The organism is Phenylobacterium sp., assembly GCF_036821595.1.
Taxonomy (GTDB): domain Bacteria; phylum Pseudomonadota; class Alphaproteobacteria; order Caulobacterales; family Caulobacteraceae; genus Phenylobacterium.
This window is the reverse complement of sequence record NZ_DAISJG010000001.1, coordinates 110465-163558: the sequence shown is the minus strand read 5'-3', so window position 1 is coordinate 163558 and position 53094 is coordinate 110465. Positions and strand designations below refer to the sequence as shown.

59 protein-coding genes and 1 tRNA gene (1 of these 60 running past the window's edge) are annotated in these 53094 nt (G+C 71.1%); 28 read left to right on the top strand and 32 right to left on the bottom strand.

The window, feature by feature from the left end; genetic code table 11:
- Window positions 1-40 precede the first annotated feature (40 nt).
- The 3 genes from leuS to holA are packed head-to-tail and all read left to right on the top strand — an operon-like array spanning window position 41 to window position 4204.
- Window positions 41-2644 (top strand): leucine--tRNA ligase, encoded by a 2604-nt coding sequence (gene leuS / locus V7Z97_RS00830; protein WP_334160756.1) that lies wholly within the window; start codon window positions 41-43, stop codon window positions 2642-2644.
- Window positions 2644-3147: an LPS assembly lipoprotein LptE gene (lptE, locus tag V7Z97_RS00825; RefSeq protein ID WP_334160755.1), complete on the top strand. Its 504-nt coding sequence runs from the start codon at window positions 2644-2646 to the stop codon at window positions 3145-3147. The genes leuS and lptE overlap by 1 nt, the downstream gene beginning before the upstream one ends.
- A gap of 4 nt (window positions 3148-3151) precedes the next feature.
- Window positions 3152-4204 carry a DNA polymerase III subunit delta gene (gene holA, locus V7Z97_RS00820; RefSeq protein WP_334160754.1) on the top strand — a complete coding sequence of 351 codons (1053 nt, stop codon included), beginning with the start codon at window positions 3152-3154 and terminating at the stop codon, window positions 4202-4204.
- A gap of 6 nt (window positions 4205-4210) precedes the next feature.
- On the opposite strand, the gene V7Z97_RS00815 is transcribed toward holA, so the two are convergent.
- From V7Z97_RS00815 to V7Z97_RS00790, 6 genes are all read right to left on the bottom strand, one after another.
- Window positions 4211-5092 carry a ParB/RepB/Spo0J family partition protein gene (locus V7Z97_RS00815; protein ID WP_334160752.1) on the bottom strand — a complete coding sequence of 294 codons (882 nt, stop codon included), beginning with the start codon at window positions 5090-5092 and terminating at the stop codon, window positions 4211-4213.
- 10 nt (window positions 5093-5102) lie between these two features.
- The gene (locus V7Z97_RS00810) at window positions 5103-5915 is read right to left on the bottom strand and encodes a ParA family protein (RefSeq protein ID WP_334160750.1); all 813 of its coding nucleotides are present in this window, start codon (window positions 5913-5915) and stop codon (window positions 5103-5105) included.
- Complete coding sequence (gene rsmG / locus V7Z97_RS00805) at window positions 5899-6564, bottom strand: 16S rRNA (guanine(527)-N(7))-methyltransferase RsmG (RefSeq protein WP_442957999.1); 666 nt, start codon at window positions 6562-6564, stop codon at window positions 5899-5901. Before rsmG ends, V7Z97_RS00810 begins: the two co-directional genes overlap by 17 nt.
- Window positions 6542-8392 carry a tRNA uridine-5-carboxymethylaminomethyl(34) synthesis enzyme MnmG gene (mnmG, locus tag V7Z97_RS00800; protein WP_334160748.1) on the bottom strand — a complete coding sequence of 617 codons (1851 nt, stop codon included), beginning with the start codon at window positions 8390-8392 and terminating at the stop codon, window positions 6542-6544. Before mnmG ends, rsmG begins: the two co-directional genes overlap by 23 nt.
- A 154-nt stretch (window positions 8393-8546) precedes the next feature.
- Window positions 8547-9884 (bottom strand): tRNA uridine-5-carboxymethylaminomethyl(34) synthesis GTPase MnmE, encoded by a 1338-nt coding sequence (gene mnmE, locus V7Z97_RS00795; protein ID WP_334160747.1) that lies wholly within the window; start codon window positions 9882-9884, stop codon window positions 8547-8549.
- Entirely contained in the window at window positions 9881-10123 is a 243-nt protein-coding gene (locus tag V7Z97_RS00790; protein WP_325459358.1) for a DUF6489 family protein, read from the bottom strand. Before V7Z97_RS00790 ends, mnmE begins: the two co-directional genes overlap by 4 nt.
- A 96-nt stretch (window positions 10124-10219) precedes the next feature.
- On the opposite strand from V7Z97_RS00790, the gene V7Z97_RS00785 reads away from it, so the two are divergent.
- Both V7Z97_RS00785 and V7Z97_RS00780 read left to right on the top strand, forming a co-directional pair.
- Window positions 10220-10915: a dienelactone hydrolase family protein gene (locus tag V7Z97_RS00785; protein WP_334160746.1), complete on the top strand. Its 696-nt coding sequence runs from the start codon at window positions 10220-10222 to the stop codon at window positions 10913-10915.
- Window positions 10915-11886: a quinone oxidoreductase family protein gene (locus V7Z97_RS00780; RefSeq protein ID WP_334160745.1), complete on the top strand. Its 972-nt coding sequence runs from the start codon at window positions 10915-10917 to the stop codon at window positions 11884-11886. Before V7Z97_RS00785 ends, V7Z97_RS00780 begins: the two co-directional genes overlap by 1 nt.
- Window positions 11887-12323: 437 nt before the next feature.
- Here V7Z97_RS00780 and rho read toward each other — a convergent pair whose 3' ends face one another.
- The 4 genes from rho to hemE form a co-directional block, all read right to left on the bottom strand.
- Window positions 12324-13736 carry a transcription termination factor Rho gene (rho, locus tag V7Z97_RS00775; protein ID WP_442957998.1) on the bottom strand — a complete coding sequence of 471 codons (1413 nt, stop codon included), beginning with the start codon at window positions 13734-13736 and terminating at the stop codon, window positions 12324-12326.
- Between the two features lie 249 nt (window positions 13737-13985).
- A complete protein-coding gene (locus V7Z97_RS00770; RefSeq protein ID WP_334160743.1) occupies window positions 13986-14447 on the bottom strand; it encodes a CopD family protein in 462 nt (153 codons plus the stop codon).
- Window positions 14444-15469 (bottom strand): ferrochelatase, encoded by a 1026-nt coding sequence (gene hemH / locus V7Z97_RS00765; RefSeq protein ID WP_334160742.1) that lies wholly within the window; start codon window positions 15467-15469, stop codon window positions 14444-14446. The genes V7Z97_RS00770 and hemH overlap by 4 nt, the downstream gene beginning before the upstream one ends.
- Window positions 15466-16524 carry a uroporphyrinogen decarboxylase gene (gene hemE / locus V7Z97_RS00760; RefSeq protein ID WP_334160741.1) on the bottom strand — a complete coding sequence of 353 codons (1059 nt, stop codon included), beginning with the start codon at window positions 16522-16524 and terminating at the stop codon, window positions 15466-15468. The genes hemH and hemE overlap by 4 nt, the downstream gene beginning before the upstream one ends.
- Window positions 16525-17037: 513 nt before the next feature.
- On the opposite strand from hemE, the gene V7Z97_RS00755 reads away from it, so the two are divergent.
- Genes V7Z97_RS00755 through dnaQ form a run of 5 tightly spaced genes read left to right on the top strand, consistent with a single transcriptional unit; the run spans window position 17038 to window position 20699 of the window.
- Window positions 17038-17892, top strand: a complete 855-nt coding sequence (locus tag V7Z97_RS00755; RefSeq protein WP_442957997.1) for a pyruvate, water dikinase regulatory protein — start codon at window positions 17038-17040, stop codon at window positions 17890-17892.
- A complete protein-coding gene (locus V7Z97_RS00750; RefSeq protein ID WP_334160739.1) occupies window positions 17892-18485 on the top strand; it encodes a Maf family protein in 594 nt (197 codons plus the stop codon). Before V7Z97_RS00755 ends, V7Z97_RS00750 begins: the two co-directional genes overlap by 1 nt.
- Complete coding sequence (gene aroE, locus V7Z97_RS00745) at window positions 18482-19336, top strand: shikimate dehydrogenase (protein WP_334160737.1); 855 nt, start codon at window positions 18482-18484, stop codon at window positions 19334-19336. Before V7Z97_RS00750 ends, aroE begins: the two co-directional genes overlap by 4 nt.
- A 2-nt stretch (window positions 19337-19338) precedes the next feature.
- Window positions 19339-19962 carry a dephospho-CoA kinase gene (gene coaE / locus V7Z97_RS00740; protein WP_334160736.1) on the top strand — a complete coding sequence of 208 codons (624 nt, stop codon included), beginning with the start codon at window positions 19339-19341 and terminating at the stop codon, window positions 19960-19962.
- 32 nt (window positions 19963-19994) lie between these two features.
- Window positions 19995-20699 (top strand): DNA polymerase III subunit epsilon, encoded by a 705-nt coding sequence (gene dnaQ, locus V7Z97_RS00735; RefSeq protein ID WP_334160735.1) that lies wholly within the window; start codon window positions 19995-19997, stop codon window positions 20697-20699.
- A gap of 147 nt (window positions 20700-20846) precedes the next feature.
- On the opposite strand, the gene secB is transcribed toward dnaQ, so the two are convergent.
- Window positions 20847-21329: a protein-export chaperone SecB gene (gene secB / locus V7Z97_RS00730; RefSeq protein WP_334160734.1), complete on the bottom strand. Its 483-nt coding sequence runs from the start codon at window positions 21327-21329 to the stop codon at window positions 20847-20849.
- Between the two features lie 163 nt (window positions 21330-21492).
- On the opposite strand from secB, the gene timA reads away from it, so the two are divergent.
- From timA to V7Z97_RS00715, 3 genes are read left to right on the top strand one after another with little or no spacing between them, the layout of a single operon-like run.
- On the top strand, window positions 21493-22113 hold the full coding sequence (gene timA, locus V7Z97_RS00725) for a TIM44-related membrane protein TimA (RefSeq protein WP_334160733.1): 621 nt from the start codon (window positions 21493-21495) through the stop codon (window positions 22111-22113).
- Window positions 22114-22119: 6 nt separating this feature from the next.
- Window positions 22120-23199, top strand: coding sequence for an MltA domain-containing protein (locus tag V7Z97_RS00720; RefSeq protein ID WP_334160731.1), 1080 nt, complete (start codon window positions 22120-22122; stop codon window positions 23197-23199).
- Window positions 23196-23771 carry a Smr/MutS family protein gene (locus V7Z97_RS00715; protein ID WP_334160729.1) on the top strand — a complete coding sequence of 192 codons (576 nt, stop codon included), beginning with the start codon at window positions 23196-23198 and terminating at the stop codon, window positions 23769-23771. The genes V7Z97_RS00720 and V7Z97_RS00715 overlap by 4 nt, the downstream gene beginning before the upstream one ends.
- An 18-nt stretch (window positions 23772-23789) precedes the next feature.
- Here V7Z97_RS00715 and V7Z97_RS00710 read toward each other — a convergent pair whose 3' ends face one another.
- The 8 genes from V7Z97_RS00710 to nth all read right to left on the bottom strand — a co-directional run bounded on the left by V7Z97_RS00710 (window position 23790) and on the right by nth (window position 29245).
- Window positions 23790-24116 carry a phosphoribosyl-ATP diphosphatase gene (locus V7Z97_RS00710; RefSeq protein WP_334160728.1) on the bottom strand — a complete coding sequence of 109 codons (327 nt, stop codon included), beginning with the start codon at window positions 24114-24116 and terminating at the stop codon, window positions 23790-23792.
- On the bottom strand, window positions 24113-24883 hold the full coding sequence (hisF, locus tag V7Z97_RS00705) for an imidazole glycerol phosphate synthase subunit HisF (RefSeq protein WP_334160725.1): 771 nt from the start codon (window positions 24881-24883) through the stop codon (window positions 24113-24115). The genes V7Z97_RS00710 and hisF overlap by 4 nt, the downstream gene beginning before the upstream one ends.
- On the bottom strand, window positions 24883-25605 hold the full coding sequence (gene hisA, locus V7Z97_RS00700; protein ID WP_334160724.1) for a 1-(5-phosphoribosyl)-5-[(5-phosphoribosylamino)methylideneamino]imidazole-4-carboxamide isomerase: 723 nt from the start codon (window positions 25603-25605) through the stop codon (window positions 24883-24885). Before hisA ends, hisF begins: the two co-directional genes overlap by 1 nt.
- Window positions 25602-26237, bottom strand: coding sequence for an imidazole glycerol phosphate synthase subunit HisH (gene hisH, locus V7Z97_RS00695; RefSeq protein ID WP_334160723.1), 636 nt, complete (start codon window positions 26235-26237; stop codon window positions 25602-25604). Before hisH ends, hisA begins: the two co-directional genes overlap by 4 nt.
- A gap of 69 nt (window positions 26238-26306) precedes the next feature.
- The gene (gene hisB, locus V7Z97_RS00690; RefSeq protein ID WP_334160721.1) at window positions 26307-26897 is read right to left on the bottom strand and encodes an imidazoleglycerol-phosphate dehydratase HisB; all 591 of its coding nucleotides are present in this window, start codon (window positions 26895-26897) and stop codon (window positions 26307-26309) included.
- Window positions 26898-26901: 4 nt separating this feature from the next.
- On the bottom strand, window positions 26902-27891 hold the full coding sequence (locus V7Z97_RS00685; RefSeq protein WP_334160720.1) for an adenosine kinase: 990 nt from the start codon (window positions 27889-27891) through the stop codon (window positions 26902-26904).
- A gap of 55 nt (window positions 27892-27946) precedes the next feature.
- Entirely contained in the window at window positions 27947-28537 is a 591-nt protein-coding gene (locus tag V7Z97_RS00680) for a hypothetical protein (protein WP_334160719.1), read from the bottom strand.
- 24 nt (window positions 28538-28561) lie between these two features.
- Window positions 28562-29245, bottom strand: coding sequence for an endonuclease III (gene nth / locus V7Z97_RS00675; protein WP_334160718.1), 684 nt, complete (start codon window positions 29243-29245; stop codon window positions 28562-28564).
- Window positions 29246-29257: 12 nt separating this feature from the next.
- On the opposite strand from nth, the gene V7Z97_RS00670 reads away from it, so the two are divergent.
- On the top strand, window positions 29258-29788 hold the full coding sequence (locus V7Z97_RS00670) for a DUF2244 domain-containing protein (protein ID WP_334160717.1): 531 nt from the start codon (window positions 29258-29260) through the stop codon (window positions 29786-29788).
- Here the strand turns inward: V7Z97_RS00670 and V7Z97_RS00665 are convergent.
- Genes V7Z97_RS00665 through hslV form a run of 4 tightly spaced genes read right to left on the bottom strand, consistent with a single transcriptional unit; the run spans window position 29785 to window position 33282 of the window.
- On the bottom strand, window positions 29785-30555 hold the full coding sequence (locus tag V7Z97_RS00665) for a M48 family metallopeptidase (RefSeq protein WP_334160715.1): 771 nt from the start codon (window positions 30553-30555) through the stop codon (window positions 29785-29787). The genes V7Z97_RS00670 and V7Z97_RS00665 overlap by 4 nt on opposite strands.
- 3 nt (window positions 30556-30558) lie before the next feature.
- The gene (hslU, locus tag V7Z97_RS00660) at window positions 30559-31857 is read right to left on the bottom strand and encodes an ATP-dependent protease ATPase subunit HslU (RefSeq protein WP_334160713.1); all 1299 of its coding nucleotides are present in this window, start codon (window positions 31855-31857) and stop codon (window positions 30559-30561) included.
- Between the two features lie 32 nt (window positions 31858-31889).
- Window positions 31890-32744: a nuclear transport factor 2 family protein gene (locus tag V7Z97_RS00655; RefSeq protein WP_334160712.1), complete on the bottom strand. Its 855-nt coding sequence runs from the start codon at window positions 32742-32744 to the stop codon at window positions 31890-31892.
- Complete coding sequence (gene hslV / locus V7Z97_RS00650; protein WP_334160711.1) at window positions 32731-33282, bottom strand: ATP-dependent protease subunit HslV; 552 nt, start codon at window positions 33280-33282, stop codon at window positions 32731-32733. The genes V7Z97_RS00655 and hslV overlap by 14 nt, the downstream gene beginning before the upstream one ends.
- A 41-nt stretch (window positions 33283-33323) precedes the next feature.
- On the opposite strand from hslV, the gene V7Z97_RS00645 reads away from it, so the two are divergent.
- Window positions 33324-34067 (top strand): HesA/MoeB/ThiF family protein, encoded by a 744-nt coding sequence (locus tag V7Z97_RS00645; RefSeq protein ID WP_334160710.1) that lies wholly within the window; start codon window positions 33324-33326, stop codon window positions 34065-34067.
- Here the strand turns inward: V7Z97_RS00645 and V7Z97_RS00640 are convergent.
- Window positions 34064-36079 (bottom strand): alpha/beta hydrolase family protein, encoded by a 2016-nt coding sequence (locus V7Z97_RS00640; RefSeq protein ID WP_334160709.1) that lies wholly within the window; start codon window positions 36077-36079, stop codon window positions 34064-34066. The two genes, V7Z97_RS00645 and V7Z97_RS00640, sit on opposite strands and share 4 nt — an antisense overlap.
- A gap of 63 nt (window positions 36080-36142) precedes the next feature.
- Window positions 36143-37129, bottom strand: a complete 987-nt coding sequence (locus V7Z97_RS00635; protein WP_334160708.1) for a 2-hydroxyacid dehydrogenase — start codon at window positions 37127-37129, stop codon at window positions 36143-36145.
- 108 nt (window positions 37130-37237) lie between these two features.
- On the opposite strand from V7Z97_RS00635, the gene V7Z97_RS00630 reads away from it, so the two are divergent.
- The 6 genes from V7Z97_RS00630 (at window position 37238) to V7Z97_RS00605 (ending at window position 40847) form a co-directional block, all read left to right on the top strand.
- On the top strand, window positions 37238-37756 hold the full coding sequence (locus tag V7Z97_RS00630) for an SH3 domain-containing protein (RefSeq protein WP_334160706.1): 519 nt from the start codon (window positions 37238-37240) through the stop codon (window positions 37754-37756).
- Window positions 37757-37842: 86 nt separating this feature from the next.
- Window positions 37843-38358 (top strand): 3-hydroxyacyl-[acyl-carrier-protein] dehydratase FabA, encoded by a 516-nt coding sequence (gene fabA / locus V7Z97_RS00625; RefSeq protein WP_334160705.1) that lies wholly within the window; start codon window positions 37843-37845, stop codon window positions 38356-38358.
- 23 nt (window positions 38359-38381) lie between these two features.
- Window positions 38382-39593 carry a beta-ketoacyl-ACP synthase I gene (fabB, locus tag V7Z97_RS00620; protein WP_334160704.1) on the top strand — a complete coding sequence of 404 codons (1212 nt, stop codon included), beginning with the start codon at window positions 38382-38384 and terminating at the stop codon, window positions 39591-39593.
- The gene (locus V7Z97_RS00615; RefSeq protein WP_334160703.1) at window positions 39593-39796 is read left to right on the top strand and encodes a hypothetical protein; all 204 of its coding nucleotides are present in this window, start codon (window positions 39593-39595) and stop codon (window positions 39794-39796) included. The genes fabB and V7Z97_RS00615 overlap by 1 nt, the downstream gene beginning before the upstream one ends.
- Window positions 39765-39989 (top strand): oxidoreductase-like domain-containing protein, encoded by a 225-nt coding sequence (locus V7Z97_RS00610; protein WP_334160702.1) that lies wholly within the window; start codon window positions 39765-39767, stop codon window positions 39987-39989. The genes V7Z97_RS00615 and V7Z97_RS00610 overlap by 32 nt, the downstream gene beginning before the upstream one ends.
- A gap of 42 nt (window positions 39990-40031) precedes the next feature.
- Window positions 40032-40847, top strand: a complete 816-nt coding sequence (locus tag V7Z97_RS00605) for an enoyl-ACP reductase FabI (RefSeq protein WP_334160700.1) — start codon at window positions 40032-40034, stop codon at window positions 40845-40847.
- Here V7Z97_RS00605 and V7Z97_RS00600 read toward each other — a convergent pair.
- The 3 genes from V7Z97_RS00600 to V7Z97_RS00590 are packed head-to-tail and all read right to left on the bottom strand — an operon-like array spanning window position 40844 to window position 44189.
- Window positions 40844-41452 carry a TetR/AcrR family transcriptional regulator gene (locus V7Z97_RS00600; RefSeq protein ID WP_334160699.1) on the bottom strand — a complete coding sequence of 203 codons (609 nt, stop codon included), beginning with the start codon at window positions 41450-41452 and terminating at the stop codon, window positions 40844-40846. The two genes, V7Z97_RS00605 and V7Z97_RS00600, sit on opposite strands and share 4 nt — an antisense overlap.
- Complete coding sequence (locus V7Z97_RS00595) at window positions 41452-43074, bottom strand: DHA2 family efflux MFS transporter permease subunit (RefSeq protein ID WP_334160697.1); 1623 nt, start codon at window positions 43072-43074, stop codon at window positions 41452-41454. The genes V7Z97_RS00600 and V7Z97_RS00595 overlap by 1 nt, the downstream gene beginning before the upstream one ends.
- Window positions 43075-43082: 8 nt before the next feature.
- The gene (locus V7Z97_RS00590; protein WP_334160695.1) at window positions 43083-44189 is read right to left on the bottom strand and encodes an HlyD family secretion protein; all 1107 of its coding nucleotides are present in this window, start codon (window positions 44187-44189) and stop codon (window positions 43083-43085) included.
- A 155-nt stretch (window positions 44190-44344) separates the two neighbouring features.
- Here V7Z97_RS00590 and V7Z97_RS00585 point away from each other — a divergent pair, with 155 nt between their 5' ends.
- Window positions 44345-45595 carry a UbiH/UbiF/VisC/COQ6 family ubiquinone biosynthesis hydroxylase gene (locus tag V7Z97_RS00585; protein WP_334160694.1) on the top strand — a complete coding sequence of 417 codons (1251 nt, stop codon included), beginning with the start codon at window positions 44345-44347 and terminating at the stop codon, window positions 45593-45595.
- A 3-nt stretch (window positions 45596-45598) separates the two neighbouring features.
- Here V7Z97_RS00585 and V7Z97_RS00580 read toward each other — a convergent pair whose 3' ends face one another.
- The 4 genes from V7Z97_RS00580 to V7Z97_RS00565 form a co-directional block, all read right to left on the bottom strand.
- Window positions 45599-45826 (bottom strand): Trm112 family protein, encoded by a 228-nt coding sequence (locus V7Z97_RS00580; protein WP_334160693.1) that lies wholly within the window; start codon window positions 45824-45826, stop codon window positions 45599-45601.
- Window positions 45827-45837: 11 nt separating this feature from the next.
- On the bottom strand, window positions 45838-46500 hold the full coding sequence (locus V7Z97_RS00575) for an LON peptidase substrate-binding domain-containing protein (RefSeq protein WP_334160690.1): 663 nt from the start codon (window positions 46498-46500) through the stop codon (window positions 45838-45840).
- Between the two features lie 17 nt (window positions 46501-46517).
- Window positions 46518-47420, bottom strand: coding sequence for a co-chaperone YbbN (locus tag V7Z97_RS00570; protein WP_334160688.1), 903 nt, complete (start codon window positions 47418-47420; stop codon window positions 46518-46520).
- A gap of 67 nt (window positions 47421-47487) precedes the next feature.
- Entirely contained in the window at window positions 47488-48018 is a 531-nt protein-coding gene (locus V7Z97_RS00565) for a prolyl-tRNA synthetase associated domain-containing protein (protein WP_334160686.1), read from the bottom strand.
- Window positions 48019-48098: 80 nt separating this feature from the next.
- Between V7Z97_RS00565 and V7Z97_RS00560 the strand changes: the two genes are divergently transcribed.
- From V7Z97_RS00560 to V7Z97_RS00535, 6 genes are all read left to right on the top strand, one after another.
- On the top strand, window positions 48099-48842 hold the full coding sequence (locus V7Z97_RS00560; RefSeq protein ID WP_334160682.1) for a DUF6065 family protein: 744 nt from the start codon (window positions 48099-48101) through the stop codon (window positions 48840-48842).
- 88 nt (window positions 48843-48930) lie between these two features.
- A tRNA-Gly gene (locus tag V7Z97_RS00555) sits at window positions 48931-49005 on the top strand.
- A gap of 669 nt (window positions 49006-49674) precedes the next feature.
- Window positions 49675-50262 carry a hypothetical protein gene (locus V7Z97_RS00550; RefSeq protein WP_334160680.1) on the top strand — a complete coding sequence of 196 codons (588 nt, stop codon included), beginning with the start codon at window positions 49675-49677 and terminating at the stop codon, window positions 50260-50262.
- Window positions 50259-50435 (top strand): hypothetical protein, encoded by a 177-nt coding sequence (locus V7Z97_RS00545; RefSeq protein WP_334160678.1) that lies wholly within the window; start codon window positions 50259-50261, stop codon window positions 50433-50435. Before V7Z97_RS00550 ends, V7Z97_RS00545 begins: the two co-directional genes overlap by 4 nt.
- A gap of 74 nt (window positions 50436-50509) precedes the next feature.
- Window positions 50510-51403, top strand: a complete 894-nt coding sequence (locus tag V7Z97_RS00540) for an EamA family transporter (protein ID WP_334160676.1) — start codon at window positions 50510-50512, stop codon at window positions 51401-51403.
- A 105-nt stretch (window positions 51404-51508) separates the two neighbouring features.
- Window positions 51509-53094, top strand: partial view of an MFS transporter gene (locus V7Z97_RS00535; protein ID WP_334160674.1) — the 5' portion only. Its footprint extends 88 nt past the window's final position; the window shows 1586 of its 1674 coding nt (coding positions 1-1586); it begins with the start codon at window positions 51509-51511; the stop codon falls past the right edge of the window.

Here is a 53094-nt window from a genome sequence, read left to right as displayed (position 1 = left end):
CCGTTGACCGGACCCGCCACTCCAGTCCAAAGGCCGCCGCATGGCCCGCTACAATCCCAAGGAAACCGAGCCCAGATGGCGTAAGGCCTGGGCCGACGCCGACTCGTTCCGCGCCGTCATCGACCGCACGAAGCCCAAGTACTACGTGCTGGAGATGTTCCCGTACCCGTCGGGGCGGCTGCACATGGGCCATGTGCGCAACTATTCGCTGGGCGACGTGATCGCCCGCTTCAAGCGCGCGCGCGGCTTCTCGGTCCTGCACCCCATGGGCTGGGACGCCTTCGGCCTGCCCGCGGAGAACGCCGCCATGGAGCGCGGCGTCGATCCCAAAGGCTGGACCTACGACAACATCGCCCGCATGCGGGACGAGCTGAAGCAGCTGGGCCTGTCGATCGACTGGAGCCGCGAGTTCGCCACCTGCGACGTGGAGTACTACGGCCAGCAGCAGGCGCTGTTCCTGGAGCTGTACAAGCGCGGCCTGGTCTACCGCCGGGAAGCCACGGTGAACTGGGACCCCGTAGACCAGACCGTGCTGGCCAACGAGCAGGTGGTCGACGGCCGCGGCTGGCGCTCCGGCGCGGTGGTGGAGAAGCGCAAGCTGAACCAGTGGTTCCTGCGCATCACCGACTACGCCGACCAGCTGACCGACGACCTTGAGACCCTGGACCGCTGGCCCGAGAAGGTCCGCGTGATGCAGGAGAACTGGATCGGCCGCTCCAAGGGCCTGCGGATGACCTTCCGCTGGGCCGACGGCGCCGCGCCGGCCGGCCAGGAGGACGGGGTCGAGGTCTACACCACCCGTCCCGACACCCTCTACGGCGCGTCCTTCGTGGGCGTGGCCGCCGACCATCCGCTGGCCGAGCAGATCGCGGCGAAGAACCCCGCCGCGGCCGCCTTCGTGGCCGAGTGCAAGAAGGGCGGCGCCTCCCAGGCGGAGATCGACACCGCCGAGAAGCAGGGCTTCGACACCGGGCTGAAGGTGAAGCACCCCTTCGACCCGTCCATCGAGCTGCCGGTCTGGATCGCCAATTTCATCCTGATGGACTACGGCACCGGCGCGATCTTCGGCTGCCCGGCGCACGACCAGCGCGACCTGGATTTCGCCCGCAAGTACGGCCTGCCCGTACGCGCCGTGGTCCTGCCGCCCGGCGAGGATCCCGCCGCCTTCACCGCCTTCATGTCGACGGAGGCCACCGAGGCCTACACGGGCCCCGGCGTGATCTTCAATTCGGACTTCCTGGACGGCCTGGACGTGGAGGCCGCCAAGTCGGCGGCCATCGACCGCGTGGAGGCCCAGGACGACGGCGAAGGCGCGGTGGTGTTCCGCCTGCGCGACTGGGGCGTGGCCCGCCAGCGCGGCTGGGGCTGCCCGATCCCGGTGGTCCACTGCCAGAAGGACGGCGTCGTCCCCCTGCCCCCCTCGGCCCTGCCCGTGGCGCTGCCGGACGACCTGGAGTTCGGCAAGCCCGGCAATGCGCTGGCGCGCCACCCGACGTGGAAGCACACCACCTGCCCCGCCTGCGGCGGCCCGGCCGAGCGCGAAACCGACACCCTCGACACCTTCGTGGACTCGTCCTGGTACTTCGCCCGCTTCGCCAATCCCGACGCGGCCGAGCCTGTCGACCGGGAGGCCTGCGACTACTGGATGCCGGTGGACCAGTACATCGGCGGCATCGAGCACGCCGTGCTGCACCTGCTCTACGCCCGCTTCGTCACCAAGGCCCTGGCCGACGACGGCATGCTGGGCGTGCGCGAGCCCTTCGCGGGCCTGTTCACGCAAGGGATGGTCACCCACGAGACCTATCGCCGGCAGAGCGGCGAGTGGGTGGAGCCCAACGAGGTCGAGCTGGTCGCGGAGGGCGCCACCCGCCGCGCCCTCTTGGTCGGCTCCGGCGAACCCCTGGTGATCGGCGACGTCGAGAAGATGTCGAAGTCCAAGAAGAACACCGTGGCCCCGGAGGAGATCTTCGACGTCTACGGCGTCGACGCCGCGCGCCTGTTCGTCCTGTCCGACAGCCCGCCCGAGCGGGACACCCAGTGGTCCTCGGCCGGCGTCCAGGGCGCCTGGCGCTTCGTCAACCGGGTCTGGGAGGAGTTCGACAGCCAGCCCCCGGCCGCGGCGAGCCCCCCGGCCGACGACGACGCCGCCGCCCAGGCCCTGCGGGTCGCCACCCACAAGCTGGTGAAGCAGGTGACGGAGGCCATCGACACCTTCCGCTTCAACTCCGGCATCGCCCGGCTCTACGAGTTCCTGAACCTGCTGAAGGCCAACCCGGCCAAGGACGCCTCTCCCGCCCTGCTGGGCGCCCGCCAGGAGGCGCTGAGCGCCTTCGCCCGCCTGATCGGCCCCTTCACGCCGCACCTGGCCGAGGAGTGCTGGGCCCGCATCGGCGGCGAGCACATGGTCGTGGAGGCCGCGTGGCCGACCTTCGACCCGGCGCTCACCGAGGACGCCGTGAAGGTCCTGCCGGTGCAGGTGAACGGCAAGCGGCGCGGGGAGATCTCCGCCCCGGCCGGCGCCGAGCCCGCCGAGGTGGAGAAGATCGTGCTTGACGATCCCGAGATCGCACGGCGCCTTGAGGGCCTGACCATCCGCAAGGTGATCGTGGTGAAGGATCGCATCGTGAACATCGTGGCCGCCTGATGCGCAAAGCCCTCGTCCTCGCCCTGACGCTGGCGGCCGGAGCCCTCTCCGGCTGCGCGGGTTTCACGCCCCTCTACGGCGACGCCGGCGTGGTCTCGAAGCTCGCCTCCATCGAGGTGGTCGCGCCGGAGGGCCGCACCGGCTACCTGATGCGCCAGCACCTCGACGACGCCTTCGCCAAGGCCCACGGCGCGGCCCCCGCCTACCGGATGGACCTGGCCATCTCCGAGACGCGCTATCCCCGCGGCGTGCGGATCGACAACGTCGCCACCCGCTACGAATACGTGCTGACCGCGGAATACGCCCTGGCGAGCCTGCCCTCCGGCGCCCAGACCAAGCGCGGCCGGGTGCGCGTCGAGCTCACCTACGACAGCGCCGACCAGCCCTACGCCTCGATCGCCGCCCAGCAGGACGCCCAGGACCGCGCCGCCGAGGAGGCCGCCCGCCGGATCGAGCTCGAGCTGGCCGTGTGGCTCGCCAACGGGGCCCAGACGGGGAGCTGAGGGGGTGATCCTCTCCAAGCGCCCCGACGTCGAGCGTTTCCTCAAGGCTCCAGACCCCCAGATCCGCGCGGCGGTGATCTACGGCCGCGACATCGGCGTGGTGCGCGACCGCGGCCACCAGCTGGCGGCCAAGGTGGCGGCCAACCCCGACGACCCGTTCGACGTCGCCCAGCTCACGGACGGCGACCTGGACGCCGACCCCGGCCGGCTTGAGGGCGAGCTCGCCGCCCAGTCGCTGATGGGCGGCCGGCGGCTCGTACGGCTGCGGCTGACCTCCGACAAGGCGGGACCGGACAAGCTCGCCGCCGAGGCGCTGACGCGCCACGCCGCCGGCGAGCTCAACCCCGACGCCTTCCTGCTGATCGAGGCCGGCAACCTCGACCGCAACTCCGCCCTGCGGAAGGCCGCCGAGAAGGCCGCGGGGGCGGCGATCATCCCCTGCTACGAGGACGAGCCCGGCGACGTGGCCCGCCTGGTGCGCGAGACCCTGGCGCGCGACGGCGTCAGCCTGAACGCCGATGCGCTGGCCCTGTTCGTGGCGCGGATGCCGAAGGAGCGCGGGGTCGCCCGGGCGGAGATCGAGCGCCTGGCCCTCTACCTGGGCCCCGGCAGCAACACGGTCGCGACGCCCGCCGACCTGGAGCCCTTCCTGGGGGTGGAGCCTGAGGCCTCCCTGCTCGACGCCGCCGCGGACGCCTTCGGCGGCCGGCTCGCCGAGGCGCAGGCCGGGCTGCGCCGCGCCGCCCAGGAGGGCGAGGCGGGGCCCGCGGCGATCCGCGCCATCGGCATGCACCTGGGCCGCCTGCGGCGCACGCTGACGCTCGCCAAGTCGGGCGCGGGATTGCAGGAGGCGGCGAAGGCCTCCGGCGTGTTCTGGAAGCAGGAACGGGAATTCCTGCGTCAGGCGCGGACCTGGACGCTGGACGAGCTCGACCGCCTGCAGCCCGAGGTGCTGGCGGCGGACAAGGCCTGCAAGACCGCCGGCTCTCCCGACCAGCTCATCGCCCAGCGTCTGGCCCTGACCATCGCCGGTCGGGCGCGGCGCCTGGGGCTGTAGGCCGCGTCAGATCCGCGTCAGGCGCCGGCAGATCTCGTCGAGCTGCTCCAGGCTCGCATACTTGATGCGCACCTCGCCGGCGCCGCCGCGGTCGGCGATGTCGACGCTCATGCCGAGCACGTCCTCGAGGTCGGCTTCCAGCGCCGCCGTGTCGGTGTCCTTCACCGCCTTGCGCGGGCCCGAGGCCTTCTTCGGCCCGGCCGCCTTGGCGCGGACCAGGGCCTCGGCGTCACGCACCGACAGTCCGCGGGAGAGGATCTGGTTGGCTACGGCCTCCTGATCGTCGGAGGCGAGGATGGCGCGGGCGTGGCCTGCCGTGAGGCGACCGTGCAGGACGTGCTCCTGCACCGTCCCCGGGAGCTGCAGCAGGCGGAGCGTGTTGGCCACGTGGCTGCGGCTCTTGCCCACCGACTGGGCCGCCTGGTCCTGGGTGTACTGCATCCGGCCCATCAGGGCGGCGTAGGCGCGGGCCTCTTCCATCGCGTTGAGGTCCTCGCGCTGGACGTTCTCGACGATGGCGATCTCGAAGGCCTGGTTGTCGCCGAGCTGGCGCACCAGGGCGGGGATGGCGGTAAGCCCCGCCCGCTGGGCGGCGCGCCAGCGGCGCTCGCCGGCGACGATCTCGAACTCGCCGTCCTTGTGCGGCGAGGGGCGCACCAGGATCGGCTGCAGCACGCCGGAGGCCCGGATCGAGGCTTCCAACTCGGCCAGCTCCTCCTCGCCGAAGTGCTGGCGGGGCTGTTCGAGGTTGCGGTGGATCAGCTCGATGGGGATCTCGCGGGCGCCCTCCGGCGCACGCCCGCCGGCCTCGGGGCGGGCCTCGCCCTCCTCCGCCTCGCCCAGCAGGGCCGACAGCCCCCGTCCCAGTCCCCTGCGGCCCTCGGCCATGACGTCTTCCCTATGCAGCCTGGGCGCGCCGCGCGCGCTCGCGCAGCACCACCTCGCGGGCGAGCTTCAGATAGGCCTGGCTGCCCGCGCACTTCAGATCATACACCAGCGCCGGCTTGCCGAAGGACGGGGCCTCGGAGACCCGCACATTGCGGGGGATCACCGTCTGGTAGACCGTCTCGCCGAAGTGGCCGCGCACGTCGCTGGCGACCTGCTCGGAGAGGCTGTTGCGGCGGTCGTACATGGTCAGCACGACCCCCTGGATCTCCAGGTTCGGGTTCAGGCTGCCGCGCACGAGGTCGATGGTTCGCATGAGCTGGGTCAGGCCCTCCAGCGCGAAGAACTCGCACTGCAGCGGCACCAGCACGGCGTCGGCCGCGGCCATGGCGTTGACGGTCAAGAGGTTCAGCGACGGCGGGCAGTCGATCAGCACGTAGGTGTAGCGGCCGCTCTCCCGCAGCGGGTGCAGGGCGTCGCGGAGCTTGAAGGATCGGCGCGCCTGCTGGCCGAGCTCCAGCTCCACGCCGGAAAGATCCGGGTCGGCCGGCACCAGGTCCAGGCCGGGGAGCTGGGTGTGCACCACCGCGTCCTCGACCGTGTGTTCGCCCATCAGCACGTCGTAAAGCGTCGTCTTGCGCTGCGCGCGGCCGACGCCCAGGCCGGTGGAGGCGTTGCCCTGCGGGTCGGAATCGATCAGCAGCACGCGCTCGCCCACGGCGGCGAGCGCTGTGCCGAGGTTGATGGCCGTGGTGGTCTTGCCCACCCCGCCCTTCTGGTTGGCGATCACCAGGACGCGCAGGGGCCGGTCAGACTTGTCTGGCACGACCGAGCCTCCTCACCCGCACGATGCGGCCTCTCTCGTCACTTCGCGAGGGGACGATGTCCGCCTCGTACTCCCAAGATCTTGTAGCCTCTTCCAGGTCAGACGCAACATCTTGACCCTTCAGGAAGAGACCCAAGGCGCCTGCCTTGAGGTAGGGCCGGGCATACCCGAGCAGGCGGGAGAGCGGCGCGCAAGCCCGCGCGGTCACGACGTCCACAGCAAGCTTGAGGTTTTCCGCACGGTCGTTGTGAACCGTGGCCGGCAGGTCGAGCTCGTCCACCACCTGCTGCAGGAAGCGACAGCGCTTGGTCATGCTCTCCACGAGGTGGACGTGGAAGCCCTCGCGACCCTTGCCGAGGATCGCCAGCACCAGGCCGGGGAAGCCGGCGCCGGCCCCCAGGTCGGCCCAGGTCCTGGCTTCGGGCGCAAGCGCCAGCAACTGGGCGGAGTCCCAGGCGTGGCGGTTCCAGAAGTCGGGGATCGTCTTCGGCCCCACGAGATTCATGACCTCGTTCCCCGCCGCGAGCATCTCCAGGAACCGCTCGAGCCCGCGCACCTGCTCCGGCGTCGCGCCGGCGGCCCGCGCGAAGCTCTCCGCGCCGGTGACGGTCACGGGCGGAAGCGGATCAGGCCGCGCGGCGACGGACATGGGCCAGGAGGGCGGTGAGCGCGCCGGGGGTGACGCCTTCGATGCGCGCGGCCTGTCCAAGGGTGAGCGGGCGCACAGCGGCGAGTTTCTCGCGCACCTCGTTGGAGAGCCCGCCCACGGCGGCGTAGTCGAGGTCGGCCGGCAGGCGAAGGTCCTCGTCCCGGCGGAAGGCCGCGGCGTCCGCCGCCTGGCGGTCCAGGTAGCCGGCGTAGGATGCGTCGATCTCGATCTGCTCGCGGATCTCCGGCGCCCAGCCCCCGATCTGCGGCCAGATGGCGGCCAGCTTCTGGAAGCTGATGTCCGGGTAGGCGAGCAGCTGGACGACGTTGCGCCGTTGACCATCGGCCTTCACCGGCAGGCCGGCGCGCAGGGCCTCGGCCGGGGTGAGCTGCAGGGCCGCCGCCGTGGCGCGGGCCTCGGCGAGCGCGGCGGCCTTGGACGTGAAGGCGGCGGCGCGCGCCGGCCCCACGACGCCAAGGTCGATCCCCTTCCCTGTCAGCCGCTGGTCGGCGTTGTCGGCGCGCAGCGTCAGGCGGAACTCCGCCCGGCTGGTGAACATCCGATAGGGTTCGGTGACGCCGCGGGTGACGAGGTCGTCGATCAGGACGCCGATGTAGGCCTCGTCGCGGGCGAACTGCGCCGCCTCCAGGCCCGACGCCGCCCGCGCGGCGTTGAGGCCCGCGACCAGCCCCTGGGCGCCGGCTTCCTCATAGCCCGTGGTGCCGTTGATCTGGCCTGCGAGATAGAGGCCCGGCAGCGACTTCACCTCCAGGGTCGGGAAGAGCTCGCGGGGGTCCACGTAGTCGTATTCGATCGCATAGCCGTAACGGCGGACCTTCACCTGCTCCAGGCCGGGGATGGTCCGCAGGAACAGGTCCTGGGTCTCCTCCGAGACCGAGGTGGATATGCCGTTCGGATAGACGGTGTCGTCGTCCAGCCCCTCCGGCTCCAGGAAGATCTGGTGGCTGGTCTTGTCGGCGAAGCGGACGACCTTGTCCTCGATGGACGGGCAGTAGCGCGGTCCGCGGCCTGTCAGCTTGCCGCCGTAGACCGCGGACTCCGTCAGCCGTTCGGCGATGATCCGATGGGTTTCCGCCGTGGTGTAGGTGATCCCGCAAGCGATCTGAGGGACCGTGATCTCGCGGGTCAGGAAGGAGAACGGCACGGGCGTCTCGTCCGCGGCCTGCATCTCCAGCCGGTCCCAGGCGATGGTCGAGCCATCGAGACGAGCCGGTGTGCCGGTCTTCAGCCGGCCCATGCGCAGGCCGAGCGCGTAGAGCCGGTCGGAGAGGCCGATGGCGGGCTGATCGCCCACGCGGCCGGCGGGGATCCGTTCTTCGCCCCGGTGGATGACGCCCTTCAGGAAGGTGCCGGTGGTCAGCACCACCCGGCCGGCGCGATAGGCCTGGCCGCTCGCTCCCACAGCCCCGGCGACCCGGCCGTCCTCGACGATCAGGTCCTCGACCGCCTCGGCGCGGATGTCCAGGTTCGGGGTGGCGGCGAGCTCGGCCTGCATGGCGTCGCGATAGAGCCGGCGGTCGATCTGCGACCGCGGCCCACGCACGGCCGCACCCTTGGACCGGTTGAGCAGGCGGAACTGGATGCCGGCCTTGTCGGCCAGCCGGCCCATCAGGCCGTCGAGCGCATCGATCTCACGGACCAGATGGCCCTTGCCCAACCCGCCGATCGCCGGGTTGCAGCTCATCTCGCCGATCGTCTCGACCTTGTGGGTGAGCAGCAGGGTGCGCGCGCCGAAGCGGGCGGCCGCGGCCGCCGCCTCGCATCCGGCGTGTCCGCCGCCGATCACAATCACGTCCCAGTCGGTCACTGGCGCTCGGGCCTCAAGTGCAGACGCCCCCGGCGGAGCGGGGGCGAGGGCTCCTCATATAGCGCATGAGGCCAGCGAGCGCGAGGTGGGGGAGTCCGGCGGCGCGTCGGCGTGTTTCACGTGAAACATACCGTGCTAAGGATCGCCCTGGCGGCTACTTGCCGATGCAGAAGCTCGCGAAGATCTTCCCGAGCACCGCCTCCGGATCGATCCGGCCGGTGATCCGGTCAAGCGCGCGGGCCGCGAGGCGCACGTCCTCGGCGGCGAGTTCGAGCGCGTCCTCCTCCGCGAGCGCCTGCCGCAGGCGGTCCGCCGCCTCGGTGAGCAGCTCCTGGTGGCGCAGCCGCGTCGCCGCCGGCGGCTCCGCCCCGGCCAGGGCGTCGACCACCTTCTCTGCCAGCGTCGTCATCAGCCAGGCGAGGTCGCTGGGCCCCTTGGCTGTGATCTCGGCGGTGGACAGCTCCAGCCGTCTCGCCTGTTGCGCCGCCCAGGCGCCCGCCGGACCGACCGGCCGGTCGCGCTTGGTGATGAGGCAGATGTCGCCCGGCCGCAGCTCCATCGGAACCCCGGGCGTGACGTCGGCCGAGCCGTCCACCAGCCAGAGCCGCAGGTCGGCCCCCGCCGCCCAGGCCCGCGCCCGGCGCACGCCCTCGGCCTCGATCTCGTCCCCGGTCTCCCGGAGCCCCGCCGTGTCGGCGAGCAGCGCCTTGTAGCCGGCGAGCACCACCGGGACCTCGATGATGTCGCGCGTCGTGCCGGGCGTGGCCGTGACGATCGCCGCGTCGCGGCCCGCGAGCGCGTTGAGCAGGGTGCTCTTGCCGGCGTTCGGCGCGCCGATCAGGGCAATGCGGAAGCCCTCGCGCACCCGCTCCCCGCGCTCGGCGTCGGCCGCGGCGGCGTCCAGCTCGGCGATCAGCGCCTCAAGGATCGGCCGTGCCCGGGCCGCGACGTTCTCCGGCAGTTCCTCGTCCGGGAAGTCGACGGCGGCCTCGAACAACGCCAGCGCCTCGGTCAGGGCCTCGCGCCAGCGCGCCTGGACCTGGGAGAGCCGGCCGCCCAGCTGCTCGAGCGCCTGCCGGCGCTGCTGCTCGGTCTCGGCGTCCACCAGATCGGCGACGCCTTCCGCCTGGGCGAGGTCCAGCTTGCCGTTCTCGAAGGCCCGGCGGGTGAACTCGCCGGGCCCGGCGAGCCGCAGTCCGAGCGCGGCCAGCCCGTCCACCAGCGCCGACACCACCGCCTGGCCGCCGTGCACGTGGAACTCGGCCGAATCCTCGCCGGTGTAGCTGGCCGGGCCGGGGAACCACAGCACCAGGCCGTGGTCGATCTCCACGCCGGCAGCATCGTAGAGCCGGCGGAGGCTGGCCCGCCGCGGCTCGGGAAGGTCCCCAGCGAAGGTGCGCACCGCCACGTCGGTGCGCGGCCCGGTCACCCGCACCACCGCCACCGCCGCCCGGCCCGCCGCGGTGGCCGGAGCAAAGATGGTGTCGCTCATGCCTTGGGCTTGGCTCCGCCCATGCCGGCTTCCATCATCTTGCGGAACTGCTCCTGCGCGCCGCTGCCGAAGGCCATCCAGTTCTTCATGAACTCCTCGGGCGAGAGCAGGGAGATGTTGGCGTCGATCCGCTTGGTCATCTCGCCGACCAGGTGGTCGTTGAGGCCGCTCACGTCCGGCAGCCCCAGGAAGCGGCGGGCCTCCTCCGGCGTGCAGTCCACCTCGATCGTCATCTTCATGGCCGGGCCCTTCTGATCAGGCGAAAGTTATGGCCCCGCGGCGGGGGTGCGCGCTAGTAGCGCAGGGATCGGCTGCACGGAAATCGGAGAGGCGCCATGGGCGAACGCATCACCATCACCACCGGAGACGGGTCGTTCGAGGCCTATCTGGCCCGGCCGGGGCGGTCCCCTGCCCCCGCCGTCGTGGTGATCCAGGAGATCTTCGGCGTGAACCAGGTGATGCGCGACATCACCGACGGCCTGGCGGCCCAGGGCTACCTCGCCGTCTGCCCGGACCTGTTCTGGCGGATCGAGCCCGGGATCGACATCACCGACCAGTCCGAGGCCGAGTGGAAGCGGGCCTTCGAGCTGTTCAACGCCTTCGATGTGGACGCCGGGGTGAAGGACATCGCCGCTACGATCGACGCCGTCCGCCAGCGTCCGGACTGCACAGGCAAGGTGGGGGCGGTGGGTTTCTGCCTGGGCGGGCTGCTGGCCTTCCTCACCGCGGCCCGCACCAATGCGGACGCCAGCGTCGCCTACTACGGCGTGGGCATCGAGAACCGCACGGCGGAGGCCGGGAAGATCGCCCGGCCGCTGATGCTGCACATCGCCGAGGAGGACCAGTTCGTGCCCAAGGAGGCGCAGGCCGCCATCCGGCAGGCGCTGGCGGGCCACCCGCAGGTGCAGATCCACACCTATCCGGGCCGCGACCACGCTTTCGCCCGCATGGGCGGCGCCCACTACCACGAGGGCGACGCCCGCACGGCCGGCGAGCGCTCCGTGGCCTTCTTCAAGGCGAACCTGGGCTGATGCGCGCGATCCGCTTCGAACAGACCGGCGGGCCGGAGGTTCTCCAGCTCGTCGAGGTCGACACCCCTGCCCCCGGACCCGGCCAGATCCTGGTCCGCAACGAGGCCATCGGGATCAACTTCATCGACACCTATCACCGGACCGGCCTCTATCCGGTGAAGCTGCCGTCCGGACTGGGCGGCGAGGCGGCGGGCGTGGTGGAAGCGGTGGGCGAAGGCGTCACCCGCTTCCGGCCGGGCGACCTGGCCGCCTATGCAGGCGGGGTCATGGGCGCCTACGCCGACTACGCCGTCCTGCCGGCGGCCCGGGCGGTGAAGCCGCCGGCGGGGATCGACGCGCGGCTGGCGGCGGCCTCGCTGCTTAAGGGCATGACCGCCGAGTTCCTGGTGCGGCGCTGCTATCCGCTCAGGGCCGGAGAGACCGTGCTGATCCACGCGGCGGCCGGCGGGGTGGGCCAGATCCTCGTGCAATGGGCCAAGGCCATCGGGGCCGAGGTGATCGCCACCGTCGGCTCGGAGGAGAAGGCGGACCGCGCCCGGACGCTGGGCGCCGACCACGTCATCCTCTATCGCGATCAGGACGTGGCGGCGGAGGTGAAGCGGATCACTGGCGGCCGCGGCGTGCCGGTGGCCTACGACTCGGTGGGCAAGGCGACGTTCGAGGGCACGCTCGGCAGCTTGGCGCGCCGGGGCATGTTCGTCAGCTTCGGCAACGCCTCGGGCCCGGCCCCGCCGGTGGATCCGCCCAGGCTGGCGCGGGGCGGCTCGCTGTTCTTCACCCGGCCGACGCTGTTCGACTACATCGTCACGACGGAGGAGCTGGACGACAGCGCCGGCGCGCTCTTCGGGATGATCTCGTCCGGTAAGGTGACAGTAGAGATCGGCCAGACCTTCCCGCTCGCCGAGGCCCGCCGCGCCCACGAGGCGCTGGAGGCCCGGGAGACGATCGGCGCCAGCCTGCTGATCCCCTGAGGCGCCTGCCAGGACCCTTGCCTGGAGGCGGACGGCGCATAACGCACGGAACGCGGTAGTGTTTCACGTGAAACACCGAAAATCCGCCTATACTGAATTCACACAGAAAAACCGTGTGACGCAGCTTCCGCAGACCCTACCGGCAGGACTACCGGTCCTGCCTGGTCCTGCGGAAGCTGTTCACCGAGGTGCTTAGCGCACTAAGCTCTCGCGCCTGAGGCGAGCCGCAGAGGTCCCGCGACCAGAGCGAGAGCGCCCGTGTTTCCCCTCGGCGCGGGGCTCAGTACGACAATGCGGCGGGTCCGCGCCGGCCGACCGCCAGCGCACTGTTTCACGTGAAACAACGTTGTTCCGCTCTACTGATGAGGCAAAGAAAAAGCCGGCCGTCCCGCTCAGGAGGACGACCGGCTCTCTGAACGCGCGGCTGACGCGCGGCGTCAGGTGTTCATGGACTGGAAGAAGTCGTCGTTCGTCTTCGACTGCCGGAGCTTGTCGAGCAGGAACTCGATCGCGTCCTGAGCGCCCATCGGGTTGAGGATCCGCCGCAGGATGTAGGTCTTCTGCAGGTTCTCCTTGGGCGTGATCAGCTCTTCCTTCCGGGTGCCGGACTTCAGCACGTCGATGGCCGGATAGATCCGCTTGTCCGCCACCTTCCGGTCGAGGACGATTTCCGAGTTCCCGGTGCCCTTGAACTCTTCAAAGATGACCTCGTCCATCCGGCTGCCGGTGTCGATCAGGGCCGTCGCGATGATGGTCAGCGACCCGCCTTCCTCGATGTTCCGGGCCGCGCCGAAGAAGCGCTTGGGGCGCTGCAGGGCGTTGGCGTCGACACCGCCGGTCAGCACCTTGCCCGAGGACGGGACCACGGTGTTGTAGGCGCGGCCGAGGCGGGTCACCGAGTCCAGCAGGATGACGACGTCGCGCTTATGCTCGACCAGGCGCTTGGCCTTCTCGATGACCATCTCGGCCACCTGCACGTGGCGGGTCGCCGGCTCGTCGAAGGTCGAGGAGATGACCTCTCCCTTCACCGTGCGCTGCATGTCGGTGACTTCTTCCGGGCGTTCATCGATCAGGAGGACGATCAGGTAGCACTCGGGGTGGTTGGTCTCGATCGACTTGGCGATGTTCTGCAGCATCACCGTCTTGCCGACCCGCGGCGGGGCGGTGATCAGGCAGCGCTGGCCCTTGCCGAGCGGGGCGACGATGTCGATGACCCGGCCGGAGCGGTCCTTCACCGTCGGATCCGGCAACTCCATGACGAGCCGCTCGTCGGGATAGAGCGGGGTCAGGTTGTCGAACAGCACCTTATGCCGGACGTTCTCCGGCGGCTCGAAGTTGATCTGCTGGACGGTGACGAGGGCGAAGTAGCGTTCGCCTTCGCGCGGCGCGCGGATGCCGCCGTCGACCGAGTCGCCGGTGCGCAGGCCGAACTTCCGGATCTGCGAGGGGCTGACGTAGATGTCGTCGGGGCCGGGAAGGTAGTTGGCCTCGGGGCTGCGCAGGAAGCCGAAGCCGTCCTGGACGACCTCGAGGGTGCCGGATCCGGAGATCTCCACGCCTTCCTCGGCGAGGGTCTTCAGGATGCCGAACATCATGTCCTGCTTGCGCATGGAGTTCGCGTTCTCGATCTCCAGCGTCTCGGCGAGCGCCAGGAGGTCGGCGGGCGACTTGTCCTTCAGCTCCTGCAGGCTCATGCGGGTGAGCCCCATGGCCGCGATGGCGGCGGCCAGCTCGGACGAGTCGTCCGCGTCGCCGCCGGCCTCGGCCGTCGCGTCGTCGGTCGGCATCTCGGCCACGGCGGGCTCCAGCACGTCCGCGGGGGTCTCGGTGTTGGTGTCTTCGTCTTGCATAGGTCTACTCGTGTGCGTCCGCGGCCGGACGGACCCCGGGCGCGGCTTGGAAGCGGTATGGGCGCGGCCATCGGAGAGGCAGGCGCGCCGGATGTGGTTTCGTCTCGGGAGCCGGCCGGGCGATGCGCACGCGGCCGGAGATAAGGCGGGGCGCGCCGGGAGCCCCGACGCGTAGGCGATCGGAACCACGAACGGCGGCCCCGGTCAAGCAGAGCCGGGGTCGCGGCCTCCGGCTTCATCCATGTGGGATCAGCGCGACCCGAATTCCAGGGTGACCGCCAGGACGGCGACGACGGCGATCAGGAAGGGGATCTCGTTGGTGGCGCGCCAGAACTTCGCCGACTTCGGCCGCTCGCCCGCCGCCAGCTTCTTGCGGGCTCCGGAGAGGAAGCCGTGCCAGCCCGACAGGAAGGTGACGAGGGCGAGCTTCACGATGAGCCATGGCTGCAGCAGGAAGCCCCAGCCGCGCTGCAGGGCGACGATATGGAACCAGAGCAGCGCCAGGCCGAGCAGCCAGGTGATGGTCATGGCCGGGTTGATGATGATCCGCAGGAGCTTGCGCTCCCAGACCTGGAAGTGGGCGTCGAACTCGCTGCCGGGCGGGGCCGTCTCGGTATGGTAGGCGTAGAGCCTGGGCAGGTAGAGCATGCCGGCCATCCAGGCGATGACCGCGATGATGTGCAGCCCGCGCAGCAGATCGTACCAGTTCATCCCGCCTCCCCTCGCCTGCAGGCGCAGGCCGAAAGCCCCGCCGGGCACATCCACGGCCCCTCGGGCGCCACCCCGTTCTTCCCTAGAGCGTCCACCACGGCCTTGGCCAGGGTTCCGACGAAACCCTCGCGCACCCCCGGCGTGGGGGCGCGGAGATAGGGCAGGGCCAGGACCTCGCGGGCGAGCTCGTGGTACTCATGGTCGAGCTCTACCAGCGTCTCCACGTGCTCGGAGACGAAGGCGATCGGCGAGATGAGCACGCCCTTGCGCTCGGCGCCGGCGCGGCGGATCTCGTCATCGGTCGCCGGCCCCAGCCACTTCAGCGGCCCCACGCGGCTCTGGTAGCAGACCTTCCAGTCGGCCAGCTCCGGCAGACGGGCGGCGACCGCCGCGGCTGTCGCCTCGACCTGGACTTGGTAGGGGTCGCCGGCGTCGACCACCTTCTGCGGCAGGCCGTGGGCGGAGAACAGCAGCCTGACATTGCCGGGCTTCCCGGCCTTCTCCCAAGTCTCGCGGATGGCTTCGGCGTGCGCCTCGACGAGGCCGGGCGCATTGGGATAGCAGCAGACGGTGCAGGTGCGGCCGGGTCCCCTGTACGCTCGCGCCCAGTCCTTCACCGAGCTCGCCGTCGTGGTGGTGGAGTACTGCGGATAGAGCGGAAGCAGCACGATCTCGTCCGGCCCGAAGGCCGCCACCTCGCGCGCAGTCTCGGCGGCGAAGGGCTTCCAGTAGCGCATGGCGATGAACACCCGGGCCTGGACCCCCTGCCCGGCCAGCCTGGCCTCCAGCGCCGCGGCCTGGGCCTCGGTCTCGGGCAGCAGGGGCGAGCGGCCGCCCATGATCGCGTAGTTGGCCTGTGCGGTCTTCTCCCGCGTGCGGGAGATCAGGGTGGCCAGCGGATAGCGGGCGATCGCCGACAGGCCGATGATCGCCGGGTCCCGGAACAGGTTGAACAGGAACGGCCGCACGGCCTCGGGGCCGTCCGGCCCGCCGAGGTTGAAGAGGACGACAGCGACCTTCACGCGCTTCTCCGCCACCCCGTCACGCGCTCGACCACCCGGGCGATGTGCGGGATCGGGGTGTCGGGCATGATTCCGTGGCCGAGGTTGAAGATCCACGGCCCCTGCCCCCACTGCTCGAGCAGCTGGTCCACGCGGGCGTCCAGCGCCGGGCCTCCGGCGCGCAGCAGGAGGTTATCGAGGGCCCCCTGGATAGTCCGTCCCTGCGCCTGCAGGGTGCGGCCGAGCTGGGCGGTGGCCTGGGTGTCGAGCGCGATCCCCTCGACCGGCACCGCCTCGGCGTAGTTGTAGACCTGGGCCCCGGCCCCGCGGGGGAAGCCGATGAACGGCGCCTCCACCCCGGCCGCCCTCACCTTCTCGACGATGGCCGCATGCGGCCGCACCACGATGCGCTCGAAGACGTCCTCGGAAAGCCCTTCCGCCCAGCTCTCGAAGAGCTTCAGCGCCTGCGCCCCGGAGCGCGCCTGCATGACCAGGTAGCGGGCGGTCGACTCCACCAGGACGTCCAGCAGGGCGTCGAGGGTCTCGGGGTTCTCGTAGGCGAAGGTGCGCGCCGTCTCGCGGTTCGAACCCCGCCCCTCGATCATGTAGGTGGCCACCGTCCAGGGCCCGCCAGCGAAGCCGATCAGCGCCCGGTCCGGCTCAAGTTCGGCGCGAACCCGGCTGAGCGTCTCCCCGATGTCGGCCAGCCGGCCGGTGGAGGCCTCGACCTGGTCGCTCAGGGCCTCGATCGGCGGCAGCGCGCCGAGCCTGGGCCCCTCGCCGGCCTCGAACCACACCTCCTGGCCGAGCGCCCGGGGGATCAGCAGGATGTCGGCGAAGACGATGGCGGCGTCCAACGGGAAACGGCGCATCGGCTGCAGCGTCGCCTCGGCGGCCATCTCCGGGTTGTGGCAGAAGGCGATGAAGTCCTTCGCCCGGGTGCGGAGCTCACGGTACTCGGGAAGCGACCGGCCGGCCTGGCGCATGAACCAGATGGGCGGCCGCTCCAATGTCTCGCCGGCCAGGGCGCGAAGGAGCCGCGGCGTCTGCGGCAGGACGTTCTGGGCGGTGCTCATGGGGGCCTTAAAGCCCGTAGGCCTTCCAGGCTCAAGCCCGGCCGATCCGCACACGTCCTGCCTGCCCTCCTTCAATCCTTAAGAATCTTGAAAAGGATTGGGGAAGAAGGAGGTTGGGCCTGTCGAGGACGTGGACAACTCAACGGCGCCTGCGACACCTCGCACCTTTTCCCCAGACCATGCACGGCCCGGCGGGCCGGTTCTCCCGCCCCTGTGGATTGCGGGGACGGCCGGCTAAGCGGCCCTGGGCCCTTAAGATTCCATTAACTTCCCGGCGGACGGACCCGGTCCGACCGGCGGCCATACCGGCCCTGTCGACATCCGGCCGGGTTTAGGGGCGGCCGATCCGGGCCTGTTGGTTAAGGGAGTGTAAACGCCCCGATCCATACAGCCCCTCCACCGGCGCCGGGCGGAACCCGCAGATCCACGCGATCTATCCCCATCCGCGCCCGGGTTCGCTAAGAGGGGTCCACAGATTACGTCCCCAGGTATCTTTTGACGCAGGCCCGGACCTTGCCCATCGCCGCCCAGACCCGCCTGGCCACCTATTTCCACGTGCACCTCGTGTCGGATTCGACCGGGGAGACGCTGAACGCCATGGCGCGCGCCGTCTGCGCCCGCTTCGACAACGTCCTGCCCATCGAGCACATCTACGCCCTGGTCCGCTCGCAGCGGCAGCTCGACCGGGCGCTGGGCGACATCGAGGAGGCGCCGGGCGTCGTCATCCACACGATCGTCGACCCGAACCTGCGCAGCGCCCTGGAGGAGGGGTGCCGCAGGCTCGACATGCCCTGCATCGCCGCCCTCGACCCGCTGGTCAGCGCCATGAGCCGTTATCTCGGGGCCTCGACGACCTCGAAGATCGGCGCCCACCTGCGGCTGGACAACGACTATTTCAACCGCATGGACGCCCTGAACTACGCCATCGGCCACGACGACGGTCAGGGCGGCCAGGACCTCGATCAGGCCGACGTGGTGCTGGTGGGCGTCTCGCGGACCTCCAAGACGCCCACCTGCATCTACCTGGCCCACCGTGGCGTGCGGGCGGCCAATGTGCCGCTGGTGCCCGGACGGCCGCTGCCCGAGCGGCTGTTCCAGCTGAAGAGCGCGCTCGTCGTGGGCCTGACCATCGCCCCCGACCGGCTGATCCAGATCCGCCGCAACCGCCTGCTGTCCCTGAAGGAGAACCGGGAGAGCAGCTACATCGACACCGACACGGTCCGCGATGAGATCGTCCAGGCGCGCCGGCTCTACGAGCGCCAGGGCTGGCCGGTGATCGACGTCACCCGCCGCTCGGTCGAGGAAACGGCCGCGGCGGTGCTCAACCTGCTGCACGGCGGCCACGGCCAGGTCGAGGTGCTCGGCTGATGGCGAAGGTGGTCCTGGCCTCGAAGAGCGCCGCCCGGCGCGCGGTGCTGGAGGGCGCCGGGGTGCCGTTCGAGACGGCCGTGGCCGGAGTCGACGAGGACGCGGTGAAGACCTCGCTGCTGGCGGAGGGCGCGACTCCGCGCGACGTGGCCGATGCGCTCGCGGAGCTGAAGGCGATCCGCATCTCCCGCACCCGGCCGGACTTCGTGGTCGGCGCCGACCAGACCCTGGAGTTCGAGGGGAAGCTCTACGACAAGGCCGGCACGCTGGACGAGGCCCGCGAGCGCCTCAAGGCCCTGCGCGGCAAGCCGCACAAGCTCCACTCCGCGGTGGTGGTCGCCAAGGACGGCGCGCCGATCTGGCGCGAGGTGGTGACCGCGAAGCTGACCATGCGGGACTTCTCCGACGCCTTCCTCGAGGACTATCTGGCGCAGGAGGGCGACGAGGCCCTGGGCTCGGTCGGCTGCTACCGTCTCGAGGGGCCCGGCGCGCAGCTGTTCGCGAAGATCGAGGGCGACTATTTCGCCATCCTCGGCCTGCCGCTGCTGGGCCTGCTTGACCTCCTCCGCCAGCATCGGGTGCTTGCGTCATGAGCCGGACGATCACGGGACGCACGGTGGTGGCCGGCGTCGCGGGCAGTCCCGTAGGCCATTCCCTGAGCCCGCTGATCCACAACGCCTGGCTGGAGGCGGCCGGGATCGACGGAGTCTATGTCGCCTTCGCGCCCGGGGCGGACCGCTTCGACCGGTTCGTCGAGGGGATGCGCGGCGGGGCGGTGCGCGGCGTCAACGTCACCATCCCCTTCAAGGAGGTGGCGCTTTCCATGGCCGACAAGGCGAGCGCCCGGGCGCGGGGCGCGGCGGCGGCCAACCTGCTGATCTTCGAGAGCGACGGGACGGTGATCGCCGACAACACTGACGGCATCGGCCTGATCGGCGCCCTGCAGGCGCAGGCGGAGGGGTTCGACCCGGCCGCCGGTCCGATCGCCATCCTGGGAGCGGGTGGCGCGGCGCGGGGTGCGGCCTCGGCCCTGGTGGCGGCGGGTTGCCCGCAGGTCCGGATCGTCAACCGCACGCTCGCCAAGGCGGAAGCCGTGGCCGGGGCGCTGGCCGGCGCGGTCGTCGCCTGCCCGCTGACCGCCGCGGCCGACGCCTTCGACGGGGTGACGGCCGTGATCAACGCCACCTCGGCGGGGCTGTCGGGCTCAGGATCGCTGGATGTACCGCTGGCGGCGACGCCGGAGACGGCGGTGGTGATGGACATGGTCTACAAGCCGCTCCTCACGCCGTTCCTGGCGGAGGCCCTACGACTCGGCCGGCCCACGGTGGACGGGCTGGAGATGCTGGTCCGCCAGGCGATCCCCTCGTTCGAGGCCTTCTTCGGCCGCGTCCCGCCAGCGGATCTCGACGTGCGCGCCGTGGCGCTCAAGGCGCTGGAGGCCTGACCATGCTGCTGATCGGGCTGACGGGATCCATCGGCATGGGCAAGTCGACGACCGCGGCCATGTTCCGCGACGCGGGCGTGCCGGTGTACGACGCCGACGCCGCCGTCCACGACCTCTACGACGAGGGCGGGGCTGCTGTGGGCCCGGTGGGCGAGGCGTTCCCGGGCGTCGTGAGGGACGGGAAGGTGGACCGCGAGGCGCTGCGCCAGCGCGTGTTGGGCCAGCCCGAGGCGCTCAAGCGCTTGAACGCCATCGTCCACCCGCTGGTCGGCAAGGACAGGATCGGCTTCTTCGACCAGGCGAAGGCGCAGGGCGCGGACATGGTGGTCCTCGACATCCCCCTGCTGTTCGAGACCGGGGGCCATGCCAACATGGACGCCGTCGTGGTGGTCACCGCCCCGCCGGAGATGCAGCGCGAGCGCGTCCTGGCCCGGCCCGGCATGACGCCGGAGCGGCTGGACGCCATCCTCGCCCAGCAGATGGCCGACGCCGAGAAGCGGGCCCGCGCCCACTTCGTGGTCGACACCAGCCGCGGCCTGGAGGCGGCCCGCGAGCAGGTGGCAGAGATCATCGCGGTCATGCGCGATCCCCAGAAACGTCCGCCCCGCGACCGATCGCCGGGTTGAGCGAAGGCCCCGACGCAGGGCATTAGAAGGTCATGGCGCGCGAGATCGTCCTCGACACCGAGACCACGGGCTTCGACCCCCTGACCGGCGACCGGCTGGTGGAAATCGCCTGCCTGGAGATCGAGGACTTCATCCCGACGGGCCGAAGCTTCCACCGCTATATCGACCCCTGCCGCGACATGCCGGCAGAGGCCGAAAAGGTCCACGGCCTGTCGAGCGCCTTCCTGCGCGGCAAGCCCCGCTTCGAGCATCCCGAGGTGGTCGAGGAGTTCCTCGACTTCGTGGCCGACGCCCCGATCGTCGCCCACAACGCCGGCTTCGACCGCAATTTCGTGAACTACGAGCTGCAGCTGTGCAGCCGCCAGCACCTGCACGAGCACCGCTGGGTGGACACCCTGGCGCTCGCCAAGCAGCGTTTCCCGGGGATGCACAATTCGCTGGATGCGCTCTGCAAGCGCTTCAAGATCTCGCTCTTGGAGCGGGAAAAGCACGGGGCGCTGATCGACGCCAGGCTGCTGGCGGCGGTCTACCTCGAGCTGAAGGGCGGCCGCGAGCGGCGGCTGGAGCTGACCAGCGCCTCGATGATCACGGCGGTGGCGGCGGCCAAGCAGAACGACTACGGCCAGCGGCCCCGCCCGCTCGCGCCGCGCTCCACCGAGGAGGAGCGGGCGGTCCACGCCAGCTTCATCCGCGACGTGGTGAAGTCCGACGAGCTCTGGAAGAAGTTCGGCATCTGAGCCGAAGTCGCGCGGCTGCGCCGCGCAATGATGGAAACCACGGAATACACAGAAGACACGGACGGGCTCCCCGCCCGACTTCCGTGTGGTCCGTGTATTCGGTGGTTCCTATCGACGGCGCGCAGCGCGCCGTCCAACGGTCTGGCCTCAGGCGTGGCCGACCTGTTCGCCCTGGGCCTTGCGGGCGGCGTAGACGCCGGCGAAGTCGATCGGGTCCAGCAGGAACGGCGGATAGCCGCCTTCCGACGAGACGTCGGCGATGATCCGGCGGGCGAACGGGAACAGGTAACGCGGGCACTCGATGAGCAGCACCGGCTCGATCTCCTCGGCCGGCACGCCGCCGATCTGGAACACGCCGCCGTAGAGCAGCTCGACCACGAACAGCGGGCCGTCGTCGCGCTGGGCGCGGGCCGAGAGCTTCAGGTCCACCTCGAACAGGCCGTCCTCGCGGCCGCGGGCGTTCATCTCCACGCCGAGATCGATCTGCGGCTGGGCGGCGCCGCCGCGCAGGGTCTCCGGGGCGCGCGGGTTCTCGAAGGAGAGGTCGCGGATGAACTGGGCAAGGATGCGGATGCCGGGGCCTTCGCCCGCTTGGTCCTGCGCGCCGGCGCCGGCGTCGATATCGGTCATGGTTTCGGCTTGAATCCGTGGTGAGAACGCGGGGTTGTCGCGTCTTGTCGGGGCGAGCGGCTATCATGGCGCCCCGGTCGATGCAACGCCGCCCCTGACGGGGACGTTCCCTCGTCCTATATTGGGCTGTAAAGCCAAGTCCCGAACCAGCCGGAAGGCCGTCTTGCAAGTCCTCGAACTGATCATCTTCGCGGGTCTCGCCGCCATCGTGCTCTACCAGCTCTACTCCGTGCTGGGCCGGCGCGTGGGCCGCCAGCCGGAGGAAAACGCCGCCGCCGAGGCCGCCCGTCCCGCCGTGCGCGCCCCCGACCGTCCCGCCGAGCCGCTGGACGACGGCGTCGCTCTCACCGGCCTCGCCGCCCTGAAGGCCAAGGATCCGGCCTTCGACGTCAGCCGCTTCCTCAGCGGCGCGAAAGGGGCCTACGAGATGACGGTCAAGGCCTTCGCGGCCGGCGACCGGGCCACCCTGCGCAACCTGCTGGGCCCCGGCGTCATGGCGAGCTTCGACACCGCCATCGCCCAGCGCGAGGCCGAGGGGCGCACCGAGACGGTGGAGTTCCTGCACAGCCCCCGCGCCGACCTGGAGAAGGCAGACATCGTCGGCCAGAGCGACCTGGCGCGGGTCACCGTCCGCTTCCTCGCCGAGTTCCGCAGCCGCACCAAGGGGCCGGAGGGCGAGGCGGTGGACGACAAGCGGACCGCCGAGCTGTGGACCTTCGAACGCAATCTTAACAGCCGCGACCCCAACTGGACGCTCGTCCACGTCGACGCCGCGGAGGCTTGAGGTTCCTTGAAGCTGCGTGCTGCCGGGGCGAGCCTCTTCGCCCTGATCGCGACCGCCTGCGCCACGCCGCAGTACGCCCCCGGCCCTCAGCCACGGCCGGGCCCTTTCCCGAGCCCTGAGCCGCCGAGGCCCGCGCCGCCGCTGCGGCTCATGGAGCTGTCCGAGCTGCCCGGCTGGCGGGCCGACAACCACGCCGAGGCCTTCGCCGCCTTCCGCGCTACGTGCCACGTCGCGAAGGATCCCGGGACCGCCCGGGTCTGCCGCGAGGCCCGCGCCACGCCGCCGCTCGGCGCCGCCGAGGCCCGCCACTTCTTCGAGGCCCGTTTCCGGGCGCTGGGGACGCCGGGGGAGGGGGTGCTCACCGCCTATTTCGCCCCGGAGTACGAGGCCCGCACGCGCCCCGACGCCGAGTTCTCCGCCCCGGTCCGGCCGAAGCCCGCCGACCTGAACGGCGGCGCCTACGCCCCCCGCACCGAGATCGAGGCCCGGCCGGCCGACGACGCGCTCGCCTGGATGCGGCCCGAGGACCTGTTCTTCCTGCAGATCCAGGGCTCGGGGGTGCTCACCTTCGAAGGCGGCCGCCGGATGAAGGCGCTCTACGCCGCCAACAACGGCCAGCCGTTCGTGGCCATCGCCAACCCGATGCGGGAGCGCGGCCTGCTGGCCCGGCACAACACCTCCGGCGAAATGATCCGCCGCTGGCTGGCCGACAACCGCGGGCCGGCGGCCGAGGAGATCATGCGGCTAAACCCCCGCTACGCCTTCTTCCGCCTCGCGCCCGACGACGGCAAGCAGCCGGTGGGGGCGGCCAACGTGCCCCTGCCGCCGGGCCGGGCGATCGCCGTCGACCTCGCCTACCACCAGCCGGGCGAGCTGCACTGGATCGACGCCGAGGCGCCGGTGCTGAAGGGGGCCTTCCCGACCTACCGCCGCCTGGTCACCGCCCTCGACACCGGCGGCGCCATCAAGGGCGAGGTGCGCGCCGACCTTTACCTGGGCCTGGGCCCCGCCGCCGGCGCCGAGGCCGGCCGGGTGCGCCACACCCTGCGCATGTACCGGCTCGTCCCGCGCGAGTCCCGGCCGTGAAGCGCCCGCTCCGGCCGGAGGAGCTGAGCGTCTGGCGCCTGGTCGCCGGCACGGTCCACCCTCTTCCCGGCCGCGTCGCCCCGGCGCCGGCGCCCGAGGCCTTTCCCTCCCCCGCCGTGGGGAGGGCCGACGCGCCGAAGGCGAGCGGGGTGGGGAAGAAGACCGCAGGCGCCCAGCCTGCGCCAGGTCTCCCCACCCGACCGGGCCGGAGGCCCGTCCACGCTCCCCATAAGGGGGAGGGGAAGGACCCCATCGAGCCGCGCCGCAAGCACCGCATCGTCCGCGAGCGCGAGCCCATCGGCGCCCGGCTCGACCTGCACGGCCTCGATCAGGACCGGGCGCGCGCGGTGCTCGAGGGTTTTCTCGTCCGGGCCTGGGACGAGGGCTACCGCGCCGTCCTGGTGATCACCGGCAAGGGGGTCCAGGGCGACGGCGTCCTGCGCCGACGCACGCCGGAGTGGCTCGCCGCCCCCCACCTGCACCACATCGTCGCCGGCATATCGGAAGCTGCGCGGCATCATGGCGGGGAGGGGGCCCTCTATGTGGCCCTGAAGCGGAAGCCGCGCGGGTAGGCGGAGCGGCCCTCCCCATCAAGGGAGGGAGCGTCCCGCCTTTTCCGCGAGGCCGCTGGTCCCCTCGCGGGCCTCGAGCTTCTCGGCGACCTCGTCGAGGGTGACGCCGGCGGCGGCGAGGACGACCAGCCAGTGGTAGATCAGGTCGGCGCTCTCGGCGGCCAGCGCCTTGTCGTCGGCCTGGGTGGCGGCGATGACTGTCTCGACGGCCTCCTCGCCGAGCTTCTTGGCGGCGCGCACCCGGTCGGTGAGCAGCTGTGCGGTGTAGGAGGCCGAGGCGTCCGCGCCCTTGCGGGCCTCGATGGTGGCGGCGAGCCGCTCGATGACCTCGGTGAAACGGCTCATGCGGCGGCCTCCGTGATCCGGACCGGCAGGCCCTCGGCGGCCATGGCGCGCTTCACCTCGGCGACCGAGACCTCGCCGAAGTGGAAGATAGAAGCGGCGAGCACGGCGTCGGCGCCGCCGATCTTCACGGCGTCGACCATATGCTGCGCATTGCCCGCCCCGCCGGAGGCGATGACCGGCACGTTCACGGCGCTGGTGACGGCCTTGAGCAGCTCCAGGTCGTAGCCGGACTTGGCGCCGTCGCGGTCCATGGAGGTGAGCAGGATCTCGCCGGCCCCGTGCTTCACGGCGTCAACGGCGTAGTCGACCACGTCGAGGCCGGTGTCCTCACGGCCGCCCATGACGAACACCCGCCAGCCGTTCCCGACTTCCTTGGCGTCGATGGCGACGACCGTGGCCTGGGAGCCGAAGGCGTCGGCGCAGCCGGAGATCAGGGCGCGGTCCTTCACGGCGGCGGTGTTGACGCTGATCTTGTCGGCGCCGGCCAGCAGCAGGCGCCGCGCGTCCTCCACCGTGCGGATGCCGCCGCCCACCGACAGCGGCATGAAGCAGACGTCGGCCGTGCGGGCGACGACGTCGAGGATGGTGTCGCGGTTCTCGTGGCTGGCGGTGATGTCGAGGAACATCAGCTCGTCCGCTCCGGCGGCGTCGTAGGCGCGTGCCTGTTCCACGGGATCGCCCGCGTCGCGCAGCGAGACGAACTGCACGCCCTTCACCACGCGCCCGTCCTTCACGTCGAGGCACGGGATGACGCGCACATTGAGCATCAGGCGGCGACCTTCAGGGCTTCGGCCGGGGTGATGGCGCCATTGTAGAGGGCGCGGCCCAGCACCGCGCCGGCGATCGGCGTGCCCTTGTGCGCCTTCAGCCGGACCAGGTCGTCGACGCTGGCCAGGCCCCCGGCGGCGATCACCGGGATCGACACGGCGTCGGCGATGGCCCCGAAGGCCTCGACGTTGAAGCCCATCACGGTGCCGTCGCGGTCGATGTCGGTGACGATCAGGGCGCCGACGCCGGCGTCCTCGAAGCGGCGGGCGACGGTGACGGCGTCGAGGTCGGAGTCCTCGGTCCAGCCCTGCACGGCGACCTTGCCGGCGCGGACGTCGACGCTGACGGCGATCTGCTCGGGCCACTTGCGGGCCGCCTGGCGCACCACCTCCGGCTCGCGCACGGCCAGCGTGCCGAGGATCACCCGGCTGACGCCGGCCTCGATCCAGCGTTCGATGTCGGCCATGGACCGGATGCCGCCGCCGAGCTGCACCGGCACGGAGACGGCGCCCAGGATCTGCTCCACCGCCGCCTCGTTGACGGCCTTGCCGGAGACGGCGCCGTTCAGGTCGACCACGTGGATCCAGTGGAAGCCGCCGTCCGCCCAGGCGCGGGCCTGGTCGGCGGGGCTGTTGTTGAAGACGGTGGCGGTGGACAGGTCGCCGTGCAGCACGCGCACGCACTGGCCGTCCTTCAGGTCGATGGCGGGATAGAGGATCACAGGCGCCACTCCAGGAAGCTGGCCAGAAGGTTGAGCCCCGAATGTTGCGACTTTTCGGGGTGGAACTGAACGCCGGCCATGTTGCCGCGCGCGACGGCGGCAGGGAACCGCCCGCCGTGCTCGGCCCAGGCGGCCACGTCGGCGGGATCGTCCGGATAGAAGGCGAACGAGTGGGTGAAGTAGACAGCGCGGCCGTCCTTCAGCCCCGAGAGGAGGGGATGGTCGGTCACGCCGGTGAGGGCGTTCCAGCCCATGTGCGGGATCTTGGCGGCGGGATCGGCGGGCTCCAGGCGGCGGACCTCGCCGGGAATCCAGTCGAGGCCGGGCGTGACGCCGAACTCCAGGCCGCGTGTGGCCATGAGCTGCATGCCGACGCAGACGCCCAGGAAGGGCGCGCCGCGGCGGCGCACCGCCTCGGTCATGGCCTCGATCAGACCGGGGCGGGCCTCCAGCGCCGACATGCAGGCGGCGAAGGCGCCGACGCCCGGCAGCACCACCCGGTCGGCGGCGGCCACGGCCTCGGGATCGCAGGTGACCACGATCTCGCTCTTCCCGTCGGCGGCGCGGACGAGGGCCTTTTCGGCCGAGCGCAGGTTGCCCGACCCGTAGTCGATCAGGGCGACACGCTGCATGGGAGGAGATTCCTTTCTGGTCGGACAGCCGGACGGAAAAGCGGGTCCCACTTTTCCTGGCTGCTCCTCCTAGAGCACGCCCTTGGTGGAGGGGGCGTGGCCGTGGGTCTTGGGGTCGAGCTCGACCGCCTGGCGCAGGGCCCGGGCCAGCGCCTTGAAGCCGCTCTCGGCGATGTGGTGGGAGTTGTCCCCGTACAGGGTCTCCAGGTGCACGCAGGCGCCGGCGTTCATGGCGAAGGCGTGATGGAATTCCTTGAAGAGCTCGGTGTCCATGTCGCCGACCTTGGGCCGCGAGAAGCCGACCTTCCAGACCAGGTAGGGCCGGTTGGAGAGGTCGATGGCGCAGCGGGTCAGCGTCTCGTCCATCGGCACATAGGCGTGGCCGAAGCGGCGGACACCCTTGAAGCCGTCGAGCGCCTGCTTCACCGCCTGGCCCAGCACGATGCCGGTGTCCTCGACGGTGTGGTGCATGTCGATGTGCAGGTCGCCCTTGGTCTCGATCTCGACGTCGATGCCGCCGTGCCGGGCGAAGCTCTCCAGCATGTGGTCGAAGAAGCCGACGCCGGTGGACACCTTGGACACGCCGGTCCCGTCCAGGTCCACCAGGACGCGGATCTGGGTCTCCTTGGTGTTGCGGACCACCTCGCCTGTGCGGCTCATGCGCTCAGTATCCCTTGGAGGCCGCCAGGTCCTTCAGCGGGACCTGCGGCCGGGGGCCGTAGTGCGAGATCACCTCGGCCGCGGCGAGCGAGGCCAGCTTGCCGCACTGCTGCAGCGGACGCCCCCGCGCCAAGCCGAACATGAACCCGGCCGCGTATTGGTCGCCCGCGCCGGTCGTGTCCACGACTTTTTCCACAGGCTCGGCGGCCACGGCGAGGCGCTCGCCCTGCGAGAGGATCACCGAGCCCTTCTCCGACCGGGTGACGGCGGCGAGCTTGACCCGCTGGCGCAGGGCCTCGGCGGCCTCGTCGAAGCTGTCGGTCTCGAATAGGGACTTCAGCTCGGCCTCGTTGGCGAACAGCAGGTCCACCTGACCCTCGATGAAGCCGAGGAGGGCGCCGCGGTGGCGCTCCACCACGAAGCTGTCGGAGAGGGTGAGCGCGATCATCCGGCCCGAGCCGTGGGCCAGGGCGGCGGCCTTGGCGAAGGCGCGGCGGGCGGCTTCCGCGTCGAACAGGTAGCCTTCGAGGTAGACGATCTTCGCCGCCTCGATGGTGTCCTTCTCCACGTCGTCGTCGGTGAACTGCACCGAGGCGCCCAGGAAGGTGCACATGGTGCGCTGGCCATCGGGGGTGACGTTGATCATCGAGACGGCCGTCGCCGGGCCGCCGGCGAGTGGGGCGTTCTCGAACCGGGCGCCGATCTCGCGCATGTCGCGGGCGAACAGCTCGCCGAGCTGGTCGTCGGCCACCTTGCCCATGAAGGCGCCCTTGCCGCCGAAGGAGGCGAGGCCCGCGATGGTGTTGGCCGCCGAACCGCCGGACGCCTGGATCTCCGGCGTCATCCGCGAATAGAGCTGCTGCGAGCGCTGCTGGTCGACCAGCATCATCGCGCCCTTGTCCAGGCCGTTCTCCGCCAGGAAGGAATCGGGGGCGGGCCCGATCACGTCGACGATGGCGTTGCCGATGGCGGCGACGTCGTAGAGGTCTGGCATCTATGGGCTTTCCGGCGGCGAGGGCCTGCCGCTTAGCGGAAATCGGCCCGCAGCGCTACCGGGCGCCGTCGCGCACCCAGTAGGCGCGCGTGGGATCGTCGTCCCAGCCGCGGCTCAGGCGCGCGGCGTCGCGGATGGGGTCTGGGCGGCGGGCGAGACAGTTGCGGCCGGAGACGTGCAGGCCGGGGAGGGGATGGTGGGTGACGCTGTCCTCGTGGGAATCGCCGTCCGCCTCGATGCGCGGCGGCGGCGGCGGGCCGCAAAGGACCGCCCAGGTCTCCAGCTCCACCACCCGGCCGGCCTGATCGCGCCGTAGCGGCGCGAGCGCGTAATACCAGGTCTCGCGGGGCCGGCGGGCGGCCTGCAGCTGCAGGATCATCGGCTCACCGGCGGCCAGCGTGAGGCGGGCGCTCTTCGCCTCCCAGAGAGCCTGGCCCTGCTCGATCGCCTGACCGTGGGCGCAGTCGGGCCAGGCCGCGAGCGGCTGAGCCGGATCGAAGCGGCAGGCCTGGTCGGGAGCTGCCCAGACGCCAGGGCGGAGGATCGCGGCGATCGGCTCGGGGGTGAACAGTGGGCCGCGGGAATAAACCTGGTTGGAACAAGCGGAGAGGGTGACGGCCAGCGCGGCGAAGAGCAGACGGATCATGACGCGCTCCAGATCACCGGCTGGCTACCTGCCCACGAACAGATGCCGGCTCGGGCAGAGGTCGGCGACGGGACACTCCTCGCACTTCGGGCGGCGGGCGACGCAGGTGTAGCGGCCGTGCAGGATCAGCCAGTGGTGCGCTCGGGTGAGCAGGGGCTCGGGGATCTTGCCCATCAGCTCAAGCTCGACCGCATCCGGCGTCTTGCCGGTGGAAAGGCCCAGCCGGTGCGAGACCCGGAAGACATGGGTGTCCACCGCGATCGCCGGCTCCACCCGAAGCTCGTTCAGCACCACCGAGGCCGTCTTGCGCCCGACCCCCGGCAGGGCCTGCAGCTTCTCCCGCTCCAGCGGGACCTCGCCGCCGTACTGCTCCACCAGGATGCGGGAGAGCGCGATGACGTTCTTCGCCTTGGTGTTGAAGAGGCCGATGGAGGAGATGAACGGCTTGAGACCCTCCTCGCCCAGCGCCAGCATCTTCTGCGGCGTGTCGGCGACCTCGAACAGCCGGGCGGTGGCCTTGTTGACCGAGACGTCGGTGGCCTGGGCCGACAGCGCGACGGCGACCACCAGGGTGAAGGGGCTGGCGTAGTCCAGCTCGGTGCGCGGGTCGCTCTCCAGCGTCTCGAACCGGTGGAAGATCTCGGCGATCCGCGCCTGTTCGGCGGGCGTCAGGCGGGGCTTCCTTGCAGTCTTCGCGGGCTTGGCCATGGGGGCGCGAAGATGGCCTGCGCCTTTTGCTTCGCCAAGGCGGTTTCCGGGCTTATCTTCCGCTCCAGCATGGGCCGGCCGCTGTACATGGACGCGGTGATCACGCCGCACCGCTCGCTGTCCGAGCGGGGCTTCGTCGTGCTGATCTCGGTGGTGACGCTGGCCAACCTCGCCTCGGCGGCGGTGTTCCTGAGCCTGGGCGCGACGCTCGTGCCGATCTTCCTCGGGGTCGACCTGCTGGCCATCTTCGTGGCCTTCCTGGTGAGCTTCCAGGCGGTGAAGAACATCGAGCGCGTGCAGGTCACCTCCCGTGAGGTGCGGGTGGTGCGGGAGACGCCCCGGCACTCGGTCGTGGTCTGGGAAAGCCCCACCGCCTTCACCCGCGTGGCCGTGGAGAAGGACGAGGATCGGGTGGCGGCCCTAAAGCTGGCGCTCTCCGGCCGCGAGCTGCCGGTCGCCGTGGCGCTCAGCCCCCGCGAACGCGCCGAGTTCGCCCAGGCCCTGGAGCGGGCGATCTGGGAAGCCCGGCGCGAACGGCTCTAGGCCGCCTGCACCACCGCCTTCAGTTCGCTGAGCCGCCGTTCGTCGGCCGGGTGGGTGGAGAGGGCTTCCAGCGGCTTGGGCTGGCGGGCCTGGCGGGCGATCATGCGCTCCCAGAAGGTGACGGCGGCCGTGGGGTCGAGGCCGGCTTCGCGCATCAGGCCCACGCCGACCCGGTCGGCCTCCAGCTCGTGCTTGCGGGAATAGGGCAGCAGCACCCCGAACATGGCGCCCATGCCCAGCGCCGCGGCGATCTCGCCGGCGAACTGGCCGCCGTCCTCGCCGTTGGACAGCAGGATCTGGGCGAGGCTGACGCCGGCCTGGACGGCCAGCTCCTGGCTGACCCGCTCGGCCGGGTGGCGGGCGATGATGTGGCCGACCTCGTGGCCGAGCACCGAGCCCACCTCGTCGTCGGAGCGGGCGAACTCCAGGAGGCCGCGGAAGAAGCCGACCTTTCCGTTCGGCAGCACGAAGGCGTTGAACTCCGGGCTGTCGAGGACCACGAACTCCCAGTCGAGGTCGCCGCGGCCGGAAGCCGCCGCCAGCGGCCGGCCGATGCGGGCGAGCCGCTCATGGGCGGCCGGATCGCGCACGCGGGGGATTTCGGCTGTCACCTGGGCCCAGGCCTGGTCGGCCATCCCCGTCAGCTGGTCGTCGGAGACCAGCACGAACTGGCTGCGGCCCGTCTCGGCGTTATCGGTGCAGGCGGCGAGCCCGGCGGCCGCCCCGAGCGCCAGGAAGCTCCGCCGGGAGAAGCAGATCCCGCACATCGGCTAGAGGATGAACCTGGACAGGTCGGTGTTGTGACTCAGCTCGCCGATCCGGCTGGTGACGTACTGGGCGTCCACGGTCACCGTCTCGCCGGTGCGGTCCGCGGCGTTGAAGCTGACGTCCTCCAGCACCTTCTCGAGCACCGTCTGCAGCCGGCGGGCGCCGATGTTCTCCACCGCGCCGTTGACGGTGACGGCGGCGTCGGCCACCGCCTCCACCGCATCCGCGGTGAACTCCAGCGTCACGCCCTCGGTGGCCAGCAGGGCCTGGTGCTGGCGGATCAGGTTGGCCTCGGGCTCGGTGAGGATGCGGCGGAAGTCGTCGCGGGTCAGGGCCTTAAGCTCCACCCGGATCGGCAGGCGGCCCTGCAGCTCGGGCAGCAGGTCCGAGGGCTTGGCAACGTGGAAGGCGCCCGAGGCGATGAACAGGATGTGGTCGGTCTTCACCGGCCCGTACTTGGTGGAGACGGTGGTCCCCTCGATCAGGGGCAGCAGGTCGCGCTGCACGCCCTCGCGGGACACGTCGGCGCCGTGCCGCTCGCGGCTGGAGGCCACCTTGTCGATCTCGTCGAGGAAGACGATGCCCTGGTTCTCGGCCAGCTCAAGGGCCTCCTGGGTCAGCGCCTCCTGGTCGAGCAGCTTGTCGCTCTCCTCGGCGATCAGCGGGACCCAGGCGCCGGCGACGGTGGTCTTGTGGACCTTGGTGCGGCCGCCGAAAGCCTTGCCGAACATGTCGCCGAGATTGAGCATGCCCATGCCCGGCTGGCCGGGAATGTCCATCATCGGCATCTGCGGCCCGCTGTCGGCCACCTGCAGCTCCACCTCCTTGTCGTCCAGCTCACCGGCCCGCAGCTTCCTGCGGAAGCTTTCCCGGGCGGCAGTGGAGCCGGGACCGGTCAGGGCGTCCAGGATTCGCTCCTCGGCGGCGGCCTCGGCCCGGGCGCGGACGCCGGCCCGGCGCTTCTCGCGGACCATGCCGATGGCGCTCTCCACGAGGTCGCGGACGATCTGGTCGACGTCGCGCCCGACGTAGCCGACCTCGGTGAACTTGGTGGCCTCGACCTTCAGGAAGGGGGCCTGGGCGAGCCTGGCGAGGCGGCGGGCGATCTCCGTCTTGCCGACCCCGGTGGGGCCGATCATCAGGATGTTCTTCGGCGTCACCTCGTCACGCAGGTCCTCGGGCACACGCTTGCGCCGCCAGCGGTTGCGCAGGGCCACGGCCACGGCGCGTTTCGCCTCGGGATGGCCGACGATGTAGCGGTCGAGCTCGGAGACGATCTCGCGGGGGGAAAACTCGGTCATGTCCGCTCGTAGATAGGAAGGGGGCGGGGCGCTTACGACGGCTTCGGCGGGGGAACCGCCAGGAGCTGGTCGTAGAGCAGGCGCCAGCCCCCCGCGTCGTTGCGCCAGATGCGGACGTAATGGCCGCGGCGGTCCTGGCCCTCGGCCGTCGTCCAGTGGGCGTTGCCGTAGGTCCAGGCGAGGTCGCCGGCGGAGGACGCGCTGCCGCCCAGCGGCGAGAACACGATCACCTGCGGCCGGGTGTCGAGCTCGGCCTCCAGGGCGGCCCGGTCGGCGGGAGGCTTCGCCTTCGAGCCCACCACGCGGGCGTCGGTGGCGATGTGGGCGAGGTAGGCGCCCTTCACGTCCTTGCGGGCGGCGGCGGCGAGCGCGCTCTCGGCGCGGGAGACCTCGGTCATGGCCCGGGCCGGCGAGCCCGCCTGCTTCGCCGACAGCCGCGCGTAGGCGACGGGGGAGTCCTTGGGCGCGGCGCCGGTGGTGTCGCTGGGCGGGCCGCCGTCGAACAGCCACTTCCAGGAGCCGTCCGGCTGCTTCGCCCAGACCGTGAAGTACCAGGCGGCCGGCTTGCCGCCGAGAGTGTAGGGGCCGGTGGTGAAGCCGAGGTCGGCGGACCGGGCGATGCCGGCCCACAGCGGCCACCAGACCAAGTCCGGGCCCTTCGGCGCCGGCTTCTCGAAGGCGGCCCTGGCCAGCGTGGGGTCGGGAGCGAGCACGATGCCCTCGGGGGCGGAGTGCTTCAGGAAGCTGTCGCGGACGCCCAGGGCCAGGCCGTCGGCGGCGAACGCTCGCTCGGCGGCGACCACGGGCGCCGGGTCGACGGCGGCGGCGGCGGCGGGGAGCGCGGCCGCCACGAGGGCCGTGGCGAGCGCCAGGCTAGAGCACTTCAACCGTCAGGCTCCCGTTGGTGTAGACGCAGATCTCCGCGGCGATCGCCATGGCCTTGCGCGCGACGGCCTCGGCGTCGAGGTCGGTGTCCATCAGCGCCCGGGCGGCGGCGAGGGCATAGTTGCCGCCCGAGCCGATGGCGGCGACGCCGCTCTCGGGCTCCAGCACGTCCCCGACGCCGGTGACGGTGAAGATGGCGTCCTTGTCGGCGACGATCAGCATGGCCTCCAGCCGGCGCAGGTAGCGGTCGGTCCGCCAGTCCTTGGCCAGGTCCACGCAGGCCCGGGCGAGCTGGTCCGGATACTGCTCCAGCTTGGCCTCGAGCCGCTCGATGAGGGTGAAGGCGTCCGCCGTGGCGCCGGCGAAGCCCGCGACCACCCGGCCGCCGGCCAGGGTGCGCACCTTGCGGGCGTTGCCCTTGACGACGGTCTGGCCCATCGAGACCTGGCCGTCGCCGGCGATCACCGTCTTGCCGGCTTTGCGCACGGCGAGGATGGTGGTGCCGTGCCAATCGGGAAACGGCGCTGTATGGGTCGACATGGCCTGCGATGTGGCCAGCGGGCGGGGCGAGGTCAAGCCGGATGAGCTTCACCGACGAGGAGGTCGAGCGCTACGCCCGCCACCTGGTGCTGCGCGAGGTGGGCGGCCCGGGGCAGCAGAAGCTGAAGGGCGCGCGTTGCCTGATCGTCGGCGCGGGCGGCCTGGGCGCGCCGGTGTCCATGTACCTGGCCGCGGCCGGGGTCGGCTCGATCTTCCTGGCGGACCCGGACACGGTGGACGTCTCCAACCTGCAGCGGCAGGTGATCTACACCGAGGACGACGTCGGCCTGCCCAAGGCCGAGGCGGCCGCCGACCGGCTGCATGCGCTGAACCCGCACATCTTCGTGGCCGGCTACACCGGGAGCTTCGACGAGGCCTCCGCGGACGAGCTGGTCTCGGACGTGGACCTGGTGCTGGACGGCACCGACGACTTCGCCACCCGGTTCTGCGTCAACGCCGCCTGCGTGCGCCACGGCAAGACCCTAGTCTCCGGTGCGATCGGCCGCTGGACCGGGCAGGTGGGCGTGTTCGCGGGGCGGCCCTGCTACCGCTGCCTGGTGCCGGAGATCCCCCCGGAGGCCGAGACCTGCGTCGCCGTGGGCGTGGTGGGGGCGCTGGCCGGGGTGATCGGCTCCATGATGGCGCTCGAGGCGATCAAGCTGATCACCGGGGCGGGTGAGCCGCTGGTGGGCCGGCTGACGCTCTACGACGGGCTGGCGGGGGAGAGCCGGACGGTGCGGGTCGGCGCCGATCCGGAATGCCCGGTCTGCGGCGGCGGCGCCTAGGCCAAGGCCTCGCCAATGAAGGCCGCGGTCTTCTCCAGGACCACCTTCCAGGTCTCGGACGACCAGCTGGTGTGGCCCGCGCCGGGGATCTCCAGGCGCTCGACAGGCTTGCCGGCGGCCAGGAGGGCGTCCTGCATGAGCCTCGACTGGCGGGGCGGGACCACCTGGTCGTCGGCGCCATGCAGCAGCAGCACCGGGGCGGCGAAGGCGGCGGCCTGCAGCCGGGGCGAGGCGGCGCGGAGCCGGTCGGCGTCGGCGCGTGGGTCGCCGACGGTGCGGACCCAGTAGCGGTAGGAGGGCGAATCCACCCCGTCCCCGCGTTCGTCCTTCAGCATCTCGAGGAGGTCGGAGACCGGGGCGATGGCCACCACCGCGCGGTAGAGGTCGGGCCGGCGCACGGCGCCCTGCAGGGCCGCGTAGCCGCCGTAGCTCGCCCCGCAGATGGCGATCCGCTTCGGGTCGGCCCAGCCGAGGGCGACCACCTGGGCGGCGGCGTCCTCCACGTCCGCCTGCATCCGGTCGCCCCAGCGGCGGCGGCCCTGGTCGGCGAAGGCGCGGCCGTAGCCGCCGGAGCCCCGGAAGTTGGGCTGCAGGACCAGCCAGCCCTGGGCGGCCAGGGCCTGCGCCATCAGGTCGTAGTCGTAGTAGTCGCGGATCTCCGGCCCGCCGTGCGGCATGACCACCATCGGCAGCGGCCCCGGCTTCGCGCCGGCGGGCGTGCTGAGATAGGCGGTGATCTCGGCCCCGTCGCGGGTGCGGACCTTCAGGGTCTCCATCCGCGCCAGGCGGGCGGGATCGAGCCACGGCCGGGTGGTCGCCACCAGGTGCAGGCGGCGCGTGTCGCAGTCGTAGACGTGGAACGCCCCCGGCTCCCGCGGCCCCGTGGCCTTCAGCAACAGGCGCTTGTGATCGAGGCTGACGTCGTAGAGGCGGACGTTGGCGGCGTTGCCGAGCGCCGCGTTGATCGCCTTGTAGTGGGTCGCCAGCGCCGGGTCGGCGAACTGGTAGTCGAGGCGGTCGGCGCGGGTGGAGGTGGCCACCAGCCGCAGGTTCTCGTCGATGACCGCCGCCTCCATGTCGAAGGGCGGGCGTTCGCCGACCACCGGACCGAAGGCCAGGGTGCGGATGTCGAAGGTGCGGATCGCCCGGGTGTCCTCGTCCTCCGCGCGCATGGCGACCAGGAAGACGCCGGGCTCGGGCGTCGGGCCCACCACGTCGAAGTCGGGCAGCTTCTTCAGCTCGTCGCGGCGCGACTTGCGGATCAGCTTCCATTCCGTCTGGCCGGGGGCGCGGGCGAAGACCGAGACCACCGTGCCGCGCCGGTTGGAATCCATCCGCAGCATGGGCACGCCGCGCTGGGTCAGCCAGAAGTCGGTGGTGGGCGGCCCGCGCTCGATGACCGTGGCCCGGCCGGTATAGACGTCCACCTGGTAGAGGCTGAAGGCGCCGCGGAAGGCGTCCCAGGTCTGCATCAGGACGTGCCGCGGGTCGTCGTGCATCAGGTCGACGATCCGCGCGGCGTCGAAGCTGCGGCGCAGGACCGCCTTCTGCTCGGCGAACAGCACCACCGGATCGCGGCCGTCGACGCCCACGGAGATGACCCGGCGCACCGGCATCGGGATCAGGACCCCGCTGACCCACACGCCGGTCGGGCGCCCCCGGTCGTCCTTGCGGACCGTGACCCAGATCAGCAGCCGGTCGTTGGAGGCCCACTCCACCTGGTCCACCTGGTACTCGCCCAGGCTCACGGGGGCCGGCGTCGCCTCGAGGGCGTCCATCCGGCTGATCATCACCAGTGTGGTCCGGCCGTCGCCCTCGCCACGCTCGCGCAGCACGGCGAGCTGACGGCCGTCGGGGGAGATGGCCGCGTCGCGCACGATCGGCGGGCGCAGCAGCTCGTCGAGGGTGTGCGGCCCGGGCGGCTCGGCCGCGGCCCAGGCTTCCCTGGAAAGGCCCAGCCCGGGAAGGGCGAGCCCCGCGGCCAGCAAGGATCGGCGGGTTGGCGCCAACATGGGCCTTCCGGTGACGTCGTTCGGCGAAGCTTTCGCCTTCCCGGCGCGGGGCGTCAACGGGCGTCAGAGCATCTGCGGCAGGACCCGGTCGGGCGGGCGGTGGCCGTCCATCCAGGTCTTGATGTTGATGACCACCTTCTCGCCCATCTCGACGCGGGCCTCCACGGTCGCCGAGCCCAGGTGGGGCAGGAGGACGATGTTGGGCATGCCGATGAGCTTGGGGTTCACCGTGGGCTCGTGCTCGAAGACGTCGAGGCCCGCCCCGGCGATCGCCCCGCTCTTCAGGAGGTCGGCGAGCGCGTCCTCGTCGATGATCTCACCGCGGGCGGTGTTGATGACGATGGCGTGCGGCTGGAGGAGCTTCAGCCGCCGGGCCGAGAGCAGGTGGTAGGTGGCCGGGGTGTGCGGCGAATGGACGGTGATGATGTCCATCCGGGCCAGCATCTGGTCGAGGCTCTCCCAGTAGGTGGCCTGCAGCTCCTCGGAGATGCGCAGGCTGACCGGCTTGCGGTTGTGGTAGTGCACCTGCATGCCGAAGGCCTTGGCCCGCCGCGCCACGGCTGTGCCGATCCGGCCCATGCCGATGATCCCCAGCCGCTTGCCGTTGACCCGCCGGCCCATCATCCAGGTGGGGGTCCAGCCCTTGAAGCCGCCGGCCTGGACGATGTTGGCCCCCTCCACGATGCGGCGCGAGACCGTCATCATCAGGGCCATGGTCAGGTCGGCGGTGTCCTCGGTGAGGACGCCCGGGGTGTTGGTGACGGTGATCCCCCGCGCGTTGGCGGCGGCCACGTCGATGTGATCCACGCCGGCCCCGAAGTTGGCGATCAGCTTCAGCCGCTCGCCCGCCTTCTCCAGCAGCTCGGCGTCGATCCGGTCGGTGATGGTGGGGGCCAGCACATCGGCGCGGCCGACTGCGTCGATCAGCGCCTCGCGCGACAGCGGCTGATCGGTCAGGTTCAACTCTGTGTCGAACAGCTCCCGCATCCGGGTCTCGACCGAGTCCGGAAGTTTGCGCGTGACGACGACTTTCGGCTTGCGGGCGGGCATGTGCGAACTGAAAAGGGGACGTTTCCGGCTGCGCCGCTTCGCCGGCGCGTTCCTGTTGCGATGACCTGTAGCAAAGGGTCCATGGGCGGCCAAGGCGAGGCAGTACGAATGGTGGGGGCGAAGCTGCGGGCGCCGAAAAGGCTGGCGCTCGTGCTGCTGGCCGCCCTGACCGTGGGTGGCCCCGTGGCGGCGGCCGACCGGCCGACTCCGTCGGGCCTCCCGGTGCCCCGCTGGGTGACCCTGAAATTCGACAAGGTGAACGCCCGCAAGGGGCCAGGCGACGACCACCGGCTGCTGTGGGTCTACCGCGCCCGCGGCCTGCCGGTGCAGGTCGTGGCCGAGACGGCCGAGTGGCGCCGGGTCTGCGATCCCGACGGCGGGCTGGCCTGGGTGCACAAGCGCACCACCGACGGTCGGCGCGCGCTGATGAACGTGAAGCCGCAGCCGGTGGCGCTCCGGCGCAAGCCCAAGCCGACGTCGAGGGTCAGCGCCTATTTGAACTCCCGCGCCCTCGCCGCGTTGGTCCGCTGCGACAAGGGCTGGTGCCGCGTGCGCGCGGACGGCGCCTCCGGCTGGGCGCCGGAAGGCGAACTCTGGGGCGCCGCGTCCAGGCCGCAATGCCGCTGAGGCGGCCCGGCGCGCACCGACTGGGCCGTTGAGCGTCGGGTCGGGCTCTGCTAGGCCCGGACCCTCCAACGGGAACGGAATTCGAAATGTCGAGCGTCAAGGCGAAGGACCACTACAGCTTCGAAGAGCTCCTGGCCTGCGCGCGCGGCGAGATGTTCGGGCCGGGCAACGCCCAGCTCCCGGCGCCGCCGATGCTGCTGTTCGACCGCATCACCCACATCGACGACACCGGCGGCCAGCACGGGCTGGGCTACATCGAGGCCGAGTTCGACATCAATCCGGACCTCTGGTTCTTCGACTGCCATTTCATCCGGGACCCGGTGATGCCCGGCAGCCTGGGCCTGGACGCCCTGTGGCAGCTCGTGGGCTTCTACCTGGGCTGGATCGGCGGCAAGGGCCGCGGTCGTGCGCTCGGCTGCGGCGAGGTGAAGTTCGCCGGCGAGGTGACCCCCGACATCAAGAAGGTCACCTACAAGGTGGACATGAAGCGGGTGATCAACCGCCGCCTGGTCATGGGCATCGGCGACGGCGTGCTGGAAGCCGACGGCAAGGCCATCTACACGGCGCAGGACCTGCGCGTCGGGCTGTATCAGCGGGCGTAGATCCGCGCTTCGAGGAAGGACACATGCGTCGCGTCGTCGTCACCGGAATGGGCGTGGTCTCGTCCATCGGCAACAACGCCAACGAGGTTCTGGCCTCGCTTCGTGAGGCCAGGTCGGGAATTTCCGCCGCGCCGGAGTATGCGGAGCTGGGCTTCCGCTGCCAGGTGCACGCCGCCCCGCAGATCGACTGGGAAAGCCTGGTGGACCGCCGCGCGGCCCGCTTCCTGGCCCAGGGCACGGCCTACGGCCACATCGCCATGGAGCAGGCGATCGCCGACGCCGGCCTCGAGGAGGCCGACATCTCCAACGAGCGCACCGGCCTGGTGGTCGGCTCGGGCGGCCCTTCCACCCGGGTGATCGTCGAGGCGGCGGAGACCACCCGCACCAAGGGCCCGAAGCGGATCGGGCCGTTCGCGGTGCCGAAGGCGATGAGCTCCGGCCCCTCGGCCGTGCTGGCGACGTGGTTCAAGATCCGCGGGATCAACTACTCGATCAGCTCGGCCTGCGCGACGAGCGCCCACTGCATCGGCAACGGCTACGAGCAGATCCTGATGGGCAAGCAGGACCTGGTGTTCGCGGGCGGGGTCGAGGAGCTCGACTGGACGCTGTCCAACCTGTTCGACGCCATGGGCGCGATGAGCTCGAACTTCAACGACCGGCCCGCCGTGGCCAGCCGCGCCTACGATCGCGACCGGGACGGCTTCGTGATCGCCGGCGGCTCGGGGATCCTGGTCCTCGAAGAGTACGAGCACGCGAAGGCCCGCGGCGCGAAGATCTACGGGGAGATCGTCGGCTACGCGGCCAATTCGGACGGCTACGACATGGTGGCCCCGTCCGGCGAGGGTGCGGCGCGCTGCATGAAGCTGGCCATGTCCACGGCAGGCGGCCGGACCATCGACTACCTCAACCCGCACGGCACCTCGACGCCTGTGGGCGACATCAAGGAGATGGAGGCGGTCCGCGCGGTGTTCGGCGACAAGGCCCCGCTGATCTCGTCCACCAAGTCGCTGACCGGCCACAGCCTGGGCGCTGCGGGCGTGCAGGAGGCGATCTACTCGCTGCTGATGCTGAACAACGGCTTCGCCTGCGAGAGCGCCCACATCGAGAACCTGGACCCGGCGTTCGAGGACCTGCCGATCGTGCGCAAGCGCATCGACCGCGAGCTCGAGACGGTGATGAGCAACTCATTCGGCTTCGGCGGGACGAACGGCTGCCTGGTGATGGCCCGGGTCTGATGGCCGGCAAGCCCACCTCGAACGTCGGAGCCCTGGTGGCGGCCGGCATGGCCCTGCTGGTGATCGGGGTCACCACGCGCGATCAGCTGGCGGCCGGGGCCTTCGGCCTCTCAGGCGACGTGCTGACCGGGGTGATGATGGGGTGCTCCCTGGGTCTCCTGGTGCTGGCCGTTGTCGCCGGCCTCGGCGCCCGGCGGGGCTGAGGCCCTGTCCGGGGCGGTCCCGCGCCGGCCCGAGCGGCCCGACGAGGAGATGTGCTGCGGGCGCGGCTGCGACCCCTGCATCTTCGACTACTACGAACGCGCGCTGGAGCGCTGGGAGGCCCGCGTGCGCGCCATGGGCCTGGATCCCGACGCCCTGCCGGCCGCCGCGGCGGGGGTGACACCGAAGGCCTGATCCGCCACAACCCACCGCACAGAACCGACGGGAGACGCCAAAGTGGCCGACGACTATCAGATGCCGAAGGGCGAGCTGATGAAGGGCAAGCGCGGGGTGATCACCGGCGTGGCCAACCACCAGTCCATCGCCTGGGGGATCGCCAGCCAACTGGCGGCCCAGGGCGCGGAGATGGCCTTCCTGCACCTGCCGGGCATGGAGCGGCGCGTGCAGCCGCTCGCCGAAAGCATCGGGGTGAAGACGCTGGCGCCCGTGGACGTCACCGACGACGCCTCCATGGACGCGGCCTTCGCCACGGTGAAGGACGCCTTCGGCGAGATCGACTTCTTCCTCCACGCCATCGCCTTCGCCAACAAGGACGAGCTGAAGGGCTCGTTCGTGGAGAACACCACCCGCGAGGGCTTCCTGCGGGCGCTGAACATCTCGGCCTTCAGCTTCGTGGACTGCGCCCGGCGCGCCGCGGCGCTGATGCCGGAGACCGGCGGCTCGATCGTCACCCTGACCTACATGGGCTCGGAGCGGGCGATCCCGAACTACAACACCATGGGCGTGGCCAAGGCGGCGCTGGAGGCGGCGACCCGCTACGCCGCCCGCGACCTGGGGCCCAAGGGCATCCGGGTCAACGCCGTGTCGCCGGGGGCCATGCGCACCCTGTCGCTGGCCGGCATCCAGGGCGGCCGGGGCATGCTGGCCAAGGGCCGCTCGCTCAGCGCCATGAAGGAGGACACCTCCATGGAGGGCGTCGCCGGCTGCGCCCTGTGGCTGATGTCCGACCTCGGCAAGTCCACCACCGGCGAGGTGATCCACGTGGACGCCGGCTTCCACATCATGGGCTTCACCGACGACGAGGAAGGCTAGGGCGCGTAGGCCCTGAGGAACCGCCGCGCCGCCTCGGTGGCGATGCGGTCGATCCTGGCCTCGTCGAGGTTCTTGTCGACGCCCAGCAGGGCGGCGGTCTGGTAGGAGCCCAGCACCATCCCGGCGAAGAACTCGGCCGCCTCCATGGGGTCGGGGCAGTTCAGCCGGCCGGCGACCGTCTCCAGCTCCAGGAAGGACGCCAGGCGCCGACGGCTGGTGCGCGGGCCCGCCTCGAACAGCGCCTGGCCCACGTCGGGCATGTCCACGGCCGAGGCCATGGCGGTGCGCATGAAGGCGATGCTCTGGGCGCGGGTGATGCCGCCCAGCAGGGCGCGGCCGAAGTCCGCCAGGGCCTCCGCCGGATGCTCCACCGCGCCGGGCGTCTCGAGGGCCGCGGTGATCTCGTGCACCCGCCGCTCGGTGAGCGCCCGCACCAGCTCGGCCTTGGAGCCGTAGTGGTTGTAGATCGTCTGCTTGGAGACGCAGGCCCGCCGCGCGATCTCCTCGAGCGAGGCCGAGGCGCCGCGCTCGGCCAGCACCTCGACGGCCGCGTCGAGGATGGCTTCGCTCTTGGCGAGGTCGATCTGGCCGGCGACGCGGGGCATCAGTGGCCTCCCGATCCGCCGGAGGCCATGGCCTTGCCCGGCCTGGCGAAGAAGGCCAGGCCGACCGCGAACCAGCAGCCCGCGGCCAGGAACAGGAAGGCGTCGCCGAAGCTCAGCACCGAGGCCTGGCGGTGCAGCAGCATGGAGAAGGCCTTGGCCGCGCCGCCTTCCGGATCGGCCATGCCGCTGGCGGCCATCATCTGGGTAAGGCCCTCCAGCATGCCGGCGCTGGCCGGATTGGCGGTGTTCGCCGCCGCGGCGATGTCGGCGTAGTGCACCGCCGTCTGGTGGGTGAGGATGGTGGTGATCATCGCCAGGCCGATCGCCCCGGCCACGTTGCGCAGCAGGTTAATCAGCCCCGAGGCGTCCTTCATCATGCTGACCGGCAGGGTGGAGACGCTCATCTGCTGGGAGGCGATCATGGCGATCATGGTGCCGAGGCCGCGGGCCACCTGCAGGGTGAAGAACTCCCAGAAGCCCCACTCGTCGGTGACCCGCACCCCGAGCTGAATGCCCCAGGCGGCAAGCGCGAAGCCCAGCACCATGGCGATGCGCGCGTCCACCATCCTGACCACCCGCCCGGCGATCGGCGCCGACAGGAACATGGTGAGCCCGGAAACCAGCATGGTGGTGCCGACCTCGGCGGCGGAGTAGCCGCGCACCTGGCCCAGGAAGATCGGCAGGAGGAAGGTGCCGCCGAACAGGCTGACGCCGGTGACGAAGGTCATCAGGGCGCCGAGGGCGAAGTTGCGGTCGCGGAACGGCTTCAGGGAGACGATCGGCTGCCAGTAGGTGAGCTGCCGCCAGATGAAGGCGGCGCCGGTCAGCGCGGCCAGCACCGTCAGCCACAGGATCACGTCGTCCTGGAACCAGCTCTCGCTGGCGCCCTCCTCCAGCACATACTGCAGGGAGAGCAGGAAGACGGTCATCAGGACCAGGCCCGTCCAGTCGATGCCCTTGGAGAGGCTGGGATCGCCCTTGTCGAAGTCCGCGTAGCGCCCGACCAGGAAGATCACCAGGAAGCCGACCGGCACGTTGATGAAGAACAGCCAGCGCCAGTTGAGGGCGTCGGTCAGGTGGCCGCCGAGCGTGGGGCCCACCGTCGGCGCCAGGGTCACGATCAGGCCGACGATGACGTTGGCGGTGATCCGCCGCTCCGGCGGGAAGACCGTCATGGCGGTGGCGAAGATCGGCGGGATCATCGCCCCGGCGAAGACGCCCTGCGCGGCGCGGAAGAAGATCATCATGCCGACGCTGGACGACAGGCCCACCGCCACCGAGGTGACGATGAAGCCGGCCACCGCGATGACGTAGAAGGACCGCGTCCCCCACATCTTGGTCAGGTAGGCCGTGAGCGGCATGATCACCACCTCCGCCAGGAGGTAGATGGTCTGGACCCAGCTGATCTCGTCGGCGGTGGCGCCGATGCCGGACTGGATCTGCACGAGCGAGCTGGCGACGATCTGGATGTCCAGCATCGCCATGAACTGGCCGATGACCATGCCGCCGAAACCCAGGAAGACCTTCACCCAGTCCACGGGCTGGCCGTCCGCGCCCATGAAGGCATGGGCCTCGGCCGCCGCGGGCGGCCGCTTCCCCGACGGGATGGCGGCGTCGCTCATGGCGCGCGCTACTGCTGGGTTCCGCGGCGCGCGAAGCGGGCCGGATGCTGGCCGGACTCGGCGAAGCTGGGCCCGGTGTCCTGGGTGACGTCCACCTTCACCGCGACGGACAGGCCGGGTCGCAGGGCGCCGGCCAGCGGCTCGGTGCGGTCCACGGCGATCTTCACCGGCAGGCGTTGGGTGATCTTGGTGAAGTTGCCGACGGCGTTCTCCACGGGGATCAGGGCGAACTCCGATCCGGTCGCCGGGGCGAAGCTGTCGATGCGGCCCTTCAGGGTCTGTTTGCCGAAGGCGTCGGCGCGGATCTCCACCGGCTGGCCGATGCGCAGGCGTGAGACCTGGGTCTCCTTGAAGTTGGCCACCACGAAGGCCTCGCCCAACGGAACCACGCTCATCAGGGTCCCGCCCGGCCGGACGTACTGGCCCGGACGCACGCCGCGGGCGCCCACCACGCCGTTCACGGGCGCGCGGATCTCGGTGCGTGAGAGGTCGATGCGGGTCTGCTCGACCGCGGCGCGGGCGGCGGCGGCCTGGGCGAGGGTCTGGGCGCGCGCGGAGCCCAGGGATTCGGCCGTGCGGCGCTCGGCCTCCAGGGTGGCCTGGGCCTGGGCGACGGCGGCGGCGGCCTGCTGCTGGGCGGCGCGGGCGGTCTGGGCCCGCTGGGCCGAGACCCAGCCGGACTGGGCGAGGGCGCCGTAGCGGGAGAGCTCGGCCTGGGCGAGGCTCGCCTGGGCGCGGGCGCTTTCGACGCCGGCGGCCTTCTGGGCGATCATCGCCTGCTCGAGGCGGGCCTTGTCGTCCACCTGGGCCACGGCGGCCTCCAGGGCGGCGGCGTTGGCCTCGGCCTGGGCGAGCCTCGCCTTGAGCGTCGCCGGATCGATCCGCACCAGCACCTGTCCGGCCTGGACCGGCTGGTTGTCCTCCACCAGCACCTCCGCGACATAGCCGTCGACCAGCGGCGCCACCGACACCTTGTCGGCCTGGACGAAGGCGTTGTCGGTGGTCTCGAAGCGCTGCTTGCCGGTCCACCAGACCGCGCCGCCGGCGGCCACCGCCACCGCGGTCACGCCGCCGACCACGAGGGGAACCAGTCGCTGTCTCGTAAGCCCCGCCATCACACAACCCCGGCAAGCCAAAGATGGACGTCGGAGTCCATCGTTCATTTCCAGCTAGGACCGGCCGGCGTAAAGCGCAAGTGAACAATGGACGCAGGCGTCCAGAAATCCTTCGGCGGCTGGACGGGAGGCCCGGTCCGTGGCCTATCCGCCGCATGAGCGCCCACGACGCGGATGTGATCATCGCCGGCGCCGGCATGGCCGGCGCCACCCTGGCCCTGGCCCTCCACCAGGCGGGCCTGAAGGTCGTGCTGATCGATCCGGTGGCCTTCGACAGCCAGGTCGCACCGGCCTTCGACGGGCGGGCCTCCGCCATCGCCTTCGCCGCATTCCGCCAGTGGCGGGCGCTCGGCCTCGCCGGGGCGCTGGAGCCGCACGCCCAGAGGATCGAGCAGATCCTGGTCACCGACGGCCGCACCCCCGGCGCGGCGGCCGGCGGGCCCACCGCCTTCTTCCTGCGGTTCGACGCGGCCGAGATCGCCGACCGGGCGGACGGCGAACCGCTCGGCTACCTCGTGGAGAACCGCCATACCCGCGCCGCCCTGGCGGCGGGCGTCGAGACGGCCGGCATCCCGGTGCTGGCGCCCGCCCGGGTGGTCTCGGCGACCTTCGACGCCCGCGCCGCGACCGTCACCCTGGCCGATGGCCGTGTGCTGACCGCGCCGCTGGTGGTCGGGGCCGAGGGCCGCGGCTCGGTGATCCGCCAGGCGGCGGGCATCGGCGTCCTGGGCTGGGACTACCGGCAGACCGGCGTCGTCGCCACCGTGCGGCTCGCCCGGCCGCACCACGGCGTGGCCCACGAATACTTCCTGCCCGGCGGCCCGTTTGCGATCCTGCCGCTCACCGACGACCGGGCGAGCCTGGTCTGGACCGAGAGCACGGCCCGGGCCGCGGCGCTGAAGGCGGCGCGGCCCGAGGTCTTCCACGCCCACCTGCAGCGCCGGTTCGGCGACCACCTGGGCGAGGCGGTGGTGGAGGGGCCGGTGTTCACCTATCCGCTCAGCCTGCAGCTCGCCGAGCGGCTGGTGGCGCCGCGCGTGGCCCTGCTGGGCGACGCGGCGCACGGCGTGCACCCGATCGCCGGCCAGGGGCTGAACCTGGGGCTGAAGGGGGCCGCGGCGCTGGCCGAGGTGGTGGTGGAGGCCTGCCGCCTGGGTGAGGACTTCGGCTCGGAGGCTGTGCTGGAGCGCTACGCGGCCTGGCGCAGGTTCGACACCGTCACGCTCTCGGCCGGCATGGACCTCTTCGTGCGGCTGTTCTCGAACGACAATCCGGTGATGCGGCTGGCCCGCGGCGCCGGCATGGCGGCGGTGAACCGCATCGGTCCGGCGCGGCGGTTCTTCATGCAGGAGGCCGGCGGCGCGGTGGGCGACCTGCCCAGGCTGCTGCGCGGCGAGCCGCTGTAGGCCCTATTCCGAAAGCTCGCGGGCCTCTTCCGGCAGCATGATCGGCACGCCGTCGCGGATCGGATAGGCCAGCTTCGCACGGCGGCTGACCAGCTCGCCCTTCGCGCGGTCGAGCTCCAGCGGGCCGTGGGTCACCGGGCAGACCAGGACCTCCAGCAGGCGCGGATCGACGTCCACCTCCACGGCGGGGGTTTCGGGAACGGCGGTTTCAGGCGCGGAGGGCTCGCTCATGGCGGCTCCTTCTACTGCACCGAATGGCCGCCGTCATCGCCGTCCTCGAGGGCGTCGATCTCCAGAAGGGTGGTGAGCGCGTCGAACCGGCCGTTCAGGTCGGGCGCCTCGAGCAGCGCCTGCTTTTCGGCCGGGCCGAACGGCAGCCCCATGGCCAGGCTGTTGACCAGCGCCTCCAGCGGGGCGCCGCTGGCGGTCTCCCAGTCGATGTCCAGCTCCCGGCGGTTCAGGTAGCGCTTCAGCGCCTTGGCGAAGCGGCTGCGCGCGCCTTCCTCGGCCTCGGCGTCCTCGTCCTCGCTGAGGTCGGCTTCGAACCTGTCGTAGTGGGCCCGGAGCTGGCGGTAGGGCGTGCGCAGGTTCAGCTCCTCGCCGGCCTCGAAGCGGCAGATGCCCGTCAGGGTGATCAGATAGCGGCCGTCGGAGGTCTCGGCGTAGCTGGTGATCCGGCCCGCGCAGCCGACGTCGGCCAGCTTGGGCCGCGTGCGGTCGCCGCCGGCCTTGCTCTGGATCATGCCGACGATCCGGTCCCCGGCCATGACGTCGTCGATCATGTTGAGGTAGCGCGGCTCGAAGATCTGCAGCGGCAGGTCGCCGCCCGGCAGCAGCAGGGCCCCGTCCAGCGGGAACACCGGGATGACCTGGGGCAGGTCGGCGGTCCGCCGGTAAGGCGCCATGGTCTTGCCCTTGCGCGTCAACTGAAGAGGATCGCCGACAGCCGGCGCCGGCCCTGCCTCGCCACCTCGGAGGCGTGGCCGGCCGCCTCGAAGATGGTCAGCAGCTGCTTGCGAGCCGCCTGGTCGTTCCACTCGCGGTCGGCCTCGATGATCCGCAGGAGGTGGTCGACCGCCGCCTCCATCTCGCCGCGGCCGGCCAAGGCCTTGGCGAGCTCCAGGCGCGCCTCGTGGTCGGCCGGGTCGGCGGCCAGCCGCTGCTCGAACTCCGCGGTCTCGGCGTCGCCCTCGGCCGCCAGGGCGAGCGCGGCGCGGACGCTGTCGAGCTCGGCGTCCTTCGCGCCTTCCGGGACCATGGCCAGGATCTCCTGCGCCCGCTCGGTGTCGCCGGACGAGAGGTAGACCCGCGCGAGGCCGGCGATGGCCTTCACGTTCTGTGGATCATGACGCAGGGCCTCGGCGAAGGCCTGGGCGGCGCCGCCGAGGTCGCCGAGCTCCAGGGACTCGCGGGCCATGTCGAGGATGTCGTCCACCGGGGAGGCGCCGCCCTCGCCCTGCTTGGCCAGGCGGTCGACGAACTGCTTCACCTGGCTGTCGGGCAGGGCGCCCATGAAGCCGTCCACGGGCCGGCCGTCCACGAAGGCGAACACCGCCGGGATCGACTGCACGCGCAGTTGGCCGGCGAAGGCCGGGTTCTTGTCGATGTCGATCTTGACCAGCTTCACCGCGCCCTTGGCGGCGGTGACGGCCTTCTCGAGCGCCGGGCCGAGCTGCCGGCACGGGCCGCACCAGGTGGCCCAGAAGTCGACGATCACCGGCGTGGTCTTCGACGCCTCGACGACGTCGGCGACGAAGCTGGCGTCCGTGCCGTCCTTGATGATGTCGCCGGCCGGCTTGCCGGCGGTGTCCCCGATGAGCGTCATCCGCGCTTCCCTCGCCTCGTCATCCTAAAACGCCTTGCCGCCAAGATGGTCGCACCAGGCGGCAGCTTCAACGCGCCGCCTTCACGACGGCCATGGTCTCGAAGTCCACCACCAGGGGCTCGACCCCGATCGCCGCCAGGAACCGCCGGAAACCCTCGCGGGTGACGGTGGTGGTGGCGGTGTTGGTCAGCGGATGGAAATTCACCTGCTCGGCCTCGGCGAGCGTCCGGTCGAGCACGAAGCGCACCCGGCGCTCGCGGTCGTTGACCAGGCCGAAGGCGGTGACCGAGCCCGGCGAGACGCCAAGCGTCTGGGCCATCAGCGCCGGATTGCCGAACGACAGCCGCGCCGAGCCGATCACCTTGTGCAGGCGCTTCAGGTCGATCTCGGCGTGCCCCTCGGCGGAGATCAGCCAGAGCTGGTCCTTCGCGTCCTTCAGGAACAGGTTCTTGGTGTGGGCGCCGGGGATGCGCGCCTTGACCTCCTCGCCCTCCTCGACCCGGAACACCGCCGGGTGGTCGTGGGTCACGGCGTCCACGCCGGTCTCCCGCAGGAACTGCAGCAGGCCGTCCCGGTCCTTCGGCTTCACGTCGGTCATGGCGCCCTGATAGCGGAACTGGACGCCGACGCCATCCGCGCTCTAAGGGTCGGCGGACCTCCAGCCCCGAGAAACCCCCGATGGAACTGCAGTGCTTTCCCGTCACCGAGCGCCCGCCGGAGCTCGTCCCCGGCCGCCCGCAGCGGGCCTGGATGGACCGGTTCGCCGCGCGCCACCCCTACCGCTGCCTGCCGCTGGCGATGGCCAACTCCTCGGGCTGGGAGCTGCTCTGCCCCGTGGGATTCACCGCCGAGTGGAACGGCGGCACGCACCAGCACGACATCACGCTGCGGCCCGACAACCCGCACCCGGACTTCCACAAGATCGCCCAGACCCACTTCAGCCACGGGGTGCTGACCTTCCACGCGGGCTACCTGTTCCGCACGCCGCCGGGCTGGTCGATGTGGGTGATGGGGCCGCCGAACCATGTGAAGGACGGCATCCAGCCCCTGGCCGGCGTGGTCGAGACCGACTGGCTTCCCTTCCCCTTCACGATGAACTGGATCTTCACCCGGCCGGGCAAGGTCCGGTTCGAGAAGGGCGAGCCGTTCTGCTTCATCACCCTGCTGCAGGACCACACCCTGCACGAGATCCAGCCGGTGATCCGGCGGATGGATTCCGACCCCGAGCTGCGCCACCAGTACGACGTCTGGGAGAAGCACCGCTCGGAGTTCAACCAGAAGATCTTCCGCAACGACCCCGAGGCCACCAAGGAGGCCTGGCAGCGCTACTACTTCAAGGGCGAGTTCCCGGAAGAGGTCGATGCGCCGGCCCCCGAAGGCCATGTGAACAAGCGCCGCCTGAAGACCCCGAAATTCGGCTGATCGGGCCGCTTGCCAACCTGAGGGCCGTCTGCCATAAGCCGGCCTCTCGAATTTCGGGGGCGGCCTGAAAGGGCCTTCTCCGCGGAGCGCGGGCGTAGCTCAGGGGTAGAGCACAACCTTGCCAAGGTTGGGGTCGTGAGTTCGAATCTCATCGCCCGCTCCATTATTCGACAGACCTGAGACGCCGCCCTCCGGGGCGGCGTTTTGCGTTTCCGGCGCCGGTCGTTCGCGGCGCCGGCCCGCAGCCGGTCGGCCTAGCCGAAGTGCCTGCGGACCTGCCTCCGCGTCACCTCGCCGTTCAGGCGCAGGGCGTCGAGGAATCCGCCGACTGCCGCGCGCAGGCTTGCGGCGATCCGGCTCAATAAAGTCATCATCGGTCCTCCTGTCTGTGGCCACTTCGCAGGACATGGGCCTTTCCTCGGCGGATTGAAGTGACGCTTCCGGAACAGGAGTTCTTCTGTTTCGGCAAAAGTTGGTCCCGCCGTCGCGGTCAGTCGGCTGTGTACGCCGAAATGTTCGCATAGAGCAGGCGAAGCAACCCGGAAGAGTTCGGACAACCACAGTCGATCACGTACTTGTCACGCGTGCCCTGTTGACCGCGGGCTCTCCAAACCCGATCTCTGGTTCATCATGTTGACCTGCAGCCAGTTCATGGCCCGGCATATCCACGCGGGTAGACGCGTCGAAGGCGTCCTGCCCCGAGCCTGAGGTCTCCGGACCGACGGCTCGGGGTCTGGGCCTACCGGCCAAGCCGAACATCCATGCAAAGCGATGCCGCGCCACGTCCACTCCGACGGTGGACGCAGAGCCGCGGCAAGACGAGGTCTTCACGATGAACATCTTCAAGAACCCCCTGTACGATGCGATCGCGCGGGCGCAGGCCGAAGCGGGGATCCGCCGCGCGAAGGTCGCCGATTCCCTCGACCCGGGTCGCGTCGCCCAGGTGCTGGGCGAGGAGGCCGAGAACCTGCGGCTCTCCCCCTTGGCCTACGACCAGCTACTCGCACTCGCGCTGGAGGCGGCCGCGTCTCCTGAAGGCGCGATCTCCCCGGTCCTCAAGGCGCTGCGGCGCGAGCCGAACCCCATCGAACGCTTCCAGCTGCGACGTCACGTGTTCGCCGCCTTCGACGTCCTCCGGGCGCGCGCGGTCGCCAAGGCCGCCCCCGACTGGGCGCTGCGCCGCGCTGAACCCAGCGAGCGGGCGGACGCGAGCCGTCTGGCGAAGGTGCTGCGCGTCGAGGCCAATCTCAATGCGGAGTTCTGGGACCACCCGTCGCTGCCGGTCGCGCCCGAACTCCGTGCGCTGATGCTGGCCTGCGTGGATCCCCTGCGGCGCAAGGCCAACGCCCTGGCGCGGGCCGGATCGCGGGCGCGGCGGGCGGACCTCTCCCGGGTCGCCCCTCAGGGAGCTCCGGCGTGATCCCGCCTTACCGGGGCGCGGAGGGGGCGGGCCATGAGGCCGTCCCGATCCGGCGCGACCGCCCGGCCGCGGCTCGCGCCGCGACGGTCGACCGGCAGGAGGCTCTCCTCGATCAGGCGATCGAGGAGACCTTCCCCGCCAGCGACCCGATCAGCCCGATGCTGGTTTCCTGACGCCGCCGAGCGGGCGCGCTGCGCCTTGAGTTTTCGGCGCAGCCTGGCCATGTGCCGTTACGGGGGACGGGCGCGTGAGCACGGCGACAGGAACGATCGGGCGGCTGCTGCCGGTGGCGGCGTGCGTCGCGGCGACCGCGGCCTTCCAGATCGGCGCGGCGATGGCCAAGGGGCTGTTCCCGGAGGTCGGCGCACAGGGCGCGGCGGCCATGCGCCTGGTGCTGGGCTCGGCCATGCTGCTGGCCTGGCTCAGGCCCTGGCGCGACTGGCCCGAGAAGCCCGCCTGGATTCCGCTGCTCGGCCTGGGCGTGGCCTCGGCCGGCGCCATTCTGTTCTTCTACCTGGCGATCGCACGCCTGCCGCTCGGCATGGCCATCGCGCTCCAGTTCCTGGGGCCGCTGGCGGTGGCGGTGCTGGGGTCGCGCCGCCCGGTGGACGTGCTCTGGGCGGCGCTGGCGGCAGCGGGCGTCTGGAACCTGGTGGGCGCCGATCTGGCGGCCGACCGGCTGGATCCGCTGGGGCTGGCGGCAGCGCTGGCCGCCGCGGCGTGCTGGGCCGGCTACATCCTGTTCGGACGGGTCGCGGCGACGGCCTTCGGTCGCTCGACGCCCGCCTTGGCGGCGACGATCGCCGCGGTGCTGGTGCTGCCGGTGGGCGTGCAGCACGCGGGGTCGGCCATGCTCGCGCCCCACCTCCTGCCGCTGGCCGCCCTGGTGGCCCTGGTCTCGGTGGCGATCCCCTTCTCCCTGGAGATCTTCGCCCTGCCCAGGCTGCCGGCGCGGACCTTCGCCGTGCTGACCAGCACCGAGCCGGCCTTCGGGGCCCTGTTCGGCTTCCTGGTGTTGCACGAGCGGATGGCGGCGGCCCAGTTGCTGGGCGTGGGGGCGGTGATCGTCGCGGCCGCCGGCTCGGCCTGGTCGTCGACCCGGCGCGGGCCGGCCGTGGTGACGGACGCGCCGCCGGCCTGAATTCCCGGTCCGCTAAGACAAAAGGGGCTCCCCGAGCCGACATCTTCCATGCAACCTCCGCCATGCGACCCACCCGGGCGAACCGGGGGGCATCGGAGGGCGCCCATGGGCAATGCGAGTATCCCCGCGGAGGCCGGAGAGGCCGAGCACGTCGTCGACCGGAACGACCGCATGGTCATCGGCGCCTCGTCGGTCGGCACGGTGTTCGAGTGGTACGACTTCTACCTCTACGGCTCGCTGGCGACCTACATCACCGGCCACTTCTTCTCGGGCGTGAACGAGACAACGGGCTACATCTTCGCCCTGCTGGCCTTCGCGGCCGGGTTCGCCGTGCGGCCGTTCGGGGCGCTGGTGTTCGGCCGGCTCGGCGACCTCTGGGGCCGGAAGAACACCTTCCTCGTCACCATGCTGCTCATGGGCCTGTCCACGTTCGCGGTCGGACTGCTGCCCTCCTACGCCCAGATCGGTGTCGCCGCGCCGGCCATCCTGATCGGCCTGCGCCTGCTGCAGGGCCTGGCGCTCGGCGGGGAGTACGGCGGGGCGGCGACCTATGTGGCCGAGCACGCGCCGCCCGGGAAGCGCGGGCTCTACACGAGCTGGATCCAGACCACGGCCACCCTGGGCCTGTTCATGAGCCTCGCGATCATCCTGATCACCCGCAAGGGCATGGGCGAGGCGGCGTTCGCCGAGTGGGGCTGGCGCGTGCCGTTCCTGGTCTCGATCTTCCTGCTGGGCATCTCCATGTGGATCCGGCTGAAGCTGCAGGAGAGCCCGGCGTTCCAGCGGATGAAGGCCGAGGGCAAGGGCTCCACCCAACCGCTGAAGGAGAGCTTCGCGCGCTGGGGCAACCTGAAGATCGTCATCCTGGCGCTGGTGGGCCTCACCGCCGGCCAGGCGGTGGTCTGGTACACCGGCCAGTTCTACGCCCTCTTCTTCCTCGAGAAGATGCTGAAGGTGGACGGGGCCACCACCAACACCCTGGTGGCCATCGCCCTCCTGCTCGGCACGCCCTTCTTCATCCTGTTCGGCTGGCTGTCGGACAAGATCGGGCGGAAGAGGATCATCATGGCCGGCTGCCTGCTGGCGGCGCTGACCTACTTCCCGCTGTTCAAGGCCCTGACCTGGTCGGCCAACCCGCAGCTGGCCCAGGCCGCGGCCAGCAGCCCGGTGACCGTGATCGCCGACCCCGCCGACTGCTCGGTGCAGTTCGACCCCGTCGGCAAGACGGTGTTCAACAGGAGCTGCGACATCGCCAAGTCCTACCTGGCCAAGGCGGGCGTGACCTACGCCAACCAGGCTGCTCCCGCCGGCAGCGTGGCCCAGGTCAAGGTGGGCGACCAGGTGATCGCCTCCTTCGCCGGAGAGCGCCTGCCCAAGGCCGAGTTCGCCGCCCAGCGGACCGCCTGGGAGAAGGACATGGGCGCGATGTTGAGCGCGGCGGGCTATCCCGCCAAGGCCGACCCGGCGCAGGTCAACACCGTCGCCGTGGTGGCCATCCTGTGGGTCCTGGTGCTCTACGTGACCATGGTCTACGGGCCGATCGCCGCCATGCTGGTGGAGCTGTTCCCGACGCGGATCCGCTACACCTCGATGAGCCTGCCCTACCACATCGGCAACGGCTGGTTCGGCGGCTTCCTGCCCACCACGGCCTTCGCCATGGTCGCGGCCACGGGCAACATCTACTACGGCCT

Excerpts from the sequence above, each read along its gene's own strand:
- leuS (WP_334160756.1), top strand. The coding sequence starts at position 41 with ATGGCCCGCTACAATCCCAAGGAAACCGAGCCCAGATGGCGTAAGGCC.
- lptE (WP_334160755.1), top strand. The coding sequence starts at position 2,644 with ATGCGCAAAGCCCTCGTCCTCGCCCTGACGCTGGCGGCCGGAGCCCTC.
- V7Z97_RS00815 (WP_334160752.1), bottom strand. The coding sequence starts at position 5,092 with ATGGCCGAGGGCCGCAGGGGACTGGGACGGGGGCTGTCGGCCCTGCTG.
- rsmG (WP_442957999.1), bottom strand. The coding sequence starts at position 6,564 with ATGTCCGTCGCCGCGCGGCCTGATCCGCTTCCGCCCGTGACCGTCACC.
- mnmE (WP_334160747.1), bottom strand. The coding sequence starts at position 9,884 with ATGAGCGACACCATCTTTGCTCCGGCCACCGCGGCGGGCCGGGCGGCG.
- V7Z97_RS00790 (WP_325459358.1), bottom strand. The coding sequence starts at position 10,123 with ATGAAGATGACGATCGAGGTGGACTGCACGCCGGAGGAGGCCCGCCGC.
- V7Z97_RS00785 (WP_334160746.1), top strand. The coding sequence starts at position 10,220 with ATGGGCGAACGCATCACCATCACCACCGGAGACGGGTCGTTCGAGGCC.
- V7Z97_RS00780 (WP_334160745.1), top strand. The coding sequence starts at position 10,915 with ATGCGCGCGATCCGCTTCGAACAGACCGGCGGGCCGGAGGTTCTCCAG.
- rho (WP_442957998.1), bottom strand. The coding sequence starts at position 13,736 with ATGCAAGACGAAGACACCAACACCGAGACCCCCGCGGACGTGCTGGAG.
- V7Z97_RS00770 (WP_334160743.1), bottom strand. The coding sequence starts at position 14,447 with ATGAACTGGTACGATCTGCTGCGCGGGCTGCACATCATCGCGGTCATC.
- hemE (WP_334160741.1), bottom strand. The coding sequence starts at position 16,524 with ATGAGCACCGCCCAGAACGTCCTGCCGCAGACGCCGCGGCTCCTTCGC.
- V7Z97_RS00750 (WP_334160739.1), top strand. The coding sequence starts at position 17,892 with ATGGCGAAGGTGGTCCTGGCCTCGAAGAGCGCCGCCCGGCGCGCGGTG.
- aroE (WP_334160737.1), top strand. The coding sequence starts at position 18,482 with ATGAGCCGGACGATCACGGGACGCACGGTGGTGGCCGGCGTCGCGGGC.
- coaE (WP_334160736.1), top strand. The coding sequence starts at position 19,339 with ATGCTGCTGATCGGGCTGACGGGATCCATCGGCATGGGCAAGTCGACG.
- dnaQ (WP_334160735.1), top strand. The coding sequence starts at position 19,995 with ATGGCGCGCGAGATCGTCCTCGACACCGAGACCACGGGCTTCGACCCC.
- secB (WP_334160734.1), bottom strand. The coding sequence starts at position 21,329 with ATGACCGATATCGACGCCGGCGCCGGCGCGCAGGACCAAGCGGGCGAA.
- V7Z97_RS00710 (WP_334160728.1), bottom strand. The coding sequence starts at position 24,116 with ATGAGCCGTTTCACCGAGGTCATCGAGCGGCTCGCCGCCACCATCGAG.
- hisF (WP_334160725.1), bottom strand. The coding sequence starts at position 24,883 with ATGCTCAATGTGCGCGTCATCCCGTGCCTCGACGTGAAGGACGGGCGC.
- hisH (WP_334160723.1), bottom strand. The coding sequence starts at position 26,237 with ATGCAGCGTGTCGCCCTGATCGACTACGGGTCGGGCAACCTGCGCTCG.
- hisB (WP_334160721.1), bottom strand. The coding sequence starts at position 26,897 with ATGAGCCGCACAGGCGAGGTGGTCCGCAACACCAAGGAGACCCAGATC.
- V7Z97_RS00685 (WP_334160720.1), bottom strand. The coding sequence starts at position 27,891 with ATGCCAGACCTCTACGACGTCGCCGCCATCGGCAACGCCATCGTCGAC.
- V7Z97_RS00680 (WP_334160719.1), bottom strand. The coding sequence starts at position 28,537 with ATGATCCGTCTGCTCTTCGCCGCGCTGGCCGTCACCCTCTCCGCTTGT.
- nth (WP_334160718.1), bottom strand. The coding sequence starts at position 29,245 with ATGGCCAAGCCCGCGAAGACTGCAAGGAAGCCCCGCCTGACGCCCGCC.
- V7Z97_RS00670 (WP_334160717.1), top strand. The coding sequence starts at position 29,258 with ATGGCCTGCGCCTTTTGCTTCGCCAAGGCGGTTTCCGGGCTTATCTTC.
- V7Z97_RS00665 (WP_334160715.1), bottom strand. The coding sequence starts at position 30,555 with ATGTGCGGGATCTGCTTCTCCCGGCGGAGCTTCCTGGCGCTCGGGGCG.
- hslU (WP_334160713.1), bottom strand. The coding sequence starts at position 31,857 with ATGACCGAGTTTTCCCCCCGCGAGATCGTCTCCGAGCTCGACCGCTAC.
- hslV (WP_334160711.1), bottom strand. The coding sequence starts at position 33,282 with ATGTCGACCCATACAGCGCCGTTTCCCGATTGGCACGGCACCACCATC.
- V7Z97_RS00645 (WP_334160710.1), top strand. The coding sequence starts at position 33,324 with ATGAGCTTCACCGACGAGGAGGTCGAGCGCTACGCCCGCCACCTGGTG.
- V7Z97_RS00640 (WP_334160709.1), bottom strand. The coding sequence starts at position 36,079 with ATGTTGGCGCCAACCCGCCGATCCTTGCTGGCCGCGGGGCTCGCCCTT.
- V7Z97_RS00635 (WP_334160708.1), bottom strand. The coding sequence starts at position 37,129 with ATGCCCGCCCGCAAGCCGAAAGTCGTCGTCACGCGCAAACTTCCGGAC.
- V7Z97_RS00630 (WP_334160706.1), top strand. The coding sequence starts at position 37,238 with ATGGTGGGGGCGAAGCTGCGGGCGCCGAAAAGGCTGGCGCTCGTGCTG.
- fabA (WP_334160705.1), top strand. The coding sequence starts at position 37,843 with ATGTCGAGCGTCAAGGCGAAGGACCACTACAGCTTCGAAGAGCTCCTG.
- fabB (WP_334160704.1), top strand. The coding sequence starts at position 38,382 with ATGCGTCGCGTCGTCGTCACCGGAATGGGCGTGGTCTCGTCCATCGGC.
- V7Z97_RS00615 (WP_334160703.1), top strand. The coding sequence starts at position 39,593 with ATGGCCGGCAAGCCCACCTCGAACGTCGGAGCCCTGGTGGCGGCCGGC.
- V7Z97_RS00600 (WP_334160699.1), bottom strand. The coding sequence starts at position 41,452 with ATGCCCCGCGTCGCCGGCCAGATCGACCTCGCCAAGAGCGAAGCCATC.
- V7Z97_RS00595 (WP_334160697.1), bottom strand. The coding sequence starts at position 43,074 with ATGAGCGACGCCGCCATCCCGTCGGGGAAGCGGCCGCCCGCGGCGGCC.
- V7Z97_RS00590 (WP_334160695.1), bottom strand. The coding sequence starts at position 44,189 with ATGGCGGGGCTTACGAGACAGCGACTGGTTCCCCTCGTGGTCGGCGGC.
- V7Z97_RS00585 (WP_334160694.1), top strand. The coding sequence starts at position 44,345 with ATGAGCGCCCACGACGCGGATGTGATCATCGCCGGCGCCGGCATGGCC.
- V7Z97_RS00580 (WP_334160693.1), bottom strand. The coding sequence starts at position 45,826 with ATGAGCGAGCCCTCCGCGCCTGAAACCGCCGTTCCCGAAACCCCCGCC.
- V7Z97_RS00575 (WP_334160690.1), bottom strand. The coding sequence starts at position 46,500 with ATGGCGCCTTACCGGCGGACCGCCGACCTGCCCCAGGTCATCCCGGTG.
- V7Z97_RS00570 (WP_334160688.1), bottom strand. The coding sequence starts at position 47,420 with ATGACGCTCATCGGGGACACCGCCGGCAAGCCGGCCGGCGACATCATC.
- V7Z97_RS00565 (WP_334160686.1), bottom strand. The coding sequence starts at position 48,018 with ATGACCGACGTGAAGCCGAAGGACCGGGACGGCCTGCTGCAGTTCCTG.
- V7Z97_RS00560 (WP_334160682.1), top strand. The coding sequence starts at position 48,099 with ATGGAACTGCAGTGCTTTCCCGTCACCGAGCGCCCGCCGGAGCTCGTC.
- V7Z97_RS00550 (WP_334160680.1), top strand. The coding sequence starts at position 49,675 with ATGAACATCTTCAAGAACCCCCTGTACGATGCGATCGCGCGGGCGCAG.